Annotated in this window: 63 protein-coding genes, 1 tRNA gene, 1 pseudogene and 1 CRISPR repeat array; of the genes and pseudogenes, 21 read left to right on the forward strand and 44 right to left on the reverse strand. The window is 40.3% G+C overall.

The window, feature by feature from the left end:
• Both E6139_RS16435 and E6139_RS16440 read left to right on the forward strand, forming a co-directional pair.
• Positions 1 to 253 (forward strand): annotated as a pseudogene (locus E6139_RS16435) (hypothetical protein); the annotation flags it as partial.
• On the forward strand, positions 175 to 600 hold the full coding sequence (locus E6139_RS16440) for a hypothetical protein (protein ID WP_316404385.1): 426 nt from the start codon (positions 175 to 177) through the stop codon (positions 598 to 600). The pseudogene E6139_RS16435 and the gene E6139_RS16440, both read left to right, overlap by 79 nt.
• Positions 601 to 945: 345 nt before the next feature.
• Here the strand turns inward: E6139_RS16440 and E6139_RS16445 are convergent, their stop codons facing one another.
• Both E6139_RS16445 and E6139_RS16450 read right to left on the reverse strand, forming a co-directional pair.
• On the reverse strand, positions 946 to 2,247 hold the full coding sequence (locus tag E6139_RS16445) for a Sapep family Mn(2+)-dependent dipeptidase (RefSeq protein ID WP_316404386.1): 1,302 nt from the start codon (positions 2,245 to 2,247) through the stop codon (positions 946 to 948).
• A 32-nt stretch (positions 2,248 to 2,279) separates the two neighbouring features.
• Positions 2,280 to 3,011: a GntR family transcriptional regulator, LSA1692 subfamily gene (locus E6139_RS16450; RefSeq protein ID WP_316404388.1), complete on the reverse strand. Its 732-nt coding sequence runs from the start codon at positions 3,009 to 3,011 to the stop codon at positions 2,280 to 2,282.
• A 266-nt stretch (positions 3,012 to 3,277) separates the two neighbouring features.
• Between E6139_RS16450 and E6139_RS16455 the strand changes: the two genes are divergently transcribed.
• Positions 3,278 to 4,006, forward strand: a complete 729-nt coding sequence (locus E6139_RS16455; RefSeq protein ID WP_316404389.1) for an epoxyqueuosine reductase QueH — start codon at positions 3,278 to 3,280, stop codon at positions 4,004 to 4,006.
• 239 nt (positions 4,007 to 4,245) lie between these two features.
• The gene (locus tag E6139_RS16460; protein ID WP_316404391.1) at positions 4,246 to 6,327 is read left to right on the forward strand and encodes an LTA synthase family protein; all 2,082 of its coding nucleotides are present in this window, start codon (positions 4,246 to 4,248) and stop codon (positions 6,325 to 6,327) included.
• Between the two features lie 64 nt (positions 6,328 to 6,391).
• On the opposite strand, the gene E6139_RS16465 is transcribed toward E6139_RS16460, so the two are convergent.
• The 8 genes from E6139_RS16465 to E6139_RS16500 form a co-directional block, all read right to left on the reverse strand.
• Positions 6,392 to 7,189 carry a Cof-type HAD-IIB family hydrolase gene (locus tag E6139_RS16465; protein ID WP_316404392.1) on the reverse strand — a complete coding sequence of 266 codons (798 nt, stop codon included), beginning with the start codon at positions 7,187 to 7,189 and terminating at the stop codon, positions 6,392 to 6,394.
• 10 nt (positions 7,190 to 7,199) lie between these two features.
• Positions 7,200 to 7,598 (reverse strand): hypothetical protein, encoded by a 399-nt coding sequence (locus tag E6139_RS16470; RefSeq protein WP_316404393.1) that lies wholly within the window; start codon positions 7,596 to 7,598, stop codon positions 7,200 to 7,202.
• The gene (locus E6139_RS16475; protein ID WP_316404394.1) at positions 7,576 to 8,505 is read right to left on the reverse strand and encodes an AraC family transcriptional regulator; all 930 of its coding nucleotides are present in this window, start codon (positions 8,503 to 8,505) and stop codon (positions 7,576 to 7,578) included. Before E6139_RS16475 ends, E6139_RS16470 begins: the two co-directional genes overlap by 23 nt.
• Positions 8,506 to 8,801: 296 nt before the next feature.
• A complete protein-coding gene (locus tag E6139_RS16480; protein WP_316404395.1) occupies positions 8,802 to 10,373 on the reverse strand; it encodes an IS1182 family transposase in 1,572 nt (523 codons plus the stop codon).
• Between the two features lie 149 nt (positions 10,374 to 10,522).
• Positions 10,523 to 11,122 (reverse strand): short chain dehydrogenase, encoded by a 600-nt coding sequence (locus E6139_RS16485; RefSeq protein WP_316404397.1) that lies wholly within the window; start codon positions 11,120 to 11,122, stop codon positions 10,523 to 10,525.
• A gap of 16 nt (positions 11,123 to 11,138) precedes the next feature.
• A complete protein-coding gene (locus E6139_RS16490; RefSeq protein ID WP_316404399.1) occupies positions 11,139 to 11,558 on the reverse strand; it encodes a cysteine hydrolase family protein in 420 nt (139 codons plus the stop codon).
• Positions 11,559 to 11,745: 187 nt separating this feature from the next.
• Positions 11,746 to 11,934 carry a CsbD family protein gene (locus tag E6139_RS16495; protein ID WP_316404401.1) on the reverse strand — a complete coding sequence of 63 codons (189 nt, stop codon included), beginning with the start codon at positions 11,932 to 11,934 and terminating at the stop codon, positions 11,746 to 11,748.
• Positions 11,935 to 12,009: 75 nt separating this feature from the next.
• Entirely contained in the window at positions 12,010 to 12,189 is a 180-nt protein-coding gene (locus E6139_RS16500; protein ID WP_316404403.1) for a hypothetical protein, read from the reverse strand.
• Between the two features lie 74 nt (positions 12,190 to 12,263).
• Here E6139_RS16500 and E6139_RS16505 point away from each other — a divergent pair, with 74 nt between their 5' ends.
• Positions 12,264 to 12,443, forward strand: a complete 180-nt coding sequence (locus E6139_RS16505; protein WP_316404405.1) for a hypothetical protein — start codon at positions 12,264 to 12,266, stop codon at positions 12,441 to 12,443.
• Between the two features lie 37 nt (positions 12,444 to 12,480).
• Here the strand turns inward: E6139_RS16505 and E6139_RS16510 are convergent, their stop codons facing one another.
• From E6139_RS16510 to E6139_RS16550, 9 genes are all read right to left on the reverse strand, one after another.
• Positions 12,481 to 13,059 (reverse strand): dienelactone hydrolase family protein, encoded by a 579-nt coding sequence (locus E6139_RS16510; protein ID WP_316404407.1) that lies wholly within the window; start codon positions 13,057 to 13,059, stop codon positions 12,481 to 12,483.
• 60 nt (positions 13,060 to 13,119) lie between these two features.
• On the reverse strand, positions 13,120 to 14,310 hold the full coding sequence (locus tag E6139_RS16515) for a MalY/PatB family protein (protein ID WP_316404408.1): 1,191 nt from the start codon (positions 14,308 to 14,310) through the stop codon (positions 13,120 to 13,122).
• Positions 14,297 to 15,343 carry a M42 family peptidase gene (locus E6139_RS16520; protein ID WP_316404410.1) on the reverse strand — a complete coding sequence of 349 codons (1,047 nt, stop codon included), beginning with the start codon at positions 15,341 to 15,343 and terminating at the stop codon, positions 14,297 to 14,299. The genes E6139_RS16515 and E6139_RS16520 overlap by 14 nt, the downstream gene beginning before the upstream one ends.
• The gene (locus E6139_RS16525; protein ID WP_316404412.1) at positions 15,327 to 16,409 is read right to left on the reverse strand and encodes an aminopeptidase P family protein; all 1,083 of its coding nucleotides are present in this window, start codon (positions 16,407 to 16,409) and stop codon (positions 15,327 to 15,329) included. Before E6139_RS16525 ends, E6139_RS16520 begins: the two co-directional genes overlap by 17 nt.
• A gap of 53 nt (positions 16,410 to 16,462) precedes the next feature.
• Positions 16,463 to 17,812, reverse strand: a complete 1,350-nt coding sequence (locus E6139_RS16530; protein WP_316404414.1) for a PTS sugar transporter subunit IIC — start codon at positions 17,810 to 17,812, stop codon at positions 16,463 to 16,465.
• A gap of 15 nt (positions 17,813 to 17,827) precedes the next feature.
• Positions 17,828 to 18,166 (reverse strand): PTS sugar transporter subunit IIB, encoded by a 339-nt coding sequence (locus E6139_RS16535; RefSeq protein ID WP_316404416.1) that lies wholly within the window; start codon positions 18,164 to 18,166, stop codon positions 17,828 to 17,830.
• A gap of 29 nt (positions 18,167 to 18,195) precedes the next feature.
• The gene (locus E6139_RS16540) at positions 18,196 to 18,522 is read right to left on the reverse strand and encodes a PTS lactose/cellobiose transporter subunit IIA (protein ID WP_316404418.1); all 327 of its coding nucleotides are present in this window, start codon (positions 18,520 to 18,522) and stop codon (positions 18,196 to 18,198) included.
• A gap of 4 nt (positions 18,523 to 18,526) precedes the next feature.
• Positions 18,527 to 20,452: a BglG family transcription antiterminator gene (locus E6139_RS16545; protein ID WP_316404420.1), complete on the reverse strand. Its 1,926-nt coding sequence runs from the start codon at positions 20,450 to 20,452 to the stop codon at positions 18,527 to 18,529.
• Between the two features lie 268 nt (positions 20,453 to 20,720).
• The gene (locus E6139_RS16550) at positions 20,721 to 21,038 is read right to left on the reverse strand and encodes a sulfur reduction protein DsrE (protein ID WP_316404422.1); all 318 of its coding nucleotides are present in this window, start codon (positions 21,036 to 21,038) and stop codon (positions 20,721 to 20,723) included.
• A 485-nt stretch (positions 21,039 to 21,523) separates the two neighbouring features.
• Here E6139_RS16550 and E6139_RS16555 point away from each other — a divergent pair, with 485 nt between their 5' ends.
• Positions 21,524 to 23,281: a Na/Pi cotransporter family protein gene (locus E6139_RS16555; protein ID WP_316404424.1), complete on the forward strand. Its 1,758-nt coding sequence runs from the start codon at positions 21,524 to 21,526 to the stop codon at positions 23,279 to 23,281.
• A gap of 177 nt (positions 23,282 to 23,458) precedes the next feature.
• Positions 23,459 to 23,759: a CRISPR direct-repeat array (repeat unit 37 nt; unit sequence TGTTTTGGAAGCATTCAAAACAGCATAGCTCTAAAAC).
• 131 nt (positions 23,760 to 23,890) lie between these two features.
• Here the strand turns inward: E6139_RS16555 and csn2 are convergent.
• The 4 genes from csn2 to cas9 are packed head-to-tail and all read right to left on the reverse strand — an operon-like array spanning position 23,891 to position 29,746.
• The gene (csn2, locus tag E6139_RS16560) at positions 23,891 to 24,550 is read right to left on the reverse strand and encodes a type II-A CRISPR-associated protein Csn2 (protein WP_316404425.1); all 660 of its coding nucleotides are present in this window, start codon (positions 24,548 to 24,550) and stop codon (positions 23,891 to 23,893) included.
• The gene (gene cas2 / locus E6139_RS16565) at positions 24,537 to 24,878 is read right to left on the reverse strand and encodes a CRISPR-associated endonuclease Cas2 (protein ID WP_316404426.1); all 342 of its coding nucleotides are present in this window, start codon (positions 24,876 to 24,878) and stop codon (positions 24,537 to 24,539) included. Before cas2 ends, csn2 begins: the two co-directional genes overlap by 14 nt.
• Positions 24,875 to 25,741 carry a type II CRISPR-associated endonuclease Cas1 gene (cas1, locus tag E6139_RS16570; protein ID WP_316404428.1) on the reverse strand — a complete coding sequence of 289 codons (867 nt, stop codon included), beginning with the start codon at positions 25,739 to 25,741 and terminating at the stop codon, positions 24,875 to 24,877. Before cas1 ends, cas2 begins: the two co-directional genes overlap by 4 nt.
• Positions 25,742 to 29,746 (reverse strand): type II CRISPR RNA-guided endonuclease Cas9, encoded by a 4,005-nt coding sequence (gene cas9, locus E6139_RS16575; RefSeq protein ID WP_316404430.1) that lies wholly within the window; start codon positions 29,744 to 29,746, stop codon positions 25,742 to 25,744.
• A 749-nt stretch (positions 29,747 to 30,495) separates the two neighbouring features.
• On the opposite strand from cas9, the gene E6139_RS16580 reads away from it, so the two are divergent.
• Positions 30,496 to 31,545, forward strand: a complete 1,050-nt coding sequence (locus E6139_RS16580) for a hypothetical protein (RefSeq protein ID WP_316404431.1) — start codon at positions 30,496 to 30,498, stop codon at positions 31,543 to 31,545.
• A gap of 184 nt (positions 31,546 to 31,729) precedes the next feature.
• Here E6139_RS16580 and E6139_RS16585 read toward each other — a convergent pair whose 3' ends face one another.
• Positions 31,730 to 32,260 (reverse strand): 5' nucleotidase, NT5C type, encoded by a 531-nt coding sequence (locus tag E6139_RS16585; RefSeq protein WP_316404433.1) that lies wholly within the window; start codon positions 32,258 to 32,260, stop codon positions 31,730 to 31,732.
• A 233-nt stretch (positions 32,261 to 32,493) separates the two neighbouring features.
• Here E6139_RS16585 and E6139_RS16590 point away from each other — a divergent pair, with 233 nt between their 5' ends.
• On the forward strand, positions 32,494 to 32,679 hold the full coding sequence (locus E6139_RS16590; RefSeq protein WP_316404435.1) for a hypothetical protein: 186 nt from the start codon (positions 32,494 to 32,496) through the stop codon (positions 32,677 to 32,679).
• 117 nt (positions 32,680 to 32,796) lie between these two features.
• Here the strand turns inward: E6139_RS16590 and ade are convergent, their stop codons facing one another.
• The 3 genes from ade to E6139_RS16605 form a co-directional block, all read right to left on the reverse strand.
• A complete protein-coding gene (gene ade, locus E6139_RS16595) occupies positions 32,797 to 34,536 on the reverse strand; it encodes an adenine deaminase (RefSeq protein WP_316404437.1) in 1,740 nt (579 codons plus the stop codon).
• A 249-nt stretch (positions 34,537 to 34,785) separates the two neighbouring features.
• Complete coding sequence (locus E6139_RS16600) at positions 34,786 to 35,193, reverse strand: pyridoxamine 5'-phosphate oxidase family protein (protein WP_316404438.1); 408 nt, start codon at positions 35,191 to 35,193, stop codon at positions 34,786 to 34,788.
• A gap of 12 nt (positions 35,194 to 35,205) precedes the next feature.
• Positions 35,206 to 36,102, reverse strand: coding sequence for a diacylglycerol kinase family lipid kinase (locus tag E6139_RS16605; protein ID WP_316404440.1), 897 nt, complete (start codon positions 36,100 to 36,102; stop codon positions 35,206 to 35,208).
• Between the two features lie 191 nt (positions 36,103 to 36,293).
• Between E6139_RS16605 and E6139_RS16610 the strand changes: the two genes are divergently transcribed.
• Positions 36,294 to 36,614 carry a DUF960 family protein gene (locus tag E6139_RS16610; protein ID WP_316404442.1) on the forward strand — a complete coding sequence of 107 codons (321 nt, stop codon included), beginning with the start codon at positions 36,294 to 36,296 and terminating at the stop codon, positions 36,612 to 36,614.
• A gap of 18 nt (positions 36,615 to 36,632) precedes the next feature.
• Here the strand turns inward: E6139_RS16610 and E6139_RS16615 are convergent, their stop codons facing one another.
• Complete coding sequence (locus tag E6139_RS16615; RefSeq protein WP_316404443.1) at positions 36,633 to 37,070, reverse strand: universal stress protein; 438 nt, start codon at positions 37,068 to 37,070, stop codon at positions 36,633 to 36,635.
• A 204-nt stretch (positions 37,071 to 37,274) separates the two neighbouring features.
• Here E6139_RS16615 and E6139_RS16620 point away from each other — a divergent pair, with 204 nt between their 5' ends.
• The 3 genes from E6139_RS16620 (at position 37,275) to E6139_RS16630 (ending at position 38,637) form a co-directional block, all read left to right on the forward strand.
• Positions 37,275 to 37,646, forward strand: coding sequence for a hypothetical protein (locus E6139_RS16620; protein WP_316404444.1), 372 nt, complete (start codon positions 37,275 to 37,277; stop codon positions 37,644 to 37,646).
• Between the two features lie 489 nt (positions 37,647 to 38,135).
• Positions 38,136 to 38,390 (forward strand): DUF5960 family protein, encoded by a 255-nt coding sequence (locus E6139_RS16625; RefSeq protein WP_316404445.1) that lies wholly within the window; start codon positions 38,136 to 38,138, stop codon positions 38,388 to 38,390.
• The gene (locus tag E6139_RS16630) at positions 38,377 to 38,637 is read left to right on the forward strand and encodes a hypothetical protein (protein ID WP_316404447.1); all 261 of its coding nucleotides are present in this window, start codon (positions 38,377 to 38,379) and stop codon (positions 38,635 to 38,637) included. The genes E6139_RS16625 and E6139_RS16630 overlap by 14 nt, the downstream gene beginning before the upstream one ends.
• A 34-nt stretch (positions 38,638 to 38,671) precedes the next feature.
• Here E6139_RS16630 and E6139_RS16635 read toward each other — a convergent pair whose 3' ends face one another.
• Both E6139_RS16635 and E6139_RS16640 read right to left on the reverse strand, forming a co-directional pair.
• The gene (locus E6139_RS16635; protein WP_316404449.1) at positions 38,672 to 39,097 is read right to left on the reverse strand and encodes a universal stress protein; all 426 of its coding nucleotides are present in this window, start codon (positions 39,095 to 39,097) and stop codon (positions 38,672 to 38,674) included.
• Positions 39,098 to 39,929: 832 nt separating this feature from the next.
• A complete protein-coding gene (locus E6139_RS16640; RefSeq protein ID WP_316404451.1) occupies positions 39,930 to 40,190 on the reverse strand; it encodes a hypothetical protein in 261 nt (86 codons plus the stop codon).
• A 126-nt stretch (positions 40,191 to 40,316) separates the two neighbouring features.
• On the opposite strand from E6139_RS16640, the gene E6139_RS16645 reads away from it, so the two are divergent.
• Positions 40,317 to 40,997 carry a hypothetical protein gene (locus tag E6139_RS16645; RefSeq protein ID WP_316404452.1) on the forward strand — a complete coding sequence of 227 codons (681 nt, stop codon included), beginning with the start codon at positions 40,317 to 40,319 and terminating at the stop codon, positions 40,995 to 40,997.
• Between the two features lie 17 nt (positions 40,998 to 41,014).
• Here the strand turns inward: E6139_RS16645 and E6139_RS16650 are convergent, their stop codons facing one another.
• From E6139_RS16650 to E6139_RS16660, 3 genes are all read right to left on the reverse strand, one after another.
• Positions 41,015 to 41,812, reverse strand: a complete 798-nt coding sequence (locus E6139_RS16650; protein WP_316404454.1) for a MerR family transcriptional regulator — start codon at positions 41,810 to 41,812, stop codon at positions 41,015 to 41,017.
• Between the two features lie 30 nt (positions 41,813 to 41,842).
• A complete protein-coding gene (locus E6139_RS16655) occupies positions 41,843 to 42,271 on the reverse strand; it encodes a universal stress protein (protein ID WP_316404455.1) in 429 nt (142 codons plus the stop codon).
• Positions 42,272 to 42,434: 163 nt separating this feature from the next.
• Positions 42,435 to 43,157: a C39 family peptidase gene (locus tag E6139_RS16660; RefSeq protein WP_316404457.1), complete on the reverse strand. Its 723-nt coding sequence runs from the start codon at positions 43,155 to 43,157 to the stop codon at positions 42,435 to 42,437.
• Positions 43,158 to 43,430: 273 nt separating this feature from the next.
• On the opposite strand from E6139_RS16660, the gene E6139_RS16665 reads away from it, so the two are divergent.
• Positions 43,431 to 43,577 (forward strand): hypothetical protein, encoded by a 147-nt coding sequence (locus tag E6139_RS16665; protein ID WP_316404458.1) that lies wholly within the window; start codon positions 43,431 to 43,433, stop codon positions 43,575 to 43,577.
• Positions 43,578 to 43,966: 389 nt separating this feature from the next.
• On the forward strand, positions 43,967 to 44,527 hold the full coding sequence (locus tag E6139_RS16670) for a GNAT family protein (RefSeq protein ID WP_316404460.1): 561 nt from the start codon (positions 43,967 to 43,969) through the stop codon (positions 44,525 to 44,527).
• Positions 44,528 to 44,548: 21 nt separating this feature from the next.
• Here the strand turns inward: E6139_RS16670 and E6139_RS16675 are convergent, their stop codons facing one another.
• Both E6139_RS16675 and E6139_RS16680 read right to left on the reverse strand, forming a co-directional pair.
• On the reverse strand, positions 44,549 to 44,977 hold the full coding sequence (locus E6139_RS16675) for a universal stress protein (RefSeq protein WP_316404462.1): 429 nt from the start codon (positions 44,975 to 44,977) through the stop codon (positions 44,549 to 44,551).
• Between the two features lie 26 nt (positions 44,978 to 45,003).
• Entirely contained in the window at positions 45,004 to 45,435 is a 432-nt protein-coding gene (locus E6139_RS16680) for a universal stress protein (RefSeq protein WP_316404464.1), read from the reverse strand.
• 1,017 nt (positions 45,436 to 46,452) lie between these two features.
• Here E6139_RS16680 and E6139_RS16685 point away from each other — a divergent pair.
• Both E6139_RS16685 and E6139_RS16690 read left to right on the forward strand, forming a co-directional pair.
• Complete coding sequence (locus E6139_RS16685) at positions 46,453 to 46,668, forward strand: hypothetical protein (protein ID WP_316404466.1); 216 nt, start codon at positions 46,453 to 46,455, stop codon at positions 46,666 to 46,668.
• 87 nt (positions 46,669 to 46,755) lie between these two features.
• A complete protein-coding gene (locus E6139_RS16690; RefSeq protein ID WP_316404468.1) occupies positions 46,756 to 47,484 on the forward strand; it encodes a class I SAM-dependent methyltransferase in 729 nt (242 codons plus the stop codon).
• Positions 47,485 to 47,535: 51 nt separating this feature from the next.
• Here E6139_RS16690 and E6139_RS16695 read toward each other — a convergent pair whose 3' ends face one another.
• The 3 genes from E6139_RS16695 to E6139_RS16705 all read right to left on the reverse strand — a co-directional run bounded on the left by E6139_RS16695 (position 47,536) and on the right by E6139_RS16705 (position 49,239).
• A complete protein-coding gene (locus E6139_RS16695) occupies positions 47,536 to 48,246 on the reverse strand; it encodes a peptidoglycan amidohydrolase family protein (protein WP_316404469.1) in 711 nt (236 codons plus the stop codon).
• Between the two features lie 73 nt (positions 48,247 to 48,319).
• Entirely contained in the window at positions 48,320 to 48,535 is a 216-nt protein-coding gene (locus E6139_RS16700; RefSeq protein WP_316404471.1) for a BhlA/UviB family holin-like peptide, read from the reverse strand.
• Positions 48,536 to 48,861: 326 nt separating this feature from the next.
• Entirely contained in the window at positions 48,862 to 49,239 is a 378-nt protein-coding gene (locus tag E6139_RS16705; RefSeq protein ID WP_316404473.1) for a transcriptional regulator, read from the reverse strand.
• Between the two features lie 210 nt (positions 49,240 to 49,449).
• Between E6139_RS16705 and E6139_RS16710 the strand changes: the two genes are divergently transcribed.
• Together E6139_RS16710 and E6139_RS16715 are read left to right on the forward strand one after the other, a co-directional pair.
• On the forward strand, positions 49,450 to 49,776 hold the full coding sequence (locus E6139_RS16710) for a helix-turn-helix transcriptional regulator (protein ID WP_316404474.1): 327 nt from the start codon (positions 49,450 to 49,452) through the stop codon (positions 49,774 to 49,776).
• A gap of 4 nt (positions 49,777 to 49,780) precedes the next feature.
• Positions 49,781 to 50,251 (forward strand): ImmA/IrrE family metallo-endopeptidase, encoded by a 471-nt coding sequence (locus E6139_RS16715; protein WP_316404476.1) that lies wholly within the window; start codon positions 49,781 to 49,783, stop codon positions 50,249 to 50,251.
• Positions 50,252 to 50,318: 67 nt separating this feature from the next.
• Here the strand turns inward: E6139_RS16715 and E6139_RS16720 are convergent, their stop codons facing one another.
• From E6139_RS16720 to E6139_RS16745, 6 genes are all read right to left on the reverse strand, one after another.
• Positions 50,319 to 50,552 (reverse strand): hypothetical protein, encoded by a 234-nt coding sequence (locus E6139_RS16720; protein ID WP_316404478.1) that lies wholly within the window; start codon positions 50,550 to 50,552, stop codon positions 50,319 to 50,321.
• Between the two features lie 78 nt (positions 50,553 to 50,630).
• Positions 50,631 to 50,831 carry a cold-shock protein gene (locus E6139_RS16725; RefSeq protein WP_316404480.1) on the reverse strand — a complete coding sequence of 67 codons (201 nt, stop codon included), beginning with the start codon at positions 50,829 to 50,831 and terminating at the stop codon, positions 50,631 to 50,633.
• A 426-nt stretch (positions 50,832 to 51,257) separates the two neighbouring features.
• On the reverse strand, positions 51,258 to 51,542 hold the full coding sequence (locus tag E6139_RS16730) for a DUF1905 domain-containing protein (RefSeq protein ID WP_316404482.1): 285 nt from the start codon (positions 51,540 to 51,542) through the stop codon (positions 51,258 to 51,260).
• An 87-nt stretch (positions 51,543 to 51,629) separates the two neighbouring features.
• Positions 51,630 to 51,726, reverse strand: a tRNA-Sec gene (locus E6139_RS16735).
• Between the two features lie 129 nt (positions 51,727 to 51,855).
• Entirely contained in the window at positions 51,856 to 52,206 is a 351-nt protein-coding gene (locus E6139_RS16740) for a DUF1622 domain-containing protein (RefSeq protein ID WP_316404484.1), read from the reverse strand.
• Positions 52,207 to 52,714: 508 nt separating this feature from the next.
• Positions 52,715 to 54,781, reverse strand: a complete 2,067-nt coding sequence (locus tag E6139_RS16745; protein ID WP_316404486.1) for an LTA synthase family protein — start codon at positions 54,779 to 54,781, stop codon at positions 52,715 to 52,717.
• A gap of 405 nt (positions 54,782 to 55,186) precedes the next feature.
• Here E6139_RS16745 and E6139_RS16750 point away from each other — a divergent pair, with 405 nt between their 5' ends.
• Together E6139_RS16750 and E6139_RS16755 are read left to right on the forward strand one after the other, a co-directional pair.
• Entirely contained in the window at positions 55,187 to 55,705 is a 519-nt protein-coding gene (locus E6139_RS16750) for a DUF2975 domain-containing protein (RefSeq protein ID WP_316404487.1), read from the forward strand.
• 28 nt (positions 55,706 to 55,733) lie between these two features.
• Positions 55,734 to 55,937 (forward strand): helix-turn-helix domain-containing protein, encoded by a 204-nt coding sequence (locus E6139_RS16755; RefSeq protein ID WP_010743987.1) that lies wholly within the window; start codon positions 55,734 to 55,736, stop codon positions 55,935 to 55,937.
• Positions 55,938 to 55,959: the final 22 nt, after the last annotated feature.

Raw genomic sequence — 55,959 nt, forward strand, 5'->3', positions numbered from 1 at the left:
ATCCACTCGCTACGCAACAAGCTATACCTTGTACCGCAGCACAACAAACAACATCAATAATGCGACTGCGATCAATGTGAATGGCAACCAAAGCGGTTCTGAAATGTCTTATACAGACGATTGCTTGAACCAATGCACGACTTACTACTACTGGGTAAAAGCGAACTACGGTCAATGGAGCAGCTGGGGAGCCCACAATGGGGATCAAGCTGTGCGACAACACTTAAGAAAAAAGAAATTGGCAAAGGCTTGAATGGTTGGATCAAGAATATTGTTAAATGCGGTTGTATCCCAACCCGTTACTATGGAGCACAAATTTTCTTAGGAACGCAACACCCGAGCAAGCTAGATTACACGAAAGTGAACGTATATTGTAAAACTGGCACGAATCCACACGGAACCCCTTATAAGACGATTGATGTTCGTTATGCGAAGTATATGAATGGTCCTTACGGAAAAGGATATTACATTGATCAATCATATAGCCCGTATTACACAAGCAAAGGAAGCTACTGGTTTGCAGTCCAAGCAGTTGGAATGGACAATGGTAAGGAAATTACTGGACCGATCGTAGAGATTAACGGGATCGTCTTTAAATAATATATTTAGTATCCGTTTGTCGTTTAAGTTCGGAGGGTAAAAAAGTATTTTAAAAATAAAGAAAGAGCCCGTTTTTGATCTATCCGAAAACAAGATCGTCCAAAAAAAGCTGACTCATGTCTTTATAAGAAAAATAGAAATAACCGCCCAAACTTATAAAGTTTAGGCGGTTATTTTGGTTTTAGTTAAGATCAGTCGCTAGGTTCCCCCACTCTTTAACATATTCGGGGACATTGTCTGGAAGGAGCAACGAACTAGCGCTATTCACCGCTAGTCCGACCCTTAGTCTTCTTTTATCATCATATATGTGAATTTAATTTTGTTAAGTACCTTTGTTTTGTTCATCTACTCAATCAACTTCAACATCGCCTGCATATAGATATCCATGTTTAGTAATAAATCTTCTTCATCCATATATTCGTCTTGATTATGGGCGATCCCCTTCTGCCCCGGAAAAGAAGGACCAAACGCGACGATGTTTGGAACAAAACGGGCATAGGTTGCTCCCGTAGTCGTTACAGGTGTGCCGTCCAATCCGGTTACTTCTTCATAAATAGCGGATAATGCTTGAACGTTAGGATCTTCCTTTGGAAAATGGCTGCTTTCGATACGACGAACAACCGTCAAACGGCTCTTAGGCGGCAGATGTTTTTCCAGCGCTGTCGTTACTTCTGCTTCCGTAACTGAAACAGGGTAACGGATAGCGAGTGACAGTGACAGTTGATCATCTTTCTTGATTAATTCATAGGGTGTAATCATTAATTTACCACTGTCAGCATCTAAAAAATCAATCCCTAGCCCTTCACCATAATGCTGCTCAGCTAAACTTGCCACGATCCACGAAAAGTATTCAGCAAGCTTTCCTGATAGTGCCTGCTCCTGCAAAATCTTCTCCGCCAACAACATAATAGCATTCTCTCCAAGCTCTGGTGCATTGGAAGGGGCTCTTTTACCAGTTACGCTGACCTTCTTATCGTCAATAGTCACAGACAACTCATCAGGCACATGATCCCGCGCTTGATCGCCGATGAAATCGCCTAACCTTTTCAGTTCTTCTTCTGACAGTGGCGTCAGAATCTCGTAATTGACAATCCCGCGTTCGCCGTAAACGATGGGATATTTACAATCAGGAGTGAAGCCGAATTGTGGTGCTTTTTCTTCACTTAAGTACAGCGGAATGTCTCCACTGCCGCTTTCTTCATCCGTACCGAAAACGATTCGAATCGTTTTATTGATTGGCAGATTCAGATCCTTCAACAATTTTAAACCAAATAGACACGATAAGATCGGTCCCTTGTTGTCTAGGATTCCGCGCCCATAGAAGCGCTGATCCCTTTTACTTAATTTGAATGGCGGAAACGACCAGCCTTCACCAGCTGGTACAACATCCAAATGACCGACCACACCGATATAATCTTCGTCATCGCCCCATTGCGCATAACCCACCGCATCATTGACGATCGCTGTTTTAAAGCCGTATTTTTGAGCTAATGCTATCACTGTTTCTAATGCGGCTTTCGGTCCGGTTCCAAATGGTGCATTTTTCGCCGGCGTCCCCTTAACACTTTCAATTTGCATCACTTGATCAAGATCCTGATAAAACGGTTCTTTATTTTCTTCAATCACTTGTTTAAAATCAATTGACATGAGAAGCCTCCTAGTTTCAATACGAGCAATTTTTATTTTCCATATCGCGTAAGTGTCGTCTTAAATACATAGCGATCTGAACGATAGTAGGAAATATCGTAAAAGATCGGCGTCGCATCTAAGGCGTAAGTCACTGAAAAAACCTGAAGTAACGGATCACCCATCGGAACATCCAATAATTTTGACAGCTCCGGTTTGACTAAAATAGCTTCCACTTCTTGATGTGAATAGGCGATTTCCGTCTTTTCTTCCAATAATTTGAATAAAGAGCCGCTAAAGTCTTCTGCTGTCAGTCCTTTGACATAATACTCAGACAAATAAATCTTCTCCACGGTCATCGGTTCGTCATCTAATATCCGCCGCCGTACCAGCTCATAGATTGGGTGGTCTTCTTCTAATTGAAGCGCATCCAGAATTTCTTCTGAGGGTTCACTGACTTTATGAAATGAAATCACTTCTGTGCTGCTGGTTTTTCCATAGGCCTTCGCGGCTTCGGTAAACCCCTGCAGGCCGGAGCGTCCGCTTTGGATTTTTGGCTGCGACATCACATAGCTTCCTTTGCCGCGTCGTTTCACCAAAATATTTTTGCTAATCAGATCATCAATGGCTTTACGAATCGTCAAGCGGCTGCAGTCGAACTCTTTTGCTAGATCGTATTCAGATGGTAATTTCTGTGAGCTGACATACACACCATCATGGATTCGTTTTTCGATCTCAGCGGACACTTGATCAAACTTCGCTTTTGTTGTTTTCTTATCTTCCATAATTTCTCCCTTTCCGAATGTTTATCTCTTTATTAACGAAGCAATCTTCAATTTCACTATACTGATTCTTGATCTGCTTGGCTAGATGAACTTTTATGATTACCCATCCGGTATATACCTTCCAGTATATACTATATCGAGAAATTAAGATAATTCAATCATTTTCCACTTTTTTTACCCGGCTTACAGACAATTCTAATCTTTTTGAACCCTATCTAACCTTTCTTTCTAAAACCCTCTCGCTTATAATATCTTCAGGTGATTTTATGAATACTATCGATGCAACGGAAATCGTTGAAAAAATGAACAATCAAAAAATAAATTATGATCGTGTGCTGCACAAAATGATTCAATCGTGGGAAAAACAAGACGTGCGCCCGCGCATTTTGATTCATTCATGCTGCGCACCCTGCAGTACATATACCTTGGAATTTTTGACCCAGCATGCAGATGTAACGATCTTCTTTTCGAATTCCAACATCCATCCAGAAAGTGAATATCAGCGGCGAGTTTTAGTCCAAGAAAAATTTATCAATGACTTTAATGCGTCGACGGGCAATCAGGTCAATCTGATCATCGACGACTACAAACCCAATGAGTTCATTCAATTGATGCAGCAAAAAGAGCTAACCGAAGAACCGGAAGGCGGCAAACGTTGTACTGCCTGCTTCAATATGCGGCTGGATTTGGCGGCTAAGGAAGCACTGGAACGCGGGTATGATTATTTCGGCAGCGCGCTGACGATCTCCCCGAAAAAGAACAGCCAATTGATCAATCAAATCGGCATGGATATCCAAAAAATCTACAACACTCACTACCTGCCGAGTGATTTCAAGAAAAATTCCGGCTACCAGCGTTCGATCGAAATGTGCAAAGAATACGATGTCTATCGTCAATGCTACTGTGGCTGTGTGTTTGCCGCGAAGCAACAAGGCTGCGATCTGAAAACCATCAACAAAGAAGCCAGAGCCTTTGTTAAAGAACATCAGAAATAATTAACAGAGCATAGAAATAGTTGTCGATAAAAGATAGTCCAAGCTCAAACGCCGAGTTTGGATTTTCTTTTTCTATGAATTTAAGACAAAAATTCAAAATCAATAGTAAATCTAGCCTTTTGCCATTGACCATTGCTTTTTTTATGATATTTGCTGTCAACATTTATGATAGCCTTTACACGATAGCGGTTTCTTCGGTACAATTAACTAATTAAAAGCTGATTAAGAGAGGTTCTTTTATGATCAAACACAAATTGAATTCACGATTCGGCTTCTTTCTACTACTGACCGTCTTGTTATGGGCAAAAAATCTGTTTGCCTATTTTGTCGATTTTGACTTGAGACTGGATAATGCGCTTCAAGTCTTTATCCTGCTGATCAATCCAGTGGCAACGACCATGCTCTTTTTATCAATCTTTTTATTTATTCGAAGAACACGAGCCGCCTACATTACAGGCTATCTCATCTATTTACTATTGAGCATCCTGTTGTTTGCGAATGTCGTTTATTATCAGGAATTTACGGATTTCTTGACGATTGATACGATCCTAGGTGCGGGAAAAGTCGCCAGCGGACTTGGTGAGAGTGCAATTCGTCTATTCCGACCCCATGATATTTTGTACTTTCTGGATTGTATCGCTGTATTGGCTGCCCTGCTTTTAAAGAAATTTCCTCTGAACATCCAACCGGTTCGGGCAAAACTGGCTTTTACGACAACGGTACTCTCGTTGCTATTTTTAGCGGGAAATATTGCCTTAGCGGAAACAAGTCGCCCCGGTCTGCTAACTCGAACATTTTCTAGAGATTATTTGGTGAAATACTTAGGGATCAATGCCTATACCGTTTATGACGGCGTCAAGACCTACCAAGTCTCACAAATTCGGGCGCAGGCCAGCCCTAATGACATGGAAGTTTTAGCGGAGAAATTGAAGCAGCAGCCGAAAGAAAAAGATTCCACCACTTTCGGGATTGCCAAAGATAAGAACATCATCTATGTGCATTTAGAAAGTGCCCATCAATTTTTGATCGACTACAAGGTGAAGGATGAAAACAGTGTGGAGCATGAAGTGATGCCCTTCGTGAATAGTCTGTACCACAGTCAAAGCTCCTTTAGTTTCGACAATGTTTACCATCAGGTCAGTGCCGGTAAAACCAGCGATGCTGAGACACTATTGGAAAATTCACTATTTGGATTGAACCAAGGCTCACTCTTTTCACAATTAGGCGGAAAGAATACCTTCAATGCCGCACCTGCGATTTTGGATCAAAAGCTCGGCTATACAACGGCCGCTTTTCATGGAAATGCCGGCAACTTCTGGAATCGCAATGAAACGTATAAACGATTCGGCTATCAGCATTTCTTTGATTCAAGCTACTATAAATTAAATGATGAGAACTCCTTCCAATATGGATTGCATGATAAGCCTTTTTTTCAGCAATCAGTGAAATATTTGGAACATTTACAGCAGCCATTTTACGCGAAGTTTCTAGCAGTCTCCAATCATTATCCTTTTTCGGAATTACCAGAAGCGGAGAATGGTTTCCCTAAAGTAAATACGGGCGATTCGACCATCGATGGATATTTTGCCACGGCAAATTATACCGATACCGCCATTAAAGAATTCTTTGATTATCTGAAAGCCAGCGGACTCTATGATAATTCCATGATCGTGCTTTACGGTGATCATTACGGCATTTCCGATTCACGAATTGAGGATACTAAAGAATTGTTTGGCAAAGAGGATTGGACGACCTTCGACACCATCGAAGCGCAAAAAGTTCCTTTGATCATCCATATTCCTGGACAAGAAAAAGGCTCCGTCAATCATACTTACGGCGGTCAGATCGACGTGCTACCTACTCTGTTGAACTTGATTGGCTATGATCCAAGCGATTTGATGATGCTAGGGCACGATCTGCTTTCTCCCAACAGAGAAGAATTGGTCGCTTTCCGAAATCGCGATTTTGTTACAAAGGAATACTCGTATCACAAAGGCGATGCCTATGATAACGAAACGGGGGAACTGCTGAACTTTAGTCGGCCGGAAGTGCTTGAAGAAGCCAAAGAAGTGAAAAAGAAGGTCGATGAACAGCTAGATGCCTCTGATCAGATCAATAATGGCGATCTATTGCGCTTTTATTATGACAGCGGCCTCAGCCCAGTCAAAACAGAACAGTTTGACTATAAGAATTCGGTCAAAACCTTGAACAGCATCGAGAAAAAACTGGGGGACAAATCCACCAGTATCTATTCCAAAAACGGACGGCAGTCAACAGAAGAACTGTACAAGACAAAATCCTTCAAGGAATATGCCGAATAAGCGAATAAATAGCAAAATGCGAAAGCAGTTTGATTAGACTGTTTTCGCGTTTTTTCTGATTTCCTTAGTCAAGGATTTTTTCTAACACCTGCAGCACCCCAGCATCATCATGAGATGGTGCCTGATTTTTCGCAGTTGCCAAAACTTCGGGACTGCTTTCTTTCATGGCATAGCTATGTTTCGTTAGAGCCAGCATCTCTAGATCGTTGTTGGCATCACCAAATGCGGCCAGCTCGTTAGCGGCGATTCCCCAGCCATCCAACAGCCATTGGATCGCGCTGCCTTTGGTAATGCCGGGGATTATGATGTCGATACTGCCGTGTCCGCTAGATACCGCGGTGATTTTCCCAGCGAAGGCTTTATTTAAGTCATCGACCACCTTTTCCGTTTGTTCGATCGGCACATCTAGGGCAAATTTTACGATGTCATCTTCTGGCAAGTCTGCAAAGCTAGCGAGTTCCTTCAATTGGAAATAGTAAAGAGCGGAGAATTCCTTGAAGCGTGGCGTCGCGCTTTTCAACATATAGGCTGATTTCATGCCACAAACGACCACCTCCAGCTCATTGGATTCGGCTTGCAGGAACGACAACAATTCTTTTACTAACTCAGGTGAAAAATGCTTTTCTCTTAAAACTTCCTGATCTTTAATGACGATTGCCCCATTTTCTGAGACAAAGGTAATAGCTGCTTCTTTTCCAGGGAAAAAGGATTTCAACTGAAAATACTGATTCCCGCTGGCAACGATAAAACGTACACCGTTTTCCTGCATCCTTTGAAAGACCTTCTCGAAACGTTCGCGATCATACTGCCCTTTTGAATCTAAGAATGTTCCATCCATGTCTACCGAAACTGCTTTAATCATATGAACCCTCCTACTTTTTTTCTAGCTTGATCAACTGTGCCAATACATTCAACTGAAGTTCAAAATTTTGCCGCGCTTTTTTATTTTCTGTATCTAAAATAAAGCCGCAGGATAAATTCAGCAGCGCCGCCAACATCAAAAAGCCCGCGGTGATCAAAGTCGGCATCCGATCCACCAATCCTGTCCGAAAATATTCCAAAAAGACCGGAATACCGAAAATCACAGCTAACACTGCTAAAATTGCCGACAACACGCTGAAAAACAATAATGGACGATAGTCTTTGAATAATTGAAAAATCGTCTTAATCACCCGTATCCCATCTGAAATCGTGTTCAGCTTCGAATCACTGCCTTCTGGACGATCACGATAGTCCACTTCAACATTTTTAATGACGAAATTCTTGTCCAATCGATTGTTCCTCTTTTCTTTGATTTAGTCGATATATTTTAGGGGTTTGGTTGAACCGCTCCTTGAACAGCTTCCCAAAATAGCTGGGATTTTTAAATCCGCACTCTTGAGCAATGCGATCGACTGTCCAATTGGTGTTCAGCATGAAGGCGACAGCCATTGACATCCGATAATCATTGATATACTCCATCGGCTTCTTTTGGGTAAAGCGGGCAAAGATCCGAAAACATTCTGAACGACTGATGCCTGTATGCTCACAGATTGTCTGGATCGTAATGCGTTCCATATAATTTTGCTGAATGTAGTTCATCACAGCCCTGATTTCTTTTTCATATTTATCTGAACGTTTATTCAACGAGGTTTTTTGCTGCTGGACTAAATGGAGAAACAGTTTTTCCCAGACCACACTTAGCTTGGAAAGTACTCGTAGTTCATAACCAATACCTGTTTCAACCGACGCCAAATCCATCAAGGCTGCCTGCATTGTTTGACCTATTTCACTATCCCCTTCAAACTTTTTCCCGAGAAATCTTTCATCGCTTAACGTCTGAAAATACTTCTGATAGATTGCCCCCGCACTCCCGCCGGTCAAAATATCCGGGGAAAAAACGATCGTCAGCATCTCCGCCGAGGATTCCTGTTCTCGTAACGCAGCGCCGTGAAGACTGTTGGAATAGACGATCATGCTGTCGCCTTCGTTTAATGTAAAGTGTTGATCGTTCAGCCGATAATCCAGTGTCCCCTTCAGCATCACATTCATTTCAATCGTCTCATGCCAGTGATAATTGAGGATTTGTCCCACCGTCTCATTGAAATGATCCTGCCAAATACCGAAGGGAAAGGCGTTGTCAGGAAATTCCATTAATTCTTTCAAGGTGCTGTCTAAGTGTAGTGTTTTCGCTAGCACATCATCACATCCGAAACTATTTTTATAGTATATACAAATATTATAGACTATATACTGAAATACTGAAACTATTTTTTTATAAATAGAAACCGCGTTTACTAGCTAATTCGTTTCTTGGTATTAACTTTTTCAAAATCATAAAGTTCGTTTGTTTCTCATTACGCATACGATTCCACTAATTGCGCTAAAGCGCAAAGTGGAACTCGTAAAAAGAGGCTGTGACATAAGTCAATGTGATTAGCTATAAGAAGTTGGCTCCATGAAATCATTCACTGATTTCATGGAGCCAACTTTCTTTATGTTTTTAGCGTCCCGAGACGTTTCATTGCCGCTAACTTTCTCATATTTAATGCCATGATAAGAATGCCTGTCTCTTTTTTCACCTTCTCCATCCCTCGAACATGGTATCGAGAGAAATGCAAACAAGCCTTCATCCACCCAAAAACTGGCTCTACGTCAATTTTTCTTTGTGCGTAGATTTTTCCATTTTCAGGTTCTGAAAGCAAGGTGCGTTGTTTTGCTTTAAAGTATTCTAGCGAAGGATTGACTTTTATGATGCGTGTATTGCCCCCTTGGGTCAACGCTTCTGGAATCACTTCTTTGTTTTCAGTATATTTTTCTGCTTTGTATTCTTTGAAGTCTCGAACAAACCCATCGACTTTATCTGTATCTGTTCTGTATGCATTGAAATTGAAACGAACTCCTTTTGGATCAAGGTAATAATCCTCTTGTTCGTTATACGTCCAATTCATGACTTTTCGTTCGTCCGATTGCCATTTCTTACTTTGTTCTTTTAGCATCGTAGAGTAAGGAATGAATGCAGTATGATTCGGTAGTTCATCTTCAAGATACCGATAATTTTGTTCTGAGCCATATCCGGCATCCGCCACAATATACCTAGAAAGTCGCCCCGCTTTGTCCATTTTTTCTATAAATGTTGGGAATGTTTTCGTATCTGTTGGATTCTGATAAACATCATAATCCAGAATGAACTGATTACTGGTAGCTATTTGAAGATTGAACGAAGGTTTTAATTGACCATTACGCATCGGATCTTCTTTGACACGCATAAAGGTGGCATCTGTATCTGTTTTTGAATAACTATTACGGGTCCCACAAATAGCGAAGCGCTGTTGGTGATCGGCCATTTTATCACGACGCTCGCTTAGTTTTCGTTTTTGTGATTTTAATGTACGACGTTGTTGTTTGGCTGGATTCGGTGAAACATCTTTAGTTTGAATCACTTCTTGATCCAACTCTTCTAGTCGTAATTCTAATCGTGTAAGGACTTCATCTAACCCATCTAATGTGAGTGAGGTTGCTTCAGGAATATGACTCGCCAAATGCGCTTCTTTGAGTTCAGACATCAACGTGACAATCTGTTCACGATTCATTTTGTCGTATTTAATCGTACTCTTTTTCCAAACAAAACTGTATTTATTGGCATCTGCGAGAAGTTTCGTTCCATCAATAAAAATCGAATCATTAATCAATTGTCTTTCTCGAAGATAATGAATTAACGAATCAAGTCCTTTTTCAATCAACGCTTCTAACTCATTAGATACACGAAAACGTGCAATGGTTCGATAAGTAGGCATCTGTTCTTGCATCAACCAGCGAGCCGGCAGGCTTTCTTCAGCTAATTGTTCAATTTTCCGACTGCTAAATACACTCCGCGTATAAGCAAACAGAACCAATTTTAACATCGCACTCAAATCATAATTCCGAGGACGACCAAAAAGATAAGGTTCGTTGATTTCAAGGGATTCGACGAGTTCATTGATAAACCAAGCGGTGCTATCTTCTTTTGGAATGTAAGAAGTTGTGATATCTAAAGTGAGTTGATTCATGTTATAATTTGTATGCATGATTTTGATCCTTTCGGGGATTGAATGATTTAGAGTACGGGCGTCATCCTGTACTCTTTTAGTTTACCCAAAAAAGCCAGTGAAATGAACGAATTTTCGTCATTTCACTGGCTTTTTATTTAGAGACTTATGTCACAGCCTCTTTTTTTCTAATAAACTTGATATTCCTGACCGGTTTGTTTACCTTCTACGCTTTTAACATACGCCATCGCTACTCGTTCAGCCGGTACTGGGACAAAGCCTTTGAAGGAATCTTGGTAGTTGTCATAGGACTCTACTAAGACATTCGGGCTGACGCAATTGATCCGAATTCCTTGTGTGAAATCAATCGCGGCGGATTTTACAAAGGCTGCGACACCGCCGTTCGCCATTGCGGCCGAAGCTCCGCCAGGAATCGGATCATCCTTCATGATACCGGTGGTCAGTGTGATACTGCCGTCCCGCCGTAAATATTTTTGCCCGATCAATGCGAGATTGATCTGACCTAACAGTTTGCTTTGAACCGCCACCATGTTATCTTCTGGTATCATTTCTTCGATTAATTGAAATTTAGCGGCTCCCGAAGCATTCACGATCGCATCGACATGGCCGACCTTTTTGAACATTGCTTCAATGCTCTCTGTCGATGTCAGATCCACGTTCACGTCTCCGCTGGTTCTGCCGGCAATGATCAATTCATGATTATCTTTCAATTTTTCAACGACCGCTTGACCGATCGTTCCTTTACCGCCAACTACTAAAATACGCACAATGATTCGCTCCTTTTTATTTTTCTATATATTCTTTGGTGATCATCGTCGTGACCCCGACATTTTCCAGCTTCTTATTCCAGATGTTTTGCATCGGCTTAAGCACAGAATCATGAGCATCCGAAATCAAGGTCACCGGAAAATTTTCTGCCAAAGCCCCTTTACAAGTGGCTTGGACACAGGCATTGCTCATCAAACCTACCACCACAAACTCGGCAAAATCATGTTCAAAGAGCAAGATTTTAAAATCTGGAGCCTTGAATGTATTCATCTGCATTTTCGTGACTGTCAGATCATTCGTATTACGATGTAATTTTTGCGAAAGCTCGCCATACCTTACTTTTTTGATAAAAACAATTGGCAAATGCTCTTTATGAAAATGGTCGATCAACGCATTCACATTCTCCACGAGCCGCTCTTTCCCGATCAGCGGCACCAATGTTCCTGTTTGGAATCTACCACCAACAACGCAGTTTGCGTCACTTCAACCCCACCTTTTACTTTTCTTTCTATTATATAGTAGTCGTGACGTTTTTTGGAATAATACTTTACAAAAAGAAGCCGAACAATCCCCTTTACTATCGAAATTGGATAGTAAAGAATTGTTCGGCTTCCCACATTCATTAGTCTTCTTTTTCTTTGTCGATCTTTTTGTTGATCTTACCAGCTACATCATCCGCTGTTTCTTTTGCTTTGTCCTTGGCTTTACCGAAGCCTTGTTGGATTTTACCTTTTAATTCTGTTGTTTCATCGTCGGTAACTTTTCCTTTTGCTTCGTTCACTTTACCTTTTAGTTCATCGTTGTTTGCCATAATAAACCCTCCCTCATATGATAAAATAATCACTATTGTTTCTAAATTAATTTTACCACCCGAAAAATTGGAAGGCTAAAAATCTGCTCGCGAGGCTAACAGACTTTCTGCTTGTTTAATTTCCTGTTTTAGCGATTTGATTCGCTCTTCTTTTAATTTACTGGAAAAATCTAATTGCTTTAACCGCTCCAGTTCAATTTTCGCTGCGGCTAATTCAGTTTTCACCTCAGATAGAACGCTTTCATTTATCTCCATTGTATATTTCCTCCCAAGCATCACGCACCGACCATCAATTAATTCTATGCTACACTGCTTTTGAGGTGAAGTAAATGCGAAACACATGGTTGCAAGAGCAATTAGCCGAAATTTCAGACGAAAAATATCAATTTATCGTGGCTGAAGCGGTCAAATATATTGAACAGCTGGAAGACGACAACGAAAGTTTGCAGGTCGCGCTGGAGGGCAATATCTGGAGCCCAAAAAAATGGAACGAAAAAGCAGAGAAGTAAGCCGAAATTTGTTGGCTGCTTCTCTGCTTTTAGATTATTAGACAACTGAATTGAAGAATTCAAGAATTTCCGTCTGTGCTTTTTCTGTCATATCTTGAATGTAGTTTGATGAAAAAGGGTCTAGAAATCCATGATCGGCCTCAAACAGCTGGACGATAGTATTCTGTTTTTCTCCTAACTCTGTAACTAGTTTCTCTACTGAAAAAGTAGTCTCTTGAGCAAACAGCAGCAACGTCTCACACTTTGGCACGATCTGGAGATGATCTCTGATACGTGAACCGTAACAGGCGATTACGCCACTGCATTCAACTTTTCCGCTGCAAAGCCAAGCTAATGTTCCGCCACCACTATAGCCTAAGACAAAAAGTTGTTCGTGAAGCTTGGATAACTGCTCAATATATTCAAAAATGTATGACGTCATTTTTGAATAATCCTGAGAATAATAATAGTCATAAGCCTGTTCAGCTTCTTGATAGGAAAATGCTGGACGCTTCAACAGATTTGGACAATAGACGGTAAATCCGGCTTTTTCAAAATATTCGCTTTGCTCCATCATAAAATCATTGATCCCGTAAATTTCATGAAGAAGTACAATGGCTCTGCTGATAAAAATCACCTACACTTTTAGTCCATTTTAGCAAATTAGAGGAAAAGATGAGCGATTTTCTAAAAATTGCTAAGAGGGTCTTCCATCTAAATATCGTATCGCCCGCATCAAACGCTCCGCGCCGTCGATTATTTTTCCCTTGGGTGCACCTAGATTGAAACGCAGGTAGTGCTCACCCTCTTTGCCATAGGTTTCGCCTTTCATGATGGCGACTTTTTCTTGTTTGACTAGAACCTGCTGAAGCTCATCCATTGTATAAGGCAAATCTGCAATATTGATCCAGCCAAGATACGTCGCTTCAGGAATCTCAAAGCGAATCCGCGGATCGTCGGCTAAGATTTTTTTCAGTTCAGCGAAATTCTCATCAATGGTCTGATTCAGCTCTTCCACCCATTTTTTCTGATTGTTGTAGCAATCCATCGTTGCCAGCAACGCCGGATAAGGAATGGAAGATAAACCATCGCGCCCTTTTAAAATACTCAAGAATTTTTCCCGCAGTGTTTCATCAGAAAAGATTCCGTAAGAGCCCCCTAGCCCTGGTGAATTGAATGTTTTTGAAGCCGAAGACAGTAACACCACCGGAACGTCGATCTGATCAGCAAAGGTCATGATCGGCAGATGTTTTTTCCCGGGTCGGCGCACATCCATATGGATCTCATCGCTGATGATTGCGACGCGATACTGATTACATAAAGCAATCAAGCAGGTAAGCTCCTCCTCAGTAAACACTCGGCCAGTCGGGTTATGGGGATTACATAATAAGAAAATCGCTGGTTTTTCAGTCGCAAGCACCTTCTCCAGTGCGGTGAAATCAATCGAAAACTGTTCGTCTTTGTTTGTCAGAGAAAAAGCGATCAGTTCTCGCTCATTGCCGCTGATACAATTGAAAAAGGCATCGTAACAGGGTGTGAAGGTAACGACTTTATCACCCTTTTGACTCAGCAGCTGGATACAAACGGAGAGACTGTAAATCACACTCGGCGCATAAACGCACCATTCAGGATCAATTGGACAAGCAAATTCTTGTTGGAACCAACGACTGATGCTCTCCTTATAATCCAAATGATTCCAGCGGGTATAGCCAAAAAATCCGCGCGTAACCGCTTGATCCAACACGTCGATCGTCCCATCCGGAATCATAAAATCTGTATCAGAAATAGAAAAGGGTAGTAGGTCCTTTTCACCAAAACGGTCTTGAACATAATCCCACTGGGTCGAATAGGTGCCATAACGAGAACGCTGCTGATTAAAATTGCTCAAGGCTAATTCCTCCTTCATCCAATGAACCAATCACCGCCGATAGCAGATCGATCGTCGCTTCCACATCGGAAATCTCGACGATGGAATTCCATGAGTGGCAATAGCGTGTCGGAATACAGAACACTAAAGTTGGCTTGCCGGCGAATAATTGGACAGAACCGGCATCCGTGCCGCCGCCACCCAGCAGATCATATTGCCACGGGATCTGATTTTTTTCCGCCACTTCTTTGCAGTAATCTAGCAACTTGATATTTCCTAGTGCGGTTTTATCTGCTAAAACTAAACCGGGGCCTTTACCTTGAATACGGTTGGGAAATTCTGCTGCTTTTGGTGTGTCTTTTCCGTTCGCGACATCGATCACGATATTGATGTCTGCTTCGACCTGTGCTGCCGCAACTTTTGAACCGCGTGTTCCAGCCTCTTCTTGGACTGTTCCAACACCGATGACTTCGATATTCTTTGTTTTTACTTGGTTTTTGACCTGCGCCATCACAGTACAAGCCACCCGATCATCTAGGGCTTTGCCGATGATCTTCTTTTGATTGAAGCTTTTTTTCGCTTGGGTATTCGGCAAGATCATATCCCCGATTTGCAGACCGGCTTTTGCTAATTCAGCTTTTGAATGTACCCCAAAATCGATGTACATCTCACTAATTGGAACAACTTCGGACAGTTTGTGACTGATTTTGGGCAGTGTTCCCACGACTCCTTCCAAAACAGCCCCATTTTTGCGACAGGTCGCCCTGACCTGCTGACCTAAAACCACATATCCCCACCATCCGCCAATTGGATAGAAATAAACAAAACCATCGTCCGTGATGCGGTTGACGAAGAAGCCCACCTCATCCATATGGGCGTATAGGGCGACTTTCTTTTTATCGGTTGCGAGATCGCCAAAATAAAGATTACCGAAAGCATCTTTTGTTGAAGGTCCTTTGATTATGTCCTGCAATGCCTGCCGTATCTGAGCTTCCTGCCCCGGCAAAGCATCTAAGTTGGATAGTTCCATCAATAATTCATCGGTTGCAGTCAATTGTCATCCACTCCTTGCTAAAATGTGTTAAAAGCTCGGCATGTCCTGCCTCATTTACCACGATGTCATCTTCGATCCGAATACCGAATTCGGAATCTGACAAATAGACTCCCGGTTCAATGGTGAAGGTCATATTCTTCTCAATTGGTAAGCTTTCTGTTGGTGCTAAAGCCGGATACTCATGGCAAGACAGACCGATTCCATGACCTAAATTATGGCTAAAATACTGGGCAAGATTTTCCTGTGCCAAAGCCTGTCGAGCCGTCTGATCGATGTTCCCTAGTGTTTTGCCTAGCGCAACTGCTTGAATCGCCTGTTTTTGCGCCGCCAACACTTTTTGATAGGTCTCTTTGATCTCTGCACCGACTTCGCCAAACCCAAACGTGCGTGTGATGTCTGAATAATAGCCCTGATAAATCGCGCCAAAATCGATCATGATCAGTTCATTGGCTGTGATTTTCTTTTGACTGGCATGGGCATGAGGCAAAGCGGTACGCTCGCCTGAAGCCACGATCGTTTCAAACGCTGGTCCTTCGCTGCCTAACTTTTTACTGCGGTAGTCAATCTCATTAGCTAATTCCAGTTCGGTCATTCCGACGCGAATCATCGGCAGAATCATTTCCAATGTTTGGTCGGCGATCGCAGCGGCTTGTTTGATCGCGGCGATTTCTTTCGCTGTTTTGATTATTCGCAAGCCTTCCACGAGATTCTTCGTTGCGACTAACTCGCCGTTAACCTCGATCATCAATGCTTGAAACCCTGTAAAGGCTTGGTAAGAGATCGTTCCAGCTTCAAAGCCTAACGACAACCCTTTTACAAATGGTCGCAGGGCTTCAATAAGATTTCCGCCAACTGGTATCTCACATATTTCTACCTCGGTTGTTTGCTGCTGGGCCTGTTGGGTATAGCGGCCATCGACAAATAATCGCAGGTTGTTTTCCGTAACCAAAAGTAGACCGTTTGAACCGGTAAAGCCGCATAAGTAACGGCGATTGATCTTATCTGTTACCAACAATCCGGCTAGATTTTTTTCAGCTAATCTTTTCCGTAATTCTTCAATTTTCATACTATCGTACCCCTCAAAATGGTAAAAGGGACAGTAATCACTGTCCCTTTTGGCTAGAAATCAATATCTGTTAAATATTGTTCATCGTCATCTGAAATGACAGAGTTGGCTTTTTCAGCTTCTAATAATGCTTCGCGTTCTAATTCTTGTTTTTCCAAGACCTTGAAGAATGGCAGATACAAGCCAAAGGACATCGCGACTTGAATCACCTGAATAATAATTGAGCGCCAGTCAAAGCCGGTCAGGAATCCTTCCATAAATACCGGAACATATGGCGGATCAAAGATTGGGAAGTTCAGCAAGCCGAGCTTCATGCAGATCATTGGGAACATCCCCACTAACGCACCACCAAAAATGAACGGAATCATCAAGACCGGATTCAAAATGATCGGAACTCCGAAAAGCACTGGTTCGTTGATCCCGAATAGTGATGGCAGTAAAGCTACTGCTCCGACTTTGCGGTAGCGCATGGATTTGCTGATCAGCATCGCCATCACTAAACCGATCGTCACCCCTGAGCCAGTAAAGTTCGCATAGGCAGATAATGTTCCACCTGTGATTACATGTGTCAATGACTGTCCAGCTTCATGCGCGGCAATATTTTCTGACAAGTATTGGACAGCGATCGGTGAAAGGATCGGAGACAATACAGCTGAGTGAATCCCGAAGAACCAGAAAACCAAACGCAATACTAAGACCAAGTAAATAATGCCTAATGAATCAAGACTGCCAATCGCCGGTGCCAATACGTTCATAATCACCTGCGGCAGCAAGACACCGCCAGACAAGCTGTCAGTAATCGCACGTATAGCGATGAACAATACCCCAATCGCTGCCGTTGGTGTGATCAATTCGAAAGAACTGGAAACAAAATCCGGTACCCCTTCAGGCATCTTGATCACCAATTTATGCTTCGTAAAGAACTGATACAGCTTAACAGAAATAATTGCTACAAATATTGCCGTAAATAGTCCTTTTGAATCCAGATAGCCGGCAATGATGTTCCCATTCTCATCAACATCCATCGCCACGATTAGAAAGGCAATCGCTGAGAGCATCATGGAGCCAACGGTATACAATTTGTAGTGTTCACTTAAGAAATAAGAGATCGCCAACACTGCATACAAACCAACAAGACCTAATGAAACTTTGGAAATAATGCTAAAGACATAGCCATAATTCTCAAACCAATTCGCAACCCCTTGCGTTTTGATAAACTCTGGAATCGATGGAAAGATTGCCGCAATCGAACCCAACAGCAGTACTGGAGTCATCACGACCATTCCTTTTTTGATAGCCGTTAAGTAAGGATTGCTGTCAACCTTGTTAGCAATTGGAACCAATGTTTTACGGATAAATGCTTCTACTTTTTCAAAAGCACCCTGTTTCTTAGGATTTTCCATTTTTTACACTCCTAACTATTTTGTTTTTAACGCTTGATTTTTTCGATAAGCAACTAACGCTTGCTTCATTACCGTAGCCCCGTCCATTGAACCATAGATATCTGATGTTAATAGAACAGTTGGTTTATCAACCTTCTCTGCTTCGCCTTTGATAAAATCATATTTGTGGCTTAATTGCGGGCCAACCAAGATCACATCGTAATCATTGATGTAGCGCTCCAACTTGTCGACACCAATGGCTTCCATTGGATAGTCCTTTTCGTCCAAGCTTTTTGATTCTTTGACGACCTTCTTCATTGACTCCATCATCATGGTGGTTGAGAAGCCGCCTGCACAAACTAGTAATGTTTTCATGTTCAAAATCCTCCTACTAAATTTTTATCTTAATGCAAAGCCTTTGCTTCGCTTTGTTCCTTTAACATACCGATCATTTCTTCAATCAGATCACGAGCCAAGATGCTGGTCATCAAGTGATCTTGTGCATGTACCATCAATAAGCTCGTTTCTGTTTTATCACCGTTGATCTCACCTGTGATCAATTTGGTCTGCACATCATGGGCATCGATGCTGTTTTCTTTAGCTTCCTGCATCTTTGCTTCCGCTTCATCGAATCTTCCTTTTCGGGCCAAGCGTAAGGCTTCAAAAGCGGAGCCGCGTGAGTCACCTGCTGCGGAAATAATTTTAAAAATATCCATTTCTTGTTCGTTCATTTCGTTATCCTTCTTTCATTAAGCTTTTCATATAAGTCTTAAAGTCCTGAAAATTCGCAATTTTCGTTAATTGTGTATCTAGCAGCGGATCATCCATCATCTTGATCATCAATCGGCTGATTTCCTTGTGCAGGTTCAAATGATCCTTCTTGATGTTGATCAGAAAAATGACTCTTACTTGTTTTTCGCGATACGTCAGCGGTTTTTTCAACAAGATCACATCGATGACCTCTTTGACTGCCATCTGCTCCATCGGATGGGGCCCGGCGATCCCTTGCTGATAAATCGTATCGATCATTTTCTCTCTATTTAAAACACTTTGTTTAAACCCTTCTTCGACCCAGCCCTGTTCCTCCAAGCGAGCGCCTTCATTTTTCAAAACATGCAGGTAGTCATTCGCCTGCTCTTTGATCTCGAACCACTTGGGATCGAATAAGCTGAGAATAAATTGATGTACATCGAAGACTTTATTTTGCGATTCTCGCAGCAGATTCAGATCCTTCTCGATCTTCGTAATCTCCGCTTGGCTCAAAATCGTTTTTGTGTAAATAATCGGGATCGCAAAATCCTTTTGTTCAAGTGGTACCGTCGAAATCAATAGATCAAAGCTTGAATCAATCTGTTCGATTTCATTTAAGGCAAAGGTTTCAACCTCAGCATTACTAAACAGACGCTCCAAATTGACTTTCAATAAGTAGGCCGCCCCGCCGCCGGTCGAACAGATCACCGCGATTTTCTGATAATCATCAATCACTTGGTTGGATTGCTTTTCCAAGCTTGCCGCAAAATAAATCGCGACATAACCAATCTCATCTTTACTGATATCTGTATCTAAATCTTTGTTCAGTTCGTTGATAAAGACCATTGCCACATTGAACACGTTGGCGTATTGGGTGTAAATGTCTTCAATGATCGGATTTTCCAACTGGTGTCCGGTATACAACCTCTGCAGCAACGGAGCCACATGCATCAATAGTGCATTTGCCAAATCCTGATCCTCGCGAAACGCCGTATGGTAATGGCGATCCACATGCTCCAAAGCCTTTTCGATCGCCTGTTTCAGCTGCTGATTCCCATCGGCAGCCTTGAGCACATTAAATTTGCCCCGCAGCTGTTCCTCCAAATAATTCTTTTCGGCATTTGAAAAAACCAGCTCATAGGTCGCTTCAAAATACGCCACCAAATCCTCTGTCAAACGGTCGTAACTATCGATGATATCTGTGTCCCCGGCTTCATCATTGCTTAGTGTGTTGTTCTGCATGATTCGAAAACTCAGTAAGCGAATATGCTGAACGATGTTCTCGTAGACGATGTCGCTGATCTTCAGTTGATTCTTCTGGAGCTGCTCCTGCAAAAACCGCCGCAGATCTGCTTCGTTAAAAACGAAATTGAATTCTTTATATTTTTCCGTCAGCACCGGTGTGTGGATAGTGTTGCGGATCAAATAAAGAATCGCCCGCCGCTTTTTACTTTCCGTTCCCAGAATCTTCAACCCATAATGAGCCTTGCTGAAGAGTGACAGCTCGTAGTCTTCACAAAATTGCTCGACCTGTTTGATATCTGCCTTGACTGTTGACAGGCTGACATCCAGCCACTCCTCGATCTGCTGCATCGTGATATATTCCTCATGAAACAACAGCAGTAGTTCGATATTTTTGATACGCTCCTGCGGACTTGAGTTGTCCACCTGCTCCTGCTGCTTTGAACTAGACAAGTAGCTTCGGAATTTGGTCTTATCGAGAATCTTCAACTGATAGCCTGCTGAACGAACCCGTTCGACCGTGAAGCCTTCTGTTGAGCCAATCTCCTTCAACCATTTGATATCATTCGCGAGGGTTCGCTCCGATATTTGAAATTCAGCGGCCAATGCCTTGGGAGCAATTGCTTGCTTCTTCGCATATAAGTATTCAACAATTTTTTCTTGTCTCATAACTACCTCCCGCTTACAAATAAAACTATACAATGTAAGCCCTTTACTTAAAATGGCAACTTTTTCAAATTAAAAATGCAAAAATAAACTGATTTGAAAATTCGTGTGCGAATTCACATATTAACCGACTCATCATTCAACAGCAATAGCTGCGCAGTGTTTCTAATCGTTCTATATGAATCACCAGCACCAAAAAAACTGTAGACATCATCCGCATATCGGATATTGTCTACAGTTTGATTCTTTCTATATAAAGAAATTAATTACATTAACACTTAATATAAGAATATCCCTTTTCCTGCAACTCAACTAGACCAATCACGCCAGATTCGATGATGTCGACTTGCTCATGCATCTGCTTGGAACGGACATGGAAGGTTCGCATCGAATGATGGCAGGCTTGATAAGTAATATTTGGATACTCCTTCATAAACTTGATCACTCGCGGCAGCAAGTAGCCTTGGATCGCTTCGCCGTTCATTAATAGCACGATATCCGCATTTGGTTCTGACAATAGGATATGCTCGATATCATGGCGCGCCTCTCGGATCATTCCTAACTCATCAACATGAAAAACTACTTTCATCTGTAACTCCTCCTTTATTTTTCCTAATGGGAAAGCCATAATTTTTTATTTCAGTCTCTTCATGAAAGACTAAGTAACTATTTTCTAATTCCTTGATTGCTTCTTTTAAGTCCTCAATAAAATCATGAACCATATTCATACAAAAATCACTGCGAACCACAACGCGCTGAATCACTTGGTTGTCTAAATTTTTAGGCAGCAGATAGGATGGCACCTGTCAGCCCATCATCAATACCCGATACTTTTTTCCATAAAGCATCCAATCTATCAAATTTCCTTCTACTTTAAGAGTAGCTGAAAGCGCTAAAAAATACAAAAGAATTCCTTCTATTTAAGTGCTTAAACTTGGATTAACTTTGAATCCAGCAAAATAAATTGAATTTTTCAAAAAAAATAGCGCTTTTTTAAATAAAAGACTTTCTTTTTACTTGTGAATCTATTATTTTGGTAGTAGCATGCAAAAAAATTTTAGCGGAGGACGCATTATGTCTTATCAAGAAATGCTTTTCACCTTTTTAGGTGGACTGGGAATTTTCCTTTTCGGGATTAAATATTTAGGAGACGGTTTGCAAAAAGCTGCCGGAAACCGACTAAGAGAAATCCTAAATCGTTTCACTTCCACCCCATTTCGCGCTGTTTTAGCCGGAATTATTGTAACCGGCTTGATCCAAAGCAGCTCTGGCACCACCGTTTTAGCCGTCGGACTTGTCAGTGCAGGTTTTATGACCCTAAAACAGGCGATCGGCGTCATCATGGGTGCCAATGTGGGAACGACTGTTACCGCTTTTATCATTGGTTTTAATTTAAGCGAATATGCGCTGCCGATTATCGGTGTCGGAGCGATTTTACTCTTTTTTGCAAAACGCAACTCACTGCAATCCATCGGTCAGATTCTCTTTGGTTTCGGAGCTCTTTTCTTTGGGTTGAAACTTATGGGACAAGCTATGGACCCTTTAAAAGATCTGCCGCAATTTAATCAATTAATGATCAATGTCTCTCATCATCCTGTTCTGGGTGTTGGGATCGGAACGCTATTGACCATGGTCTTGCAAAGCTCCAGTGCAACGATCGGTATATTACAGCAGCTATACATGCAAGGCAGTGTTACCTTAGGTGCCGCCCTACCAATCCTTTTTGGAGATAATATCGGAACGACAATCACAGCGATCATCGCTTGTCTCGGTGCTAGTGTTGCGGCCAAACGAACCGCTGCATCTCATGTGATTTTCAACCTTGTTGGAGCACTCATATTTACAATCTTACTGACACCTTTTACTTCGGTTGTCACGTTTTTCGCGAGCTCACTAGGCCTGAATCCCGCCATGCAGCTGGCTTTTGCTCATGGACTCTTCAATGTATCGAATTTGCTGATCCAATTCTGGTTCATTCCACAGATCGAGACACTTGTGAAGAAAATCGTTCCCGGCAGTGAGAAGAATTTGAACATCCGCTCTGTTACTTTGAGCGAACCAGTCATTCATACTTCATCTGTTATGGCGATCGAACAAGCCAAAGGCGAAGTTATTCAAATGGGAAATTATGTGCTTTCTTCCGTCAAATCGGCACGCAAATACTACAACGATACCAAAGAAGAATGGCGTGATGATGTTCTGCAATATGAAGATGCCATCAATCAATGCGATATCGAATTGACCGAATATCTCGTAAAGATTTCGGCAACCTACCTTACCCCTTTACAAAGTCAGGAACAGGCGATGCTCTTAGAATTTACTAAAGACTTCGAGCGAATCGGTGATCACTCCATGAATATCATCCGCTACGTCGAAGAATCGATTGCTCTTGAAGAAAAACAACGGGCCAAGGATAAACGAAACAAAACTAAAACAACCAATAATCGTCAAACCTTCCTGCTTCATGATGAACACCTTGAACTGCTTTTCGATAAGGTATTGAAGAATATCCGCGATGCGCTGCAGGTCTTGGAAAACGATGATATCGAACTAGCACAAAAGATGCTCTATCGGGAAGAAGAAATCAATCAACTGGTTGAATTGCTGCGGAAAAAATATATCAAGCTAATGACGAATGGTGAAGGTCGTGCCGCGGACGGTGTGCTGCTGATCGATATCAGCTCCAACCTTGAACGCTCCAGCGACCGTACGCTCCATATCGCGAAGTACTTCTTAGGAAACAAATACAACTTTAAATACGACACCTCTAACTTCCACTACGAAGAGCCGGAGGAAGAATCCCTCGGCGTAAATGGTGAAGTGTTAGATTAGATGAAAAAAACGCTACCTGCTTTTCTTGAAGAGAAGCGGTTAGCGTTTTTTTGGTGTGTGCAAAAAATTCGTTGTAAATCATTGAATAGGGTAGAATCTCGCCTAACAAACTGTCTAGGAAGCTTTCATATTAATATAGCTCTAAAACATTGAATTTTCAAAATACATAAAAATACCTTTTTTGGAAGCATTCAAAACAGCATAGCTCTAAAACTGGCGTGTACGAAGTGAAAGCAACCGATATGTTTTGGAAGCATTCAAAACAGCATAGCTCTAAAACCCTAAATCATTATTACTGTTTGCTAGGTCTGTTTTGGAAGCATTCAAAACAGCATAGCTCTAAAACAGAAGTATGGGAAGAACGAGTACCAGAAGTGTTTTGGAAGCATTCAAAACAGCATAGCTCTAAAACTGAACGTCGCATTGTCTTTCCAATGAACGGGTTTTGGAAGCATTCAAAACAGCATAGCTCTAAAACCTCTAAAACCTCGTAGACAATTTTTGTTTCTAAAAGGTTTCGTAATCGCGCCACTCATCCATAGCTAGATTTCAGCTTTGAATGCTTCAAATTTATCTATTTTATTTAATTATCAAAGAGCAAAAACATCACTACTCACTTACTTCTAAAAAATAGTCTTCGTCTAGAATATATTGCTCAAAATCCTCAATTCTTCTTGGTTCCAAAAATAGAACATCCACTCCATAAAGAGAAATATAACTGGTTAGTTCCGTCAATTCTTCCTCTGTTAAATAGGAACAGACATTTACGAATACCAACAGCTTTTTCTTTGAGAGATTTTTGAATACCTGTACGATCTCAACTAGTTTTTCAAAAATAGTATCGCTCTTCGTCTCAACTTTAATACCTAAAGCTTTGAAGAGTTCAATAATAGTGATTTCATCACTTTCTAAATCCAACTCATGCTCGATAAGCTCATAATTGATCAACTCGCTTATCGTAGAAGCCAAATTATCGATCATCGATTTAACTTCCGGCTTTTCATTTAATTGCTTTTCCAAATCTCCATAAATTAGCTTTAATATAGCAGTCGAATTAAGCTCATAGCCTAAAACATCTGTAATCAGCATCAGCTCAGAATCTTTTACACCTTTTTGCTTATTATCAAAAATACGTAACTCCGATTCTCCATCATATTGATAAAACATTTTTACCAAACGAGCAAAAGCTTTCGTATCTTCAACCGCTAAAATAGTTGCATTCGTGATTTCAATTGGTTGATCCAATAACCCAAAATTAATCCTCTGCATAGTCTTCACCTAAAAAAACAATCCGTTCATCTGAATTTCCGATACGTGTGTCGTATTCACCACTTAAATAAATCATGCGTGAGAATTGTTTCTCCGTAACCGTTAGCAAAGTAATCAACCCTTTTTTCGGATTATTTTGTTTTAGTCTAGCCACCATCGCCTTCGATGCTGTTCCATTCAGTAATATTTTACTATACACGGAGAATTGATGCATAATGAATCCTTCACTCAACAAAAATTTTCGAAAATTACGATACGCCCTTCGCTCATCTGCTGTTTCAGTTGGCATGTCGAACATTAATATCATCCTCATATATCGATAACTCATACCTGAAATTCCGGAATCCTTTCATTTTCTTCGTTTAATACTTTGATGATTTTTTTCGTGTAATCACTAGCAATGTTCGTCAAAAACATCTCTTTTGAGTTGTATTGGTAATTATTTGTGAATAACTCAAACAACGCGCGCTTAATAACACGAAAATCCGCCTTTCGATTCGCATAGACGATTCGATCAACAATTGGTCTAAAAGGCTCCATCAAATCACTTGCCAAGTTGAAATCATTGAATTGATTGGCATGTTTAAGACCAAACTGTGTCATACAGCCACATCTCACAATTTCTCGTGCAAAAATACTCATCAATAGTGTATAACCATAGTTCAGCCCAGCATTGATAGAATTTTCACTGTCACGGGAAAAGTCATTCCCAAATAACGTATTAAAATAGATCCTTGCAGCGTGTCCTTCTCGATTTGACGGATCAAAGATTTCTAACCCACTGTGTAGTGTCATTAAAGCAGTCGCCTTTTCTTGATAGTCCAAGTCAATGAGAAACTGATGCTGGTTCAATATCTTTTGCGAAATAATCTCCGTCCAAACAATTCCTTTGCGTTCCAAAGTCCAATTAATTTGGCGACCCAACTGCAAGCTGCTATCATGCCGCCCATAAAATGGTAGCAGCTTCCCAATGGGTAACCGTTTATCATCACAAAAAAGAATTAAAATGTTTTCATCAACTAAGCGTTTGATCAGCATCGTTGTGATCAAAATGTCGGTTGTCTCTAACAATAAAACATCGATTTCAGATAAATGGATCATTTCATTTCGGCTCGAAGTTTTATAGACAAGATGATTGTTCTTATACGCCAATTTTGAGTGGCTGTTCACCACGATTGTTCGCCAGCCCATCTACTCACCTAATTTCTTGTGGGTCTCATACATACCCGTAATCGACTGATTGATGATCGTTGCATTCAATAACTCCTTAATGCCTTTATAGCGTGCACGCTTTATCTGCTCACCAAAAAAGGTAAAGTCAGCAGGTGCGCCCATTGCGTTAAGCTGCATCAAATTCAAGAAAGACTGTGCCATAATTTTGATATCAGCATCATGATTTTTTTCAAATAGTCCAACCATGATTTGCATTTTCTTTTCTGTGATCGAATATTTCATGGCAAATTCCTTCACGAGCTCAAACAGTTCATCGAAGTCGCTCCGATGGTCATTTAGATAAGTAACGCTTTTCCCATCTAATCCTTCACAATGTTTCGCATGATATAGGAGTTCAACTAAATACTCTGGTAATACCAGTTGATTTCCTTTTTGTGCTTCTGAGGCACTAGCAAGGAGTCTTCGGCGCCCATCTTCAAACTCGTAAAGTGTATATTTCGGCAACTTCACTATAACTTGAGGATTTGAAAAACCCTTTCCTAATAAAAACTGAACTTCATTTGCTTCGAATTCCAAACGCTCCATGATCGTGATCCCCACGATCTCTTTCACTCTTTTCTGCTTCTTACCTTTTTCATGTGTAATCACCACAGAATAGGCGATGGTAGGTTCAATGTAACCGCCATATTTTTTGGGATCTAAATTGCTTTTTATCGGAATTCGTTTAGCAGTATCACTTTTTGGCTGAATCGTTTCTTTTGAAAAACTCCCTGTCTGAATTTCCGTCTTCTTTACGATATTCATCTGTCGATAATTCATTACCTTTTTCACAGTTGAAATATCTTGTTGGCTCCAAAGAATCTCGCCTGTCTCGGCATCTGTTTTCACTTGATCACTTTTGAAAAACAACATCAAATTACTGTAAAATTCTTTTTTAGCTGTAGCTTTATTCTCTTTGAAGGAATTAAATTTACGATAATCCCCATAAACGAACTCCGGCTCCAACTTTGGATACACCTTCAATAAAGCAGTAACAACAACACCATTGAGATAGGCATCGTGTCCGTGGTGATAATCATTCACTTCGCGCAGCTTATAGAAGTTGAATATCTGCCGGAATTGACTCGTCAGGCTAGCTTTCAGTGTAATAATTCGTGTAGATATCTCGTTTTCTTTATCAGCAGCATTGAATCTTTGGTGTAAAATTTGCGCAACATTTTTCGTGATCTGTCGTGTCTCAACTAATTGACGCTTGATAAAATGTGCCTTGTCCTCATCTGTCAAGCCACCACTTTTAGCCTTCGTCAAATGGTTGAATTTGCGATCACTGATCAAATTGTTCTTTCGCAACAATTCCCAATAAGATTCCATTCTTTTCACGACATTTTCACTTGGAACATCATCAGACTTCCCACGATTTTCTTTTGAACCTACCAAAACCAAGTTATCAATCGAATCATCTTTGATAAAGCTCTGGGGAATAATATGATCTATATCATAATTAGATAGATTATGAATGTCCAAATCATCCCCTGTATACATGTCTTTTCCATTTTGCATGTAATAAAGAAAGAGACGATCGCTCCGCAAATTGACATTATCAAGTGGATAATTCTTGAGAATATTGCTACCAAGATCTTTCATTGCTTCTTCTAAAATCCTTTGACGAGCCTTTGACTTGTCTCTGCCTTTTGCGGTGGTTTGATTTTCTCTAGCCATCTCCACCACGATATTTTTAGGCGCATATCCCATAATAGCAACGATCTCATCGACAATTTTTAGACTTTGCAGAATTCCTTTTTTGATCGCTGGACTTCCCGCCAAATTTTTCACGATTTCATGCAGATCATCCGTTTGTTCCAAGTCCTGTTCTTTGGCGATAGTTTCCTTAAATGATAACGTCTCATCGTTAATCAACTGCATGAAATTTCGATTTCTATTCTTAGGCATATCATCATCACGCATCAAGTAATCCAGGATTGTTTTCTTTGATTGTTTATCACGAATCCCATTGAGCAATTTTGCGGATAATCGTCCCCAACCAGTATAATGACGGCGTTCTAAATTTTTTAAGACTTTCGGTTCAAAGCACTCTGCATACGGACTCAACTGTTCATGGATCATTTTCCGATCTTCAAAAACGGTTAATGTCTTAATAATTTCCTCAAACATTGCGTCATTATCAGGATCATCCAACATTTCCTGTTTGATACCGACTTTCATCAAATCATGATAGGTTCCAAAGCTGGCATTGAAGGCGGTCTCGATTCCATCTATTTTATTTACATCTATCATGTATTGATTTTTTAGAAATTTTTCCAGATCGCTATACTTGACTTTACGCTGTTTCTTGAAGAGCTCATCAAAAATTTCTCGTTTTTCAATACTAGAAAAATTTTGAGTGATCCCTCTTTCATCAGTATACGTAACTTTAGTCAACTCATTAAAAACCATGTATTTCTCATACAGCAGACTATGCTTCGGCAGCACTTTTTCCTGCGGTAGGTATTGATCGTAATTGATCATCTTTTCAATAAATTTCGTAGCAGAGTCTTCTTCGTTGACCACCTCTTCAAAATTCCACGGTGTGATCGGCTCTGCTGTTCTGGTTGCCCACGCAAAGCGACTATTTCCTAACGCTAAAGGTCCCACGTAATATGGAATTCTGAACGTTAAAATTTTAGCAATTTCATCTTGGTTTTCTGCCAAAAATGGATAATACTTTCCCTGTTTACGCAAAATCGCCTTCAATTCTTCTAAATGAATTTGGTGTGGGATAACACCATTATCAAACGTTCGCTGTTTTCTCAAAAATTCTTCTTGCTCGATTTTATCTAAGAAATAATTGGCTCCTTCTACCTGGTTCAATACCTTCTTCATGTATTTATAGAAATCTTCCTGTGTCACGCCATTTTCAATGTAGCCAGCATAACCATTTTTCTTTTCATTTCGAAAGATATCATAATATTCTTCGGGTAATTTTTCTCTGATGAAATGCTTGATTTTCTTAAGGTCTTCCTTGTGTTCCTCGTAACGTTTCACCATACTGGTAGAAAGTTTCGCCCTAGTTGTAGTGTCCTCAACAGTCAAAATACCCGATAGCTCCACCGCATCATAAACTTTTTTTGCTGCTGCAAAAACTTCTGCGAACTCGTCCCCAATGCTTGCCAGCAGCCCCTCCAGTTGTTCCTCATACTCTTCTTTAGAAAACTGCATTTTAACATCTTCAGTTAAGCCAAAAGTCTTTTTGAAATTTGCTTGATTGCCAACGATCAGCTTTAAAAATTGCATGAAAGTACCTGTAGATTTTTCAGTTGGAAATAATGCTAAAGCATTCTCCGCTTTTCTTTGACGCGAAAGTCTTGTCTGCAATACATCTGCGACTTTTATTGTTTCAACGATTGGATTGATCAAGCTGCCATCTCCTTGTAATGAAAAGGCCTGGTTGTATGCTTGTAAAAATAGTTTAAACATTTCTTCAACTGAAGTATTTTCCAGACTAAGTTTCCCTTCGATTAAAAAATTCCCACGATACTTGATCATGTGAGCCATTGCCAAATAGATTAATCGCAGATCGCTCTGTTCATTAGAATCGACTAAATGTTTCCGCAAATGATAAATTGTAGGAAATTTTTCATGGTAGGCGACCTCTTCTTCAAGCGTCGCAAAGATTGGATGACGTTCATTCAACTTATCCTCTGGAACAAAGAAGCTTTCCTGCAAACGATAAAAGAAATTGGGATCGACTTGATTCATTTCAATCATGAAAAATGTCTGTAAAAAGTTCAACCGATTGCGCCGTCTTGTATATCTGCGACGGGCTATCCGCTTTAATCTAGTTCCCTCAGCCGTTTCCCCCGCTTCAAACAAACGAACACCCCAGAAATTCTTCTTGATCTTTTTCCGTGAACCGTTCCCTTTGATCTTCATATTTTTCTTAACTAACTCATAGTTCTCATATTGTACCGCGTAACCAACAGATGAGGTTCCGATATCTAACCCAATGGTATATTCTCTTTTCATTGACATCCTCCCAAAAAAATATTTCGTTCATTTTGTCTTTGATTTCTCAGAAAAGCTTGTTATAATGAATTTGTTGGAAGCTTTCAAAACAACATAGCGAGTTAAAATAAGGCTTAGTCCGTAATCAACTTTTCTAAGTGGCGCTGTTTCGGCGCTTTTTTTTGTGCCCTAAAAAAGTATTCTTTCTTCCAACTATAGTAACCGCTTACTAAAAGTTTACCAAAGTTCTCATCAAATAAGAACACCAATAACAAATAAGTATCTTAATTCGAGAAAATTGAGTTATAAATGTATATAGCCTCTATATGATTAATCACTTAATCTGCATTCACCAATTAATTGGGCAACATTTTTTATGCTTCAAAGTATTGCTACCTTTTCGAGAAAGCATCAGTAAGTAAGCTTAAATAGATTGGAAATACAATTACTGTAAAATAATGGTACTTTTTTACAGTCCCAAATTTCTTCATAATTTTTACAGCCTGCTTAGTTAAATCATCATAAATCAAACGAAACAGCTTTTTCCTCTTTACGATAAAAAAACAAGTGTTGTTATTTATCATTTGATCACCGAAAATTGTTTGTTCTGCCATTATTTACAATAGTCATTACCCACAACTTTTATAAATAATAAATAATAAAGGTATATACGTTTTGCTATTCAATTTTCAAAACATCCGTGTTATCCTATCGTTGCAAACGAAAATGTAACCGTTTGCTTTAAGATGAAAAATTGGAGGTTGGATTAGATGGCTTTAGCTAATGTGAAGATTGGACAGAGAACCCTTTTTGGAGTTAAGAAAGAGAACTTAATGAAGAGAATTCGTACATTTTTTGAACAAACGGGCAATGCCGCGGAAGTCGTTGAATATCTTGTAGCGATTCTTTTGCGCAATGCTTTATGTGTTGGAGATTTCTCCCTTAATCTGGTTGTGGACCTGATCCATCAGATCTTTCTTATCTCAGAACCCAATGACACTCTGCGTCAACACGCAATTTACTTCCAGAAATTCTTTAGTGAAGAACAATGGCAGACTGTCATCGCACGCCTTTTCCAAAGTGAAACCGCCTTTCGTGAAGCTACCAAGGAAACTTGTTTATATAATGAATTGTTAATGAAAAGAACACAAATTGTTAGAGAAAACTCAGAAGAACAGTTCAAAATCGTCTCGGTGTTTATGGATGCCTCCGGGAAAAAGCATACTTGGACCCTGTCTAATACAAAAGAAATCCCAAAAGAAGCAGAACAAGAAATCGCTGAGGTTGCCGAATTATTGAAACTAATGACGACTCTGACAATTTTTGAAACGCCAGCTGGCATCCGCCGCTTTACAGAGTACATGAGTTATAAAAGTAAACGAGGCAGTATCGATGTCGAGCATAAAGCAGCCGCATCTCAACCAAAAGTGGTGTCTTCTACCCAAGCTTCAGCTACTCCATCAACAACCAAACAAACACAAGCTTCTACTACTAATAGAAGCAACACACCTCAAAAAGTCACAAATCCAGTTTCTAACAGTGTCAACACGAACAACACGCTCTCTACAAATGCGGACACTTTGCTCTCGTTGCCGGAGGAAGCTCCGCCGACTAAGCTTAAGAGCTGCTCCGCCGCGCCGAATCCAACCACAACAGAGACGACTCCTGCCCAAAAATCTACCAAGAAACCGGAGACTATAGACACCTCCCAGCTGCGCTATGGCAAAACGGATGAACAGATCAAAAAAGGGCGTGAAGCGAAGAAAAAGAAAAAGATTTTCGACAGGGCATTTAGTTGGAGAAACAGAAAGAAGAAATGACGCTTAGTTGATTGTTTCGATTTTTTGTCCGATCCTCTTGAACAAAAAATTGTGAGACCTAGGTTTATTTAGTATGGACAATTTTTGAGCTGATCCTAAAAAAGCAGGAAAAGGCGAATAGCTAGCTACGCACCTTCTCCTGCTAAACCAAATGTTGAGAACTATTGTCGGGTACCCCTTTTTTCTAATGCTTCTCCTCAAAATACCGATACACTTCATACCAATCATTCATTTTGGGTTCATAGGTTTCGTAATAATTATGAGCGGCGGCGAAAAGAATGCCTTGTCCTTGGAAATTCTCCAAGTGCCGCATGTGATCATCGATCAGATAGTCAGCGGAAATGATCGATTTATCCCCGCAGAAGACGTAGTTAGTTTCTGGAATGAAGCTGAAATGTTCCTTCAGCCAGGCGTATTTGGCATCGAAGGAAGTCGGAAATTCCATTGCCGCCGTAGTAATAAAGATCTCGTGCTTCTCTGCCAATTTTCCCAGCGCTTCCTTGGCGCCTTCAATCACGGGCAAATCCGCGAAGTAGTTCTCATCACTGACCATCGCTTGAATAGTTTCGGCTTGTTCTGGGTGCATTAGCCGCAGTTTAGTGCCAGCTAAATCCTTCTTACTATACTTCGTTCCATTTGCAGCATTGAAAAGTATTAGCTGCTTTGCAATAAAATCCGCGATTACTTCGTCCATATCAACCGCAATCCTTACCATTTTCCCACTCCTTCTTAGTTTATACTATGCTGAACTGACCCTTCTTAATCAAGATACTCTCTTTGTGAACATTTTCTCTTAATCCATCTACTTAGTCAACAAGTCATGACAGTTGATTTTCCGCCACTTATTTTGAACCTTTCACAATCGTAAGTTTACCCACTCTTTCGTAAGTATTTTATCCTTCGATTCCTTGATATGATGAATACATCAAAGAGAGGGAGTTGTTAAATATGGATACATTTACGATTGTTTTGTTGGGTTGGGGACTTTATTCTGTGATTAATTATTTTGAAAAACGTGGGGAACGGATCAAAGCGATCCTTGCGACAATGGTGATCAGCTTAGCAGTTATTTTGACAAATATTTACGGCAACATCGCCAGTGTGTCACAGATGGGCTTAGGAAATTTATTCTGACGGTTGGTGCCAGCGTATTGATTCTTTCATTCTTTATTTTCTTACCTGCAATCTTTAGAACAAAAAAATAAGTTAGGTCAAAAGATTCTTTCGAGGATCTTTTACCTAACTTTTTTTCTAGTCTTCCACTGATACAGACACAACTTCAAACTTCGTCACATCCACCAATCCAATATCCGTGATCTTCAGATTCGGAATCACTGCTAATGACATGAAGCCCAGTGTCATGATGGGATCGACTTTTTCCGACACGCCTAATACTTCATGGGCCAGACGATTGATCTCCGCCTCTTGTTCTGCAACTTCTTCGCCGCTCAAGTCGCTCATCAATCCGGCGATCGGCAAGGCCATACTGCCGATGACTTTGCCAGCTTCGATCAGCACGACGCCGCCTTCTTGCTCCTTCAATGCTTGAAGGGCGGCAGCCATATCTTCATCATTTGTCCCTGTTACGATCAAATTATGGGAATCATGAGCGATCGACAAGCCGATGGCGCCTTTTTTCAGACCATAATCTTTTAATAATCCCACAAAGGCATTGCCGGTATTATGATGACGTTCGATCACCGCGATCTTAGTCACATCCTGATGCGGGTCATAAACGAACTGATCCTGTGAATCTCTTTTAATAGAAACAATCGCTTCATTCGTTAAAGCCTCTTGTGGAATCACTTCGATCGCACGGGCTTTTTCGCTAGTTAAAGTAAGCGTCAATTGTTCCGGCTGGAATTTATCGATATGCACACTGGATTGCACATTTTCAGTGGAGATGCGTTTGACTTCTGCCAGATACTTGCCATTTTCAGCGATCAACTTACCCGTAATATAGGTCGCTTCAATTTCTAGCTGAGTCAAATCAGAGAAAATCACTAAATCAGCTCTCAGTCCTGGTGCGATGGCACCGCGATCGTTCAGCTGGCAGCATTGCGCCGCGTTTATGGTCGCCATTTGAATCGCGCGAAACGGTGATACACCTTCTTCGATACAGATGCGAATGCTGTTGTCCAGATGTCCTTTTTCCAGCATTGTTTTTGCCTGTAAATCATCCGCAGACAGGACACAGCGCTGATAGTTATTATCTGTTACACCCTTTAATAAGGTTCGCAGGTTTTGCGTAACCGAGCCTTCTCGTAAGAAAACATACATCCCGCGTGCGATCCGCTCTGTCAACTCTTCAACCGTTGAACATTCGTGATCATTAGCGATTCCCGCCGCCGCATAAGCATTCAGCTCCTCATGGAAGACCATCGGTGAATGACCATCGATCCGCAAGCCCCGTTCTTTTGCTGCTAACAACTTATCTAACACCGCATCCTCTGCGTTGATTACGCCGGGAAAATTCATGAATTCTGCTAGTCCATCGACCTGCTTGTTCTCAAAGGCAGGAAGCATATCTGCGGCTTCCACAACAGCACCAGCATTCTCCATATTAGTCGCCGGCACACAGGAAGGCATCATATAACGAATATCCAATGCTGTTTCTTTCGCTGCCTCCACCATATAATCCAAGCCTGCCAAACCTAGCACATTGACAATTTCATGGGGATCAGCCAGTACGGTCGTCGTTCCGTGAGGGACCAACAATCGACCAAACTCCTCTGGTGTCACATAAGAAGATTCCACGTGGATATGAGGATCAATAAATCCCGGAGCCACAAATTTCCCTTTTAGGTCGATCGTTTCCTTCCCATGATACTCGCCGCTGATTCCAGCGATTTTCCCATCAACGATCGCCAAATCTCCAGAAATCGTTTGTGCTTGGTACACATCAATCACATTCGCATTCTTTAAAACTAAATCAGCCGGTTCACGCCCCGCTGCTACATCGATCAATCGCTTTAATGCCTTTTTATCCACTTCCTTCGCTCCCTTTTGTAAATATTTTTTCTATTATAGCAGGGTTGCTCTGACGTTTCATTAGCAAATCATTTTATTTTTGAAATAATTCTAAATTAATGAAGGAGCGCTTGCATCATCTTCTCATTGGTCATGCCCGTCATTATCAAAAAAGCCAAAGCTTCGGGGACCATCTCAACGAGCATCGAATAGAGATACTATATCCACATAAAACAAAAGGGCCAACTCCCGCAAGAGTTGACCCTTTTGTTATTTTTCAGGTACATCTAAAAATTCACCGTGCATATTTTCATAATGCTTGACACTCAATGTCTCAAAAACAGCGATCATCGGATGCTCATAGTTCAATTCCTTTTGAAATTCGTTCAATTGTGCGGCTAACTTCTTGTACTCGACCAGTTCTTCAGCGAACAAATAGCCCTTCAACGCAACGCTCTCATGCTTTTCCTTATCAAAACAAAACAGACTACCGGTTCGATTATGACGAATGTTATCCGCCGTTCGTCCATCCCCGTTGATGTAGAATTTGAAATAGTAAAAGCCATTTCGTTCCAGCGGCGGTGAAACTGCGATCGCATGGGGGAAGCCGCGATTATCGATCGTGATCAGCGTAAACGTATCCGCGTTAACCAATAATGTTTCCATATTTTTGTCCATCTTCAAACCCTCCTATTTCTCATTTTCTGATTTTTCTGGTACATAAAGCGGCACGAAATCTGCCAAAAACTCCACGGTTAATGGTAAAGCCGGTCCCTTATCGCCATCGATCCGGGAATAGATTTTTTTGGCCGTCAATGGCGTTAACTCTAACTTTTCAGTTTCCAAATAAGTCATGGCATTGGATTCCTTCAGCCGACCCGTAAAGATAAAACGCATAAGCTGAAGTAGCTTTCGAAAGCGCATATTATGCAAAATACTGACATGCAATGTATCATAATCGGTATCCACATAGGTTCTTCCGCCGATTGAATGGGTGGTCGTCGCTAAGGAGAACCAAACCTTCAACTTTTCGTGAAAATTATCCGCCTTGATCTCGACGGGATAGGATGTATCTTTGCCGATCTGCTTCAACGCCTTCAGTGGATAAACGATCAACCCAAATTTTCGCTTTTCATTTTGCCGGACTTCATTAGAGATATCTGCGAATGAGCCAAAAGTAAAGGAGCTGATGACCGCCTTTTGCCGATCTTGGCAGGCGGCGATTCCCACTTTTCGTTGATGACCAGCGATGATCACATCCATCGCTTCCTCTTCATCCAACGGCAGATGCCAGCGTTTGGCAAAATTATTGATCGTACCTCCTGGAATGATGCCCAGTGGGAGTGATTTGCCTGCCTGAACAAAGGCGGTTCCGACAATATTCAATGAACCGTCACCGCCGATCGCGACAATTCCATCGTATTCTTCGATGGCCTCTTTCACCTTTTCAACTGCTTTTTCCGGATCAGGTGCAGTCAGAAAATTAGCTGAATGTTCTGCTTGCTCAAACTTGACCTTCATTCTTTTGGCTAATTTTTCAGCATTCCCATCCCCTGCATTCGGATTAAAAAAAATTCCATAGCGCATCTTTCTCACCCTCGTTCATTTGCATAATAATTGTTAATCTTAAGCGCTAAAGAGCTTTATCTTTTCCCCTTCACCATATCATTTTTAACAAAAAAAAACTCTTACAACGAACTAAATTACGAGAATTTGATTGCTTTTACTTTTTTTCTACCTAAAACCTGCTATGATAAAGCAAAGAGAGGTTGAGAAAAATGTTTGAACCGACGAAACCACGACGAAGTGAGGTCCCTTTTGACGCTGTTCCTGAACACATGCAGCAGGAAATCTGGCATATGATTTTTGTACGGCCCATGAAAGGATTACCCCTTACTTCACCCCAGCGTTTCCACTTTTTTAAAAATAAAGTAGCCCGTACATTGAGTGTTGTCTATTCGCAAAGTGAGCCCTATTTTTCAGACGGGATCACCGCACCCTATGTCGAGGCCTATGAAGAGATCGAATTTCCCAAAGTAATGTACGTGTATGATGACGGGAACGAATTGCTTATGACGCTGGATGAAAAAAACGTCTGACTCGAGTCAGACGTTTTTTTATTTTACTACCATCACATTGCAAGGTGCTTGATTGACCACATATGCTGTCGTTGAGCCAACAAATAATAAGGAAAGCGCCCCTAATCCTGTCGCGCCCATCACGATCAGATCTGTATCAAGCTTTTGTGCCAGCTCGACGATCTCTCGTTTAGGATTGCCGGCGATAATCTGGGACGTCAGATGGACCTCCTGCTCCTCCGTCATGCGATGATGCTCTAATTCGGTGATAATGCTTTGCGCCTTGGCGTGGACTTCCTGCATTAATGGGATCGAATTTCCTCCGGTCGTTCCGCTAAAGCTGGCTGTATCGATCACTGTTGCCAAAGTCAGCTTGCCGTTATTCCTCTTTGCGATATTTATTGCTTCATCAAAGGCCTTTTTGGATTGCTTCGAGCCATCCACAGCAACTAAAATATTCTTATATTCATCAACCATTTTTGCCGCCCTCCTTCCTCCCTAGTTTATCATTCAGAGGATTCTTCGAAAAATGAAAATAACTATTTCTCCTTGTTTTTTTAATTTCAGAATAGTTAAAACTGCTTAAAAACTTGCTCGATAAATTGTCCTTTTTGCAGTGAAATGCTAAACTGTGCTCAATCAACAAGGATCTGTCTATAGAAAAGGAGTTTAAGTCTACTAATGAACAAATTACAACGCAGAAAAGCTCATCTCATTATTCATAGTGCATCCACTGCCGCTGCTGGTGTCGGCGCGGGAATGGCGCAGCTGCCTTTTCCAGATGCGACCGTTTTATTACCAATCCAAACAGCGATGGTAATCGCTTTAGGAAAGGTTTTCCATATAAAACTTGAAGAAGGCGCCGCCAAAGCGCTCGCTACGCAATTTCTAGCTCAAAAAGCAGGCCAAATGACCGCTCGCTTCCTAGTGGGTAAGCTGCCCGTTGCCGGAAACATCGTCAATGGATCAACAGCGGCCGCAATCACGGAAAGCTACGGCTGGCTTATTGCTCGAGAATTCTCAGAAGAATATGAGAAAAAAATCAAAGTATAATATTTTTTTAATTGCTGGTAAACCCCTTTCAAATCCACACAAGTTTCGCTATACTTGTAGACGTGGATGAACTTGGTGTTTTACTCGTTCAATGATGTAGTCCGCATTTAAGACAGAGGTGCTGGTTCGATTCCAGCCGTCCACACTTCGATTATACGACACGCTTGCGGAACACGCAGGCGTGTTTTTTGTTCTTTTACACGATACTCTATCCGTCCTGCATGCTTTCTGTCAGCAGCTGGGACCAAAAGGATTTTTATATGAAAAAATTTTACAGCTGGCTTTACCGTCAGCCACGCCATATCATTTATCGCATGATCCTGATCTTTTGCCTGCTTTTTTGGCTCGCAATCTATTGGATACTATGCTAAAAGAGATTTCTTTTTCAAAGGGAATCTCTTTTTTTGCGTATTTTTTTTCGTGGAAAATCGTTAGCTTCCACTTTACTTTCCGAACAAATGTTCGTATAATGATTTTGAGGTGATGACCATGTCTATGATTAGTCCAGATTCTGTTGAAATTTTTTATCGAACGTATGATTCCTTGGTGAAGGATTCATTACCGTTAGCACTATTTTTGAACCAAATTACCGCCAAGATGGATGCCGAAGATCGTGATTATTTTGTTATCCCTGCCAAAAAGACCGGCCGCAAGAAGGATATTTATTTTCAGTTTGAACGCAAAAACAATGAGCTCGTTTTCAAAGGTATTCACACGAGGAGGAAGGCCGATGGAGTCTCTTAAAGGAACTGTCGCAAAGCTAAAGATCGTCCAGTATTCTCAGCAGCCCTTAGTCTATTTTCAACTGGCTAATACCAATTGTCTGATTGCTGCTCACTCATTGAACTTCCTGGCCGACGTAGAAAACGGCATGAAGATCGTTGTCGCTGGCAAGCGAAATGCCCGCGGACAATTGATCGTCGTAAAATATGCCGTATTAGGCAGAACCAAACTAATGAACGATATCCAAGCCTATCAAACCGCAAGCTAAGAGCCAGCACGAAAATGTGCTGGCTCTTCTTTTTTTATCGAACGACCATCACGTTGCATGGTGCGTTATTGACGACATAGGCTGTCGTCGAACCTAGTAATAATCGTGAAAACGTACCTGTTCCGGTTGCCCCCATCAAAATCAGATCGATTTTTTCTTCTGCAGCAAAGGAAACGATCTTCGCTTTTGGATTCCGATCATCAACAACAGTTGTAAACTCAATATCCTCAGGGATTGTTTCTTCCAATGACCCCACCACCATGCGAGCGGCTTTTTGGGCTTCCTTGACGATATGATCTACAGCGTAAGGTTCGGCGCCTAAATGATTGGTGTCTGATACGATCAAAATATACAAATGTGCATCATTTCTACGAGTGACTTCGATTGCTTCTTGAAATGCTCTGCGTGCCTGTTCAGATGAATCTACTGCAACGAGTATTCTTTTGTATGATTCTTTCATAATAAGACCCCCTTTCTTTCTATTGTATCTACCTGAGGAGTCTTTGTACAGCAAATCGTAAGCGTTTTCTAATCATTTTCTCTTTTTATCTCTATTTAAGCAGCGATCACGTAGCCTACAAATTGGATAGGCGTCATTTCCCTACGGATATTATCATGCCTTTGAATATTGAGCTAGCTACATATAAGAAGACTCATTTTTCGCTTCACATATTAGCCAACTAAACAGTACTGAAAACTATTTGTACTACTTCCAAGTTATCTCTCTGTCTCGACTAATACTGCAAAAAGTTGGACTGACAAAGCACGAAGAAAAACTCGCAGCTAGCTCTATTTAGGAGAACTCATTTTTTCAAAGACCGAAAAATGAATCTAGTTTCGCTTCGCATATTACCCAACTAAACAACTTGATATTAGCTTTAGCATACAACATTTAATTGTCCACCACATTTAATTAACTGCGAAAAGTTGGACTAACAAAAAAAGCACCTTGATCACAAGGTGCTTAAAGGGGATGCTAGTCAAATAAAACTAGCTAAGAAAGATTGAGAGAGGTCTTCCTCATAATCATATTTTACCAGATTTCTTAGTCATTTTGGCGATTTTCTGAATTGTTTTTTTAACATTTTTAAATTTATTTAGAATGTTACTAAATATTTTTATTCGTCGAAAGTATTCTATATTTCTAAATCTATTAAAAACAAATTATCAAAATGGTTATTTTCCTATTCTCACGCTATTTTCAAGACATAAAAAAATATCCTTGTAGCGTATAGCTGCAAGGAAATCATTATTTTAATTTGATATTTTTTTCACAAGGTTCGCTAAAAAAATTAAATCTTTACGTATTCTAATTCAAAACCAGCCTTATCATTCTTCATCGCCACTTGATATGCGGTAGATAACTTCTCCATTGTTGCAGGATCTAAAGCTAGTTTCACAAAAGTCGGCAGATCCATCTTTTCTACATCAACTTCTTGCTGCGTCGCTAACGGCTGCAGCATTTCAGCAAAACCGCCTGTGATTGAAATATTTCTCTTCTCGCAACGAATAGCATCTCTCAATTCCATCGGATTCGCAACTACTTTTTTCATTCCCATCACCTCTTCTTTTTTAAAATGATAGCATAGTGGAAATCATAAATCAACGATTTTGTGAATTGAAACACAAATTTTTATAACAACTATTTCTGCTATACTTTTAATAAAGGAGTGAATGCTATGGATAATTATAGGCAGCGTAAACAACGCGGGTATATTGAAAATAATGAATTACTTGCTTATAAAGAGAAATCAATCGAGGAATTAACAGCTTTGTTTTCCTCTGATAACGCTGTAGAACGAACGGTCGCCGCACGTCTTTTACCGCTAAATTGTGACACAACGAACATTTTGCTGCACGCTTTAGTCAATGAGCCTGCCCTCTACACCCGCTTAGCGATCACTGAGAAATTAGAGAGCGGTGATTCAAAAACAGCGCAGCAAATGATCCCTTTTCTGGCAGTGATCGGAAAAAATCAACATCGCACACCGATTGCACCGTCTAAAAAGAAATCATTTCCGCTGCCTCGCGATCTGATTGCCCGTTCGCTAGGTCGGATGAACCCTGCGATTTTTCCGACACTGCTGGAGTCCGTGACAGAGCTTCCCCTTGAAAAGCTGAGTGAATTGATCGATGCGATCGGCTATATGGCCTTTTATCATCAGAACCTAGCCACAGCAGAGAATTATCAAGCCCTGCTTCAGATGAAAGATACCTATCGTCAAGAACCCTTGATCCAGTGGAAGCTTCTGATTTGTTTTTCCGCTTTTCCTCAAAGTGAAGAATTACTATTAATGGAAGAACAATTTACTGCCGAGGCACAGCGTTCGCTAAATTTACTTGCAGCAAAAAAGGATTGAATTAGGTTTCAATCCTTTTACCTCGTATAGTATTCAATGATCTGACATAACGCTTCCGTGGCTCCGATGCCGCAGTTTTCATTATAGTAATGGGTGAAGCGTTCGTCTGCCAGATACATCTCGCTCAAGCCACGATGGGCCTCTTTGGTATAGTTTTTCCAGCTGAATTGCAACCACAATCGATGCAACGCAAAGATTTCTTCTGCCAATGTACTGGGGACTTCCCCTTCTTTTATAAATTTGGTCAATTTTTGAAAAAGAGTCTTTTCAACTTCTTCAAGTTTTCGATAATCAAAATCGCTCATTTCCATCCATTTTTCATTTGAACCCTTGAGTACCTCTCGACCGAATTTTATTCGAAGCTCTTCACTATATTTCTCTGAATTTTCAAGCAGTGACTTCTGCTTAAAGGCCTCAAACTTCTCGGAATCAGTCATCTCCAGTTCCCCTTTATAATATAGCAAAGTATCATCTAAAACCTTCAGCAGACGATTCAGTTCCTTTTGCTTGTTAGTCACATGTTCTCGTTGCTCCAGCAGTGATTGCTGGACCTTTTCCGCTGGTCGATCAACAAGTTCTTTGATCGTTTTTAAGGCGACTCCAACCGATCGATACAACATGATCTGTTGCAGACGATCCACTTCTTTTTCTGTATATATTCGACATCCGGCGTCGTTCAAATAGGCGGGTTTCAAAAGAGCTCGTTCATCATAAAAGCGTAAAGTTCGAGTCGTTATCCCAGAAAGTTCTGCCATTTGTTGGATTGTATAGTCCATCTTATCCCTTCTATCCTTAGAGTCTTCCATTTTTTTCATCTATCCATTCCTCGTGATAACAACTGCCGCTTATTTTACGACCATCACATCGCAGGGAGCATTGTTAACGACATAATCAGTGGTAGAGCCTACAAGCATCCGCTCGAGTCTGCCTTTACCAGTCGCCCCCATATAGATCAGATCGATCTTGTATACTTCCGGCAAATCAAAGCAAAGTGCCTTTTTCGGGCTTCCAACACACGTGACCATCTGTTTATTGTAGTAATCAATTCCAGCAACTTCTTCCTCTAAAAGCTTAAGCGCGGCTTTCTTCTCTTCCTCAATGATTTGGGCAACAGGCGTCGCACTATTCATTAACAATCCGCTGCTGTTAACCACTTGCGCGATGTATAAACGGGCATTATTTCTACGTGCTGCTTCGACTGCTTCCATTAAAGCCTGATGCGCCTGCGGAGATCCATCTACTGCAGCTAAAATATTGTAATAACGTTCCTTCATTGAGCCTTCCCCCTTTTATTCTAGTATAACAACCAGCAGAGGTTTTGTAAGCCCTTTTTTCGACAAAAAAGCGTATCATATCAACGTTTGTAGCAACAAGTGTTTTTATTCAAAGATAGTAAAAAAACCACACCAAAATGAATTGAAGTGGTTAAATAAATGCCTAGTTTTTTTCTAAATAGAGGGATTGCTGATCAGACTCTTGATAAATTTTCTTCATATCAGACCAGCTTACTTCACGATTTTGATACCCATAAGGATCGTTCACATAAACGATCTTTTTTTCGCGATCAAAGCCGGTGATCACTGCGGAATGAATCAGTGGTGTGACATACATGCTGCCCTGATCCGTCTCCCATAACAGCCAGTCGTCATCCTTTGGTACTTGAAAATCAACAGTCGCGACGATCCAGACTGGTTTACCACTGGCTACGACATCGATCATTTGATTGAAGTTCTTTTTCTTTCCCGCAACCACTCGATACTCATCACCGACCTTTTCTCTAGCCAGTTTTGCGATTGGCTCCACAGCAACGCCCATGGCTTCGTCTCCACCGGTAATATCGCCGACAAATCCCAGATGAGGATCCCCGTGATTACCGGATTCCGTAAATAACGGCTCGTAATCCAGCTCATCGGCCAATTCATTTTTATTCGTATCATAGCCGTAATACTGCAAGAGCATCGACAGTGCGGTAACTTCACAGCCATTTTCCAACGCAACTCCGTCAAATTGACTTTCTAGAGGAACATTCATGACGATTTTATTTTTTTGTTGGGTTCCTTCAATTATGTCTGTAATTTCATTCTTCCCTTGCGCAAAATAGATGCCGCCACTGATGATTGCGACAAAAACCAGCAAAAAAGCTATTCTTTTTTTCTTCATTCCATCACCTAACATTAATAGTCCAAATGGAATTATAAGTTTTATCAGGTGAAACAACCAACAAAAACCCTCGAATCACTCAATTTTTAAGTTATTTTAACGTTTTTCACGCCTTAAAAAAACAACTATTAAGGATTTCATAAGTCCGTTCTTCATTGTAGCGTTTACAAACTTTTTGTTAGTAAATACCTCTCATTCGTGTTATATTAATAAGTGGAATTTCGTTATCAACGTAATAGTTGCCTTTCGTCACACAAAGAAAGGAGAATGATTATGACATTCGATAACACAAACGTGCAATACCGTGTCACATTGAACACTGATTTAAATCTTTTTATCGTCTTCGACAAAAATGATCAAAATCATGTTGCAACTGGCGTAACGATTGAAAAAGCGGTACAAGAATTGCAAAAAAGTTAAGGATTTCAGTTTGCTAGTTTTACTTCTTGCTTCAGCAAATTAGTAAAATGGTATGCGCAATGACATTCGGATTCATTTTTCAGGCTTTTTGAAAAATGATTTCCTAAACAGGTGTTAGCCATACCAGCAAAAAAAGATTTCCTTATTACGAAGTAGGATTTCAGTTCCACTCCTAGCTTTAGATCAGCTAGTGGAATGACATATGTGGTGAGAATCAGACTCATTTTTGTCAAAAAATGATTTCCTTATTTACGAATAGGAGTGACTCCTCAATGGAAGACGCGAGATTGCGTTAAGAGCACCTGCTGTGAATCCACGGTAGGTGCCTTTTTTGACTTTCATTTCCCATACTGGTATGCTCATTGAAAGATTTTATGGAGGTGTTGTTAATGAAGGCTTTTACCTATCGAATCGATGAACGCTTAGCACTCGCCTTTCCACAATTGGAGGCCGCTGAAGAGCTGTTTGCGTTGATCGAGTCTGATCGACCACACATTGAATCATTTATCGATGTGATGGCTGAAACGAAAACGCTGGCAGACGAAAAAAACTTTATAAAGATGAAGCTGCATGGCTACGCTGATGGGACGGATTATCTCTTCTTCATTCTTTCCGAGCAAACGATTTGCGGCTGTATTGATATTCATAATGTGGATAAAAAAATCGGCAAGGGCGAGATTGGGTACTGGCTGCATTCTTCCTTTACCAAACGCGGGATCATTTCAAAAAGTGTCCAGGCGGTCTGCTCCCTCGCATTTGATACCTTTGGCTTTAACAAACTCTTAATTTGCGTAGATATCGAAAACGATCCAAGTAATCGCGTAGCGCAACGCTGCGGCTTCACACTAACCAGCACAGAACCACAAGATGCCCTGCTTTACGGCAAATTGAGAGACATGAATCACTACACCTTATTAAAAGAACAATTCAAAAAAGGTTTTGACGAATAGCTCCTTCGTCAAAACCTTTTTTTATCGAACGACCATCACATTGCAGGGTGCATGATTGACAATGTACCCACTCGTTGAACCGACTAACAGGCGTTGGAAACGACCTTTCCCCGTCGCACCAACATAAATCAAATCTATGTCATATTGCTTCGGCAGCTCCTCGGTCAACGCCTTCTTAGGATTGCCGATGTATTGAACGACCTCCATATTTTGGTAACGACCGCGTTCGGTCAGCTTTTCTAAATATTGCTTCGCCCGCTGAGATTCCTCTGCTAGAATATCGTCCATCGGTTGGGCGCTGCTCATTAGGATACTGGAATCATCAATCACTTGAACGACGTATAACTTGGCTTCATTTCGTCTAGCGGCACCGATTGCTTCGAAGAATGCTCCTTCTGATTGATCCGAACCATCAACCGCGACCATTATATTCTTGTATCTCTTGTTCATATTATCTGCTCCTTATTCAAATTAATCTACCGAATGACGGTCACACTACATGGGGCGTGGTTCACAACATAAGCCGCTGTTGACCCGATTCGAGACAAACGAATTTCCCCTTTTCCTGTCGCGCCTAAGAAAATCATATCAATCTCATTCTTTTTCGCAAATTCAACGATTTTTTCTTTTGGACTGCCCATTTCCACAAAGGGCTCAACATTCTCAAGCTCTCTATGGTCTGCATCATGAACTTTTTTCAACATTTCTTTTTCAATTTGTTCCTTTTCCGCAGCATAGATTTTGCTGAAAGAAAAAGCACTGGTGGAGAGTTCACTGTCGTTAATGATTGAAATAACATTCAGTTTGGCATCGTAACGTTTGGCTGCTTCAACGGCCTCATCAAAAGCATTTTCCGAATGCTCTGATCCGTCGATTGCGACTAAAATATTTTTGTATTTACTAATCATTGTAACCGCCTCCTTTATTAAATTATAAAGGAAAATAAGCGATCTGTGAAACGAAATCAACTTTTTATTAAATAACTAAGTCGATTCATAAAATAAATATTTCTCCCCAGAACAGTCCACTCTCCATATTAAATAAATTATTTCTGCTTCATTAAATCATCCCTTCATTGTAAAGAAACCATGTATACACCCATAATTTTAGGATACGCTTCTTTCTGATTTATTTTTTACTCTCAGTGAGCTTCCAACAGCCCTTGCCAAAAGGATCCTCAATTTTCAAAACTATTCTCTTCATCTATGAGCATTTTTCTTGTATCTTTCGCGGGAATCCATTAAGGTTACAGTAGTTCATTTGTTTATCCGAGTTCCTTCCCAGGACTCCGGCCGTCGTTGCCCTGCGACGGCTTTTTTTGAGCAGAAAAATTGCAAAGAAAGCCTTTTCCAATTATAGTAGAAAGCGGGTACAACCCATCCTTTATAGAATTTGTTTTTTCACTTGCGGACCGTCGCCATTTCACTATGGACGGTCTTTTTTGCGAGTTGCCAGTTCTACTTCTTGCTTTAGCAAGATTAGTAGAATGGTATGCGTACGAGATTTTTTTGAATTTTTGCGTTAGGAAAATTCATACCTTACTTCCGAGTTAGCTCAATATCTAAAAGTATGGTAATAGCGTGATGATATGCGTACGAAAATCAGTCGAATTTTTACGTTAGAAAAATTCGCTTCCTTATTAATGAGCTAGCTGTCAGTCACGCTTTTCGCAGTCCTTAGTGCACGAATATCTATTAATTGGAATATAAGATGTTTTCATTAGTTCTGTTTAGCGTGATGATATGCGTACGAAAATCAATCGAATTTTGCGTTAGAAAAGTTCGTTTCCTTATTAATGAGCTAGCTGCAATTGGAGCTATCGAGAATTGGTTTTATCCAAAATCCTTCCTTCTCCTTGATCTTTTGTGTGTTAAACTAAGTATGGTGAAGTATGGTGGTACACAAGTGTAATTGGAGGAACAAAAATGTATAAAGTAAATTTGAAAAATATCCTCACCCGGAAGGAAGAACGGGTCATTGACTTGAACTTAATTCCTCATGTAGGAGATACCTTACAATTGAGGGAGCCGGATAAGTTTTTACTGGTTCACGGGGTTACTCATATTATTGAAAACGAGTCCATCGAGTTTGAGATTTTTGTCGAACCGATCGATCGTACCTATTGGATGAATGAAATCTAACGAAAGCGAGGAAAAATAATGATCGCACACAAAAGAGATATACTCCATGTAGTTTAAGATCAAATCAAATTACATGGAGGAATTACAATGAATAATATTTATGATAACGAGAAATTTTTTGAGAGCTACAGTCAAATGAGTCGCAGCCAACAAGGTTTGGACGGAGCTGGAGAATGGCAGACATTAAAAGGTTTATTGCCAGATTTTAAAGGAAAACGTGTCCTTGATTTAGGCTGCGGGTATGGTTGGCATTGCCTTTACGCGGCAGAACATGGCGCCACATCAGTCGTTGGGGTTGATCTGTCAGAAAAAATGCTGGAAGTCGCTCGACAGAAAAATACCTTTGACAATATCACCTATCTTCACGATAGTATCGATGAAGTCACTTTTGAGCCAAACAGCTTTGATGTCGTCATCAGCTCACTGGCGATCCATTATATTGCGGACTTTGAGAAGCTAGCGAAAAATATCGCTCACTGGTTAGTTGCTGACGGTCAACTAGTCTTTTCCGTGGAGCATCCAATCTTTACCGCTGAAGGTTCACAGGATTGGTTTTACGATGAAAATGGAAAAATCGCTCACTTCCCAGTCGACAACTATTTTTATGAAGGCAAACGGAATGCCCATTTTCTCGGCAGCGATGTCACAAAATACCATCGCACATTGACGACCTATTTAGACAGCCTGTTAACGAACGGCTTTCAGATCAAGCGCATTGTCGAACCGATGCCACCCGAGAACATGCTGGATATTCCTGGCATGAACGACGAGATGCGCCGACCAATGATGCTGATCGTTGCGGCGGAGAAAAGCTAAAAAAGTAACTCCCTGAAAATTATCTTTTTAATTTTCAGGGAGTTTTCTATTTTATTTGGTTGCGTAGTATTTAAATTCTGTTAATTCAGTCGTTGACTCAATGGATAAAACCATAAATCCATCATTTCCATACCAATTCTCATTAGTTTTTCCAGTATAGTATTTCACCAATGATCTACAAGCCTGTAACAAAGTATCATCCTTGATATACATTCTTTTGTTACCATTAACAAAGTAAGCATCGTAATTCTTTGACCCAATCTTTTGTTGTTTCCAATAAATATACATCATTATCTCTCCTTCTTTTTCTGGTGTTTCTTCCGGAACCCCACTTGTATTTTTTAATCGGTAGTATTCAATCGGTTCGTACCCCATATAGCCACCGTCAGCCGGAGTCGTATAAATACCGTTTCTCCCGTACGAACAATGAATAATTGTTTTATTATCCACAAAGATTCCCGTATGTCCATCATTTGCCCAATACTTAGATAAAAAAATATCCCCTTTTTTACATTCTGAGCGAGATATTTTTGTAGCAATCGGTGGAAGTGTCATATCATGCAACGAACCTGTCCACCCCATGCTACCTGATGGAATAAATCCACCAGCTACCAATGCAAAATAGACCGCTGAACTACAATCGTAACTGTTAGGACCACCACGATTGGCTTGACTATACGTCACTTTTCCTTCACGATCTTTCATCCACTGAATCATTTTATTGATATCTCCCATTTTCACCTCAGCTCCTTTCTTCCTCAAAACCTCAAACACCAAAGTTCATAATCACTACTAAATTACGGTTTGTTCTATCGCCAAAACATCGCTCAAACACTCATCCGTTATCAACGATCCGTTCATTGATCTGATTGACTGTTGTCTCAATTTTCTCTAACTGCCTGAGTGCTGCGGTCAAGCCATCAATTGTATTTAGATAGCGTTCTTCACGTGCATTATTCTGTTTCATCACCCAAACTAAGAGAAGTACAAAAAGCACTGGAAATCCGATGCTTTCAGGATTATTGAGAAAAGTCGAAATGAATTCATCCATAGTCCGCCTACTTTCCTGAAAAATTCCTTTATTTCATTTACTAATCATCTTAATTGCTCAGAAGAACAATTTGAGAGAATGAGTGGTTTTAATAGTCTCTATCAACACGTAAACAAGCTATCATCATTTGAAAATAGAAAACCCGTCAATCAAAAAATCCTTCTGAACCACCAAAATCACTGCTGCCTCTCCATCAAAAATACCTTTAAACTTTCCTTTCTAATTTCAGAAAAAGCACTCGATTATTCATAACATTCATCCCCTTCTGTTTGATCTATCTACACTATATACGAACATATGTTTGTTTTGTTGCCAAAAAAAAGACATCAGATTCCTAGATGTTCGGCTAACTCTTCAAAAAAGGCATCACGTAAGCGTATGACCTGCCGCTTGCTCAAAAAGACTTGATCCGCTACTAAATCAAGATTGACTTTCTTTTTATCGGTCATATACAGCAGTTTAATTATTTTCCTTGTCTCTAAGGTCGCATTTTCCAGACACAATGAAATGATTTTTTGATTTCGCTCTAAGCTGAGTAGCCGACGATCAAGGGAAATCGTCATTAAGAGCTTCTGGTCTTGCGATGCACTGAGGGATTTCCGGTTATGAAAAAGCAGTTTTTCTTTTCGTTCTAAATAGTAATCATCCATTTTAGGATAATCTTGTAGAATTCCTTTAATGTAATCCTTCTTCCATTTTTCCATCGTCTTTCCTCCTAAAAATAACTGGAAATTGTATTCTACGACTAGACTGGCCGTAGAAAAAATAAGCATTGATTCTTCAAAAAAGCCGGTTGATTTCTTTTTTGTAGATTAATAGTAATACATTTCGCGTACTTTGTAAATTCATCCAACTGTTTTTGCGGGTAAATCGATACATTTCGTGTTATTATAGTATAAAAGGGAGTGGTTCTTATGTTTGCCCAACGATTGAAGGAATTAAGAAAAAGAACACCTAGCCTCACCCAGCTAGACATGGCAAAAAAACTGGGGATCGCAAAGACGACGTACGCCTCTTATGAACAAGGAAAGCGTACGCCGGATATTGAAACACAAAATAAAATTGCAGATTTTTTTGATGTTTCCTTAGACTACTTGCACGGTCGCGAGCAAAAAAAGACTTTTTCAGCGAACCAAATGACCGTGGCGGCGCATATCGATGACGAAGTGACCGAGGAGCAAATGGAAGATATTTTGAATTATATTGATTTCATTAAACAGAAGCATATAAAGAAGGAATGATTGGATGGATAAAGCAGAAAAACTGATGGCCGATTTTCAAGGAATCAATTATATTTTCGATTCCTCTATGCCAGACGGTCAAAAAGGATTATACATTGACAATCATGTGTACTTGAATCCGCGCCAGACCTCCCAGGAACTGACCGCTACAATTGCTGAGGAGATCGCCCATTATTTAACCAGCTCCGGCGATATCATTTGCCAAGAGACTGCTGAGCAGCGAAAACAAGAGCAACGCGCCCGAGATATCGGATCAACACTGGTCGTAACCCCAGAAGATATTATTGCCTGCCATAAGGAGGGGCTTTCGACTGTCTGGGAATGCGCTGAATATTTGGAAATTAACAAAAAATCCTTCGAGCACGCAATCAATGTGTATGCTAGAATGTACGAGGAAGGGCTGACTTATCAGAACTACTGCATCTTTTTTCAAGCAAATGGCACTATCGATGTGACTGAATTACTAGATAAATAGGATGAACAACCTTAAAACGACCTTCGCAGTTGCGAAGGTCGTTAATTTCTTAAACAATTTTTGATGACTAAAGTCTCGTTTCAGGAACGAGCAAGTCGGTATATCTAATGACTGTGGTAAATTCCAGCAACTCTTCTATTTCGCTTTTTACAATCTCAATAATAACTGAATTACTCAATTTATTCTTGATTTTACCTAAATGAATCTCCTTTTGATACTCAAAAAAGACTTCCTGACCAATTGAAAACTGTTCACCTGCAATTGAGGGATTTGGAGATTTGAAACCATACGTTTGCGCCATTAGAATATATCCTCCTTTAATAGTATAAAAAAAGAAGACCGTTCCCGATCTTCTTAGTCATCTGTCGATTTAACAGGCTTATGCTTTTTGGATATTTGTTGCTTGCAAGCCGCGTTGGCCTTCTTCAACATCGAAAGTCACTGCTTGACCTTCGTCTAAAGTTTTGAAGCCGTCGCCTTGGATAGCTGAAAAGTGAGCAAATACATCATTGCCGTCTTCTCCTGTAATAAATCCAAAACCTTTGTCTGCATTAAACCATTTTACTGTACCGTTATTCATAATAAGTACCTCCAATTACACATCAAATGTGTTTATTTGTAATAAAAAATGACGTGTAATAAAAAAGTATCATAAAATCTAACGATAACTACCTAGTCACATATCAAAGTATTACTTAGTTACCATAACATGAATGATAGAGAAAAGCAAAAAAAACATGAATATTTTCAAGTTTTTTTGTAAAGAATATTAAGTTTTCATTCTTTCTCTTAATATCTATCAACAAACAAAGATTTATCTTGACTTAATTACTAGACTAATCATCACTTGAGAATCAGTTTTTAGAAAGCTAAATACGAACAATCAGATTCCTAGCAAGGATACACTGGCAAAATAAAAAACATGCAGATCTAATTTCATTCTGCATGCTTGACTCGATTGAATAATACTAACGCTTATTTTTTTTATGGCTTAAAATATGATTTATTAATCAATCGCATGAACAGTAACTTCGACACTATCACCAATATCTTTATTCAGCTGCTTCCTGATATCCTTTCGAATCCCCAAAATGTAGCAAATACTGCCGTCTTGATTCTTTACACCCATATTCACAATGCTCCCCTGATACTCGATGCCATCGAAAGTTGCGTGAACCTTGACACGGCCCTTATTGAACTCCTCTCGAACATCATAAGGAAAAATAATATATGCGCCGCCTTTACCAACTTCTGACGCGTAGATCTTTGATTCGAATTTGTATTCTTTCATTTGTAAAACTCTCTCCTTTTCAAAAAAAGCCAACCCGTCGAATTAGAAAAAATCCAAATCTTAACGGGTTGGCTATTAAGGTCATATTGGCGGGAATGTGTAGGAATCGAACCTACCCAAGAAGCTCCTAACTCCTCATACTGGTTTTGAAGACCAGAGGGAACACCAGAACCCATCCACTCCCGAAACAAAATAATCATACCATTCATTTAGGATGGAATCAATAACAAATCGCTAAGAAAGAAAGAAACAGCCTTACTTTAAATGCTTCTTTCTTTTTTAAAAATTACTAAATAATTTGGTTTTTCCTCAACTAATCCTCAGAAAATTCACTAATTTCTTTATTTAAGAAGTAAGAGATCATGGTTCGGATCAGCACGATCATCGCCAATTTTATAATATCCTGGAATGTCGGATTGATGATCGATTCAATGATATCCGCCACAATCAGAAATTCCAGACTAAGTAAAATATAGCTGCCCAAATAAGCCTTGATGCACTTATTTTTGTGCAGAACAGACGAATAATCCTGTTCTTTTTCCGGCTGGATCAATTTGATAAATGAAAAAATCGCACCAAATAAAATAATAAAAATCGATACGACATCCAACGCTAAAACGATTGGATGGAAAACTAATGGCAATAAACGTTCAAAAGTATCCATAATCATCCGACCTTTTCCCTTTATACCTCTATTCTAAGCTGAAATAGCCGGTGAATCAATCTGATTTTGACCCAATGATTTTAGACTTTCTTAGATTCATTTATGCCAACCATAAGCTTCACTATTTATGGTAAGTTCACTACTAATCGAGAGGATGATGATTATGATGAAAAATGTAAAGGAACACGCCCCTAATCTTTTGAAAGATGCCTTTTATGATTTATCGATCTTGATTATTTCCCATCTGTTTTATCAATTAATCACGCAACTATTAAATTAATTAACGCTGAGTTGGCGGGAATGTGTAGGAATCGAAGCTAGTTAAAAGGCTCCATATACTAGATTTAAAATGCAGAATGAACAGCTATCTCTTACTACTGTATTCATTTTTCTAAAAACAGAAAAATGAGTCCTATTTTCGCTTCGCATACGATTCCACTAATGTGCTGAAGCACAAAGTGGAACTCGCAAAAAGAAGCACCCAAACATCGGATGCTTCTCACTTAATCTATTGAATTGGCGGGTACAGAGCGGTGGTTGTTTTACTTCCGTTCTTCGAATACAGGCTGGTTGATTGAGTGCCTTTTTCTTTTTCGATCGCCGTATTTTTCTCGTCTAGATTATGATAATCGTATTTCTTCGGATCGACTGGCGTGAAGCCTTCTGGTGTGTAGAAGCGCAAGAGATTTTCTTGGTTCAGCTTGTCAGACAGACTTAGTGCTTGCTTGACTTGCTTTTGCTCCTTATCGATCTCTGGAGCGATATTCAAGGCTTTTGGATCGACCTTTTCACCGGTTTTATTATCATAGGTCTCACCGCCTAATTCGGTGTAATTTGGTGAAACAAAATCCCCATTTCGGAAAGCAACAGTTTGATCGTGTTTAGGCGAAAACAGATCGGTTCCGAACTGGATGTATTTCTGATTATCGATCCCCATCAAATGTAGCAAGGTTGGTAGAACATCGATTTCGCCGCCGTATTGATGCTGGATACCGCCATTCGTATAGCCGGGAATGTGGAACATCAATGGTACCCGCTGCATTTGCGCGTCATCAAATTTGTCCCAAGTCGTTGGGTCTTTGCCTAATGCTTTGGCTAAATCCTTATTGTTGCTGTCGGAAATACCGAAGTGATCCCCATAAATCATAAAGATCGAGTTTTGGTAAACACCGGAAGCTTTGAGATAGTCAAAGAATTGACGGAGTGATTCATCCAGATAATGAGCCGTCCGTACATAATCATCGACCGTGCTATTGCCCGTTTTTAATGCTGGAAAGTTGAAGTTCTTATCATCCGTCAAATACGGCGTGTGGTTCGTAACTGTTAAGAATTTCGAATAGAACGGCTGTTGCAGATGCTCCAGATGCCCGACCGTTTCCTTCAGCATATCCTTATCTAAGATCCCGTAGCCTAAGTTTTCATCCGACTGGTTGAAATACGAACGATCAAAGAAATTTTGATAGCCGAGATTTTTGTACACATGGTCGCGATTCCAGAAGCTGCCGACATTGCCGTGGAAAACCGCACTTGTATAGCCAGCTTCTTGATTCAAAATTGCCGGTGCTCCTTGGAAGGTATTATCATTTCCTAATTGGGTAAATAATGAACCTTGTGGTAAGCCAAAGGTCCCTGTTTCCAGCATATTTTCCGCGTCGCTGGTCTTCCCTTGCCCAACTTCATGGAAAAAATTATCAAAGGCCAAGGTTTGCTTAGTATCATTTTCTAGGCTATTTAAGAAAGGCGTAACCTCTTGACCATCGACCTTCATATTGATCAAAAATTGTTGGAAGCTTTCCAAATGGATCACGATGATATTTTTGCCCTTCGCGATGCCATATCTGCTTGGATCAGGTGCCGCATAGTGACTCTTCGTGTATTTCAGAATATCGGTTAAGCCGTTGCTTGAGGCATGGGCTCGCACACTATTGGTCTGCTCCGTCTTAATACCGTCATACACCGTGAAAGCATCCAGTCCAAGATATTTTACAATATACGAACGATCAAAAGTCCGCTGCAATAATTGTGGGCGGTTCGCTTCACTTAAAGATAAATTAACTGAAAAAGTCAACGCCGCCAAACAGCTGACTGCCACTGCAAAGGTCTTTTTGACCGGTTTGCTGACGATTTCTTTGCGCTTAGCGAAAATGTAGATCAAAATTCCTAAAAAGACTAGCAAGTCCACCCAGTAAAAAATATCGTGAGCCTTCATCAAAGCAAAGGAGCTACCTGAGATTCCCTGCGAGACTTTAGAAAATCCTAAGATCGATTTGATCGTCACGAAATCCGTAAACTCACGATAAAAAATCACGTTTAAATATAAGATCAAGGTATTCAGCAGATCCATTAAAAACAACACGATCAACGCTGGCTTAAATTTTTTGACATATAAGAATACGCCAAACAGCAGCAAAGTCGTCGCGATGGGATTAATCCATAAAATGAAGTATTGAATGGACCCTTCCACACCTAATGAAAAATCTACGTAATAGGCTAAGATCGTTTTTGCCCAAAACAGCACACTGACGGTCAAAAGAATCAGCCAGCGATTGCTAAAAGCTTTTTTTACCCGGTTCATCCGGAACACTTCTTTCTCTATTAAATTGTCCGTTACTACTATAGAGCAGAATTTAAAAAAATGCATTTTTATTTATGGTTACACCGTCAATTTTATATTTTTTAAGCAAAATGTGGGTTTTCCTCCAAAATTTAAGGAAAGACCCGCGTTTTCTTTCGATTTTTCACGTCAAATGAAAATTTCCTAAGACACAAAAAATTCACATTCTTAATAATTATCCATAAAATAACATAATGCAATTATCTGGAAATCTTTATAAAAAATGACAACACTTAATCATAACAAAGAACATATCCGCTTATTCGATATATTTTTATCGTTTATCGATAAAATTTTATTGACTTCATGTAATTCCTACTTTATAGTGAACTCATCAAGTAGTTCAAACAAAAAGGAGTGTTTTTAATGAATTCAGAAAAAGGGATTTTTAAAGGGTTGAAATGGTTGTTTAGTTTCTTTATTGGTTTAATGGGGATTGCTGCAGTTGGTTTAGCCATAATGGCGTTCATCTTTAATCTTACATCGGTATCGCAAGAAATTACAATGATGAGTATCGATAGTTTGCCGTTTGGGAAATTTACCACGGCGATCCTATCATCACCGCTTTTTCTTCTATTATTAATTGTTAACATTATTTTATATGGGGTACTGTTCTACTTTGTGCGCAACTTTTTCAAAAATCTGGAAATGGATCAAATTTTTGTTAAGACAAACGTCATGACCGCTAAAAAAATCGCCGTCATTCTTTTGATCTTATCCGTGAGTTCTTGCCTTCCTGATCTATATGCATCAACACACGGAATCGCTATTGACAGTGCAGCATTTGATCTAACCTATATCGTCGGCGCAACCATCGTCTGGGCGTTGGCGAAAATTTTGGAAAAGGCCAATGCGATTGCTGAAGAAAATGAATTAACGATCTAAGCTAGCCAAACGAAAGGAGCACTACAAAGTGATTCAAGTAAACCTAGATGTCATGCTAGCAAAGAGAAAGATGTCCTCCGGTGAGTTGGCAAAAAGAGTTGGGATGACGAATGCAAATATCTCCGTTTTAAAAACTGGCAAAGCAAAAGCCGTTCGTTTTTCTACGTTGAACGAGATTTGTAAAGTCCTAGAATGCCAGCCTGGAGACATTTTAGCCTATATAGAAGAATAGAAAAAATTAGCTGTTTAACAAG

The organism is Enterococcus sp. (assembly GCF_032555305.1).
Classification (GTDB): Bacteria; Bacillota; Bacilli; order Lactobacillales; family Enterococcaceae; genus Enterococcus_A.

What these genes read in the sequence shown, in the direction of transcription:
- E6139_RS16440 (WP_316404385.1), top strand. Translation starts at nt 175, where the DNA reads ATGGAGCAGCTGGGGAGCCCACAATGGGGATCAAGCTGTGCGACAACA.
- E6139_RS16445 (WP_316404386.1), bottom strand. Translation starts at nt 2,247, where the DNA reads ATGTCAATTGATTTTAAACAAGTGATTGAAGAAAATAAAGAACCGTTT.
- E6139_RS16450 (WP_316404388.1), bottom strand. Translation starts at nt 3,011, where the DNA reads ATGGAAGATAAGAAAACAACAAAAGCGAAGTTTGATCAAGTGTCCGCT.
- E6139_RS16455 (WP_316404389.1), top strand. Translation starts at nt 3,278, where the DNA reads ATGAATACTATCGATGCAACGGAAATCGTTGAAAAAATGAACAATCAA.
- E6139_RS16460 (WP_316404391.1), top strand. Translation starts at nt 4,246, where the DNA reads ATGATCAAACACAAATTGAATTCACGATTCGGCTTCTTTCTACTACTG.
- E6139_RS16465 (WP_316404392.1), bottom strand. Translation starts at nt 7,189, where the DNA reads ATGATTAAAGCAGTTTCGGTAGACATGGATGGAACATTCTTAGATTCA.
- E6139_RS16480 (WP_316404395.1), bottom strand. Translation starts at nt 10,373, where the DNA reads ATGCATACAAATTATAACATGAATCAACTCACTTTAGATATCACAACT.
- E6139_RS16495 (WP_316404401.1), bottom strand. Translation starts at nt 11,934, where the DNA reads ATGGCAAACAACGATGAACTAAAAGGTAAAGTGAACGAAGCAAAAGGA.
- E6139_RS16500 (WP_316404403.1), bottom strand. Translation starts at nt 12,189, where the DNA reads ATGGAGATAAATGAAAGCGTTCTATCTGAGGTGAAAACTGAATTAGCC.
- E6139_RS16505 (WP_316404405.1), top strand. Translation starts at nt 12,264, where the DNA reads ATGCGAAACACATGGTTGCAAGAGCAATTAGCCGAAATTTCAGACGAA.
- E6139_RS16525 (WP_316404412.1), bottom strand. Translation starts at nt 16,409, where the DNA reads ATGAAAATTGAAGAATTACGGAAAAGATTAGCTGAAAAAAATCTAGCC.
- E6139_RS16530 (WP_316404414.1), bottom strand. Translation starts at nt 17,812, where the DNA reads ATGGAAAATCCTAAGAAACAGGGTGCTTTTGAAAAAGTAGAAGCATTT.
- E6139_RS16535 (WP_316404416.1), bottom strand. Translation starts at nt 18,166, where the DNA reads ATGAAAACATTACTAGTTTGTGCAGGCGGCTTCTCAACCACCATGATG.
- E6139_RS16540 (WP_316404418.1), bottom strand. Translation starts at nt 18,522, where the DNA reads ATGAACGAACAAGAAATGGATATTTTTAAAATTATTTCCGCAGCAGGT.
- E6139_RS16545 (WP_316404420.1), bottom strand. Translation starts at nt 20,452, where the DNA reads ATGAGACAAGAAAAAATTGTTGAATACTTATATGCGAAGAAGCAAGCA.
- E6139_RS16550 (WP_316404422.1), bottom strand. Translation starts at nt 21,038, where the DNA reads ATGAAAGTAGTTTTTCATGTTGATGAGTTAGGAATGATCCGAGAGGCG.
- E6139_RS16555 (WP_316404424.1), top strand. Translation starts at nt 21,524, where the DNA reads ATGTCTTATCAAGAAATGCTTTTCACCTTTTTAGGTGGACTGGGAATT.
- csn2 (WP_316404425.1), bottom strand. Translation starts at nt 24,550, where the DNA reads ATGCAGAGGATTAATTTTGGGTTATTGGATCAACCAATTGAAATCACG.
- cas2 (WP_316404426.1), bottom strand. Translation starts at nt 24,878, where the DNA reads ATGAGTTATCGATATATGAGGATGATATTAATGTTCGACATGCCAACT.
- cas1 (WP_316404428.1), bottom strand. Translation starts at nt 25,741, where the DNA reads ATGGGCTGGCGAACAATCGTGGTGAACAGCCACTCAAAATTGGCGTAT.
- cas9 (WP_316404430.1), bottom strand. Translation starts at nt 29,746, where the DNA reads ATGAAAAGAGAATATACCATTGGGTTAGATATCGGAACCTCATCTGTT.
- E6139_RS16580 (WP_316404431.1), top strand. Translation starts at nt 30,496, where the DNA reads ATGGCTTTAGCTAATGTGAAGATTGGACAGAGAACCCTTTTTGGAGTT.
- E6139_RS16585 (WP_316404433.1), bottom strand. Translation starts at nt 32,260, where the DNA reads ATGGTAAGGATTGCGGTTGATATGGACGAAGTAATCGCGGATTTTATT.
- E6139_RS16590 (WP_316404435.1), top strand. Translation starts at nt 32,494, where the DNA reads ATGGATACATTTACGATTGTTTTGTTGGGTTGGGGACTTTATTCTGTG.
- E6139_RS16600 (WP_316404438.1), bottom strand. Translation starts at nt 35,193, where the DNA reads ATGGACAAAAATATGGAAACATTATTGGTTAACGCGGATACGTTTACG.
- E6139_RS16605 (WP_316404440.1), bottom strand. Translation starts at nt 36,102, where the DNA reads ATGCGCTATGGAATTTTTTTTAATCCGAATGCAGGGGATGGGAATGCT.
- E6139_RS16610 (WP_316404442.1), top strand. Translation starts at nt 36,294, where the DNA reads ATGTTTGAACCGACGAAACCACGACGAAGTGAGGTCCCTTTTGACGCT.
- E6139_RS16615 (WP_316404443.1), bottom strand. Translation starts at nt 37,070, where the DNA reads ATGGTTGATGAATATAAGAATATTTTAGTTGCTGTGGATGGCTCGAAG.
- E6139_RS16620 (WP_316404444.1), top strand. Translation starts at nt 37,275, where the DNA reads ATGAACAAATTACAACGCAGAAAAGCTCATCTCATTATTCATAGTGCA.
- E6139_RS16625 (WP_316404445.1), top strand. Translation starts at nt 38,136, where the DNA reads ATGTCTATGATTAGTCCAGATTCTGTTGAAATTTTTTATCGAACGTAT.
- E6139_RS16630 (WP_316404447.1), top strand. Translation starts at nt 38,377, where the DNA reads ATGGAGTCTCTTAAAGGAACTGTCGCAAAGCTAAAGATCGTCCAGTAT.
- E6139_RS16635 (WP_316404449.1), bottom strand. Translation starts at nt 39,097, where the DNA reads ATGAAAGAATCATACAAAAGAATACTCGTTGCAGTAGATTCATCTGAA.
- E6139_RS16640 (WP_316404451.1), bottom strand. Translation starts at nt 40,190, where the DNA reads ATGAAAAAAGTAGTTGCGAATCCGATGGAATTGAGAGATGCTATTCGT.
- E6139_RS16645 (WP_316404452.1), top strand. Translation starts at nt 40,317, where the DNA reads ATGGATAATTATAGGCAGCGTAAACAACGCGGGTATATTGAAAATAAT.
- E6139_RS16650 (WP_316404454.1), bottom strand. Translation starts at nt 41,812, where the DNA reads ATGAAAAAAATGGAAGACTCTAAGGATAGAAGGGATAAGATGGACTAT.
- E6139_RS16655 (WP_316404455.1), bottom strand. Translation starts at nt 42,271, where the DNA reads ATGAAGGAACGTTATTACAATATTTTAGCTGCAGTAGATGGATCTCCG.
- E6139_RS16660 (WP_316404457.1), bottom strand. Translation starts at nt 43,157, where the DNA reads ATGAAGAAAAAAAGAATAGCTTTTTTGCTGGTTTTTGTCGCAATCATC.
- E6139_RS16665 (WP_316404458.1), top strand. Translation starts at nt 43,431, where the DNA reads ATGACATTCGATAACACAAACGTGCAATACCGTGTCACATTGAACACT.
- E6139_RS16670 (WP_316404460.1), top strand. Translation starts at nt 43,967, where the DNA reads ATGAAGGCTTTTACCTATCGAATCGATGAACGCTTAGCACTCGCCTTT.
- E6139_RS16675 (WP_316404462.1), bottom strand. Translation starts at nt 44,977, where the DNA reads ATGAACAAGAGATACAAGAATATAATGGTCGCGGTTGATGGTTCGGAT.
- E6139_RS16680 (WP_316404464.1), bottom strand. Translation starts at nt 45,435, where the DNA reads ATGATTAGTAAATACAAAAATATTTTAGTCGCAATCGACGGATCAGAG.
- E6139_RS16685 (WP_316404466.1), top strand. Translation starts at nt 46,453, where the DNA reads ATGTATAAAGTAAATTTGAAAAATATCCTCACCCGGAAGGAAGAACGG.
- E6139_RS16690 (WP_316404468.1), top strand. Translation starts at nt 46,756, where the DNA reads ATGAATAATATTTATGATAACGAGAAATTTTTTGAGAGCTACAGTCAA.
- E6139_RS16700 (WP_316404471.1), bottom strand. Translation starts at nt 48,535, where the DNA reads ATGGATGAATTCATTTCGACTTTTCTCAATAATCCTGAAAGCATCGGA.
- E6139_RS16705 (WP_316404473.1), bottom strand. Translation starts at nt 49,239, where the DNA reads ATGGAAAAATGGAAGAAGGATTACATTAAAGGAATTCTACAAGATTAT.
- E6139_RS16710 (WP_316404474.1), top strand. Translation starts at nt 49,450, where the DNA reads ATGTTTGCCCAACGATTGAAGGAATTAAGAAAAAGAACACCTAGCCTC.
- E6139_RS16715 (WP_316404476.1), top strand. Translation starts at nt 49,781, where the DNA reads ATGGATAAAGCAGAAAAACTGATGGCCGATTTTCAAGGAATCAATTAT.
- E6139_RS16720 (WP_316404478.1), bottom strand. Translation starts at nt 50,552, where the DNA reads ATGGCGCAAACGTATGGTTTCAAATCTCCAAATCCCTCAATTGCAGGT.
- E6139_RS16725 (WP_316404480.1), bottom strand. Translation starts at nt 50,831, where the DNA reads ATGAATAACGGTACAGTAAAATGGTTTAATGCAGACAAAGGTTTTGGA.
- E6139_RS16730 (WP_316404482.1), bottom strand. Translation starts at nt 51,542, where the DNA reads ATGAAAGAATACAAATTCGAATCAAAGATCTACGCGTCAGAAGTTGGT.
- E6139_RS16740 (WP_316404484.1), bottom strand. Translation starts at nt 52,206, where the DNA reads ATGGATACTTTTGAACGTTTATTGCCATTAGTTTTCCATCCAATCGTT.
- E6139_RS16745 (WP_316404486.1), bottom strand. Translation starts at nt 54,781, where the DNA reads ATGAACCGGGTAAAAAAAGCTTTTAGCAATCGCTGGCTGATTCTTTTG.
- E6139_RS16750 (WP_316404487.1), top strand. Translation starts at nt 55,187, where the DNA reads ATGAATTCAGAAAAAGGGATTTTTAAAGGGTTGAAATGGTTGTTTAGT.